41 protein-coding genes, 1 tRNA gene and 1 riboswitch are annotated in these 46,484 nt (G+C 54.7%); of the genes, 19 read left to right on the plus strand and 23 right to left on the minus strand.

The window, feature by feature from the left end; genetic code table 11:
* Window positions 1–2,288: excinuclease ABC subunit UvrA (gene uvrA / locus Q0O33_RS07320; RefSeq protein WP_295497781.1), on the minus strand; the 2,288-nt coding region annotated here is incomplete at its 3' end.
* Window positions 2,289–2,500: 212 nt separating this feature from the next.
* Between uvrA and Q0O33_RS07325 the strand changes: the two genes are divergently transcribed.
* The gene (locus Q0O33_RS07325) at window positions 2,501–3,307 is read left to right on the plus strand and encodes an NUDIX domain-containing protein (RefSeq protein WP_295497783.1); all 807 of its coding nucleotides are present in this window, start codon (window positions 2,501–2,503) and stop codon (window positions 3,305–3,307) included.
* 152 nt (window positions 3,308–3,459) lie between these two features.
* Here the strand turns inward: Q0O33_RS07325 and Q0O33_RS07330 are convergent, their stop codons facing one another.
* A complete protein-coding gene (locus Q0O33_RS07330; protein WP_295497785.1) occupies window positions 3,460–3,777 on the minus strand; it encodes a 2Fe-2S iron-sulfur cluster-binding protein in 318 nt (105 codons plus the stop codon).
* A gap of 161 nt (window positions 3,778–3,938) precedes the next feature.
* Here Q0O33_RS07330 and trxB point away from each other — a divergent pair, with 161 nt between their 5' ends.
* Window positions 3,939–4,892, plus strand: coding sequence for a thioredoxin-disulfide reductase (gene trxB / locus Q0O33_RS07335; RefSeq protein WP_295497787.1), 954 nt, complete (start codon window positions 3,939–3,941; stop codon window positions 4,890–4,892).
* Window positions 4,893–5,001: 109 nt separating this feature from the next.
* Window positions 5,002–6,174, plus strand: a complete 1,173-nt coding sequence (locus Q0O33_RS07340) for a M48 family metallopeptidase (protein WP_295497789.1) — start codon at window positions 5,002–5,004, stop codon at window positions 6,172–6,174.
* Between the two features lie 9 nt (window positions 6,175–6,183).
* On the opposite strand, the gene Q0O33_RS07345 is transcribed toward Q0O33_RS07340, so the two are convergent.
* Window positions 6,184–8,259 carry a malate synthase G gene (locus Q0O33_RS07345; protein ID WP_295497791.1) on the minus strand — a complete coding sequence of 692 codons (2,076 nt, stop codon included), beginning with the start codon at window positions 8,257–8,259 and terminating at the stop codon, window positions 6,184–6,186.
* A 212-nt stretch (window positions 8,260–8,471) separates the two neighbouring features.
* A riboswitch (yybP-ykoY riboswitch) is annotated at window positions 8,472–8,648 on the plus strand.
* Window positions 8,649–8,681: 33 nt separating this feature from the next.
* Between Q0O33_RS07345 and Q0O33_RS07350 the strand changes: the two genes are divergently transcribed.
* From Q0O33_RS07350 to Q0O33_RS07360, 3 genes are all read left to right on the plus strand, one after another.
* Window positions 8,682–9,251: a TMEM165/GDT1 family protein gene (locus Q0O33_RS07350; protein WP_295497793.1), complete on the plus strand. Its 570-nt coding sequence runs from the start codon at window positions 8,682–8,684 to the stop codon at window positions 9,249–9,251.
* Window positions 9,252–9,297: 46 nt separating this feature from the next.
* Window positions 9,298–10,515: an argininosuccinate synthase gene (locus Q0O33_RS07355; protein ID WP_295497795.1), complete on the plus strand. Its 1,218-nt coding sequence runs from the start codon at window positions 9,298–9,300 to the stop codon at window positions 10,513–10,515.
* A 121-nt stretch (window positions 10,516–10,636) separates the two neighbouring features.
* A complete protein-coding gene (locus Q0O33_RS07360; RefSeq protein WP_295497797.1) occupies window positions 10,637–12,379 on the plus strand; it encodes a D-aminoacylase in 1,743 nt (580 codons plus the stop codon).
* A gap of 144 nt (window positions 12,380–12,523) precedes the next feature.
* On the opposite strand, the gene dnaN is transcribed toward Q0O33_RS07360, so the two are convergent.
* Window positions 12,524–13,639 carry a DNA polymerase III subunit beta gene (gene dnaN / locus Q0O33_RS07365; protein WP_295497799.1) on the minus strand — a complete coding sequence of 372 codons (1,116 nt, stop codon included), beginning with the start codon at window positions 13,637–13,639 and terminating at the stop codon, window positions 12,524–12,526.
* 142 nt (window positions 13,640–13,781) lie between these two features.
* Here dnaN and Q0O33_RS07370 point away from each other — a divergent pair, with 142 nt between their 5' ends.
* The 4 genes from Q0O33_RS07370 (at window position 13,782) to Q0O33_RS07385 (ending at window position 17,613) form a co-directional block, all read left to right on the plus strand.
* Complete coding sequence (locus tag Q0O33_RS07370) at window positions 13,782–14,429, plus strand: histidine phosphatase family protein (RefSeq protein ID WP_295497801.1); 648 nt, start codon at window positions 13,782–13,784, stop codon at window positions 14,427–14,429.
* Between the two features lie 282 nt (window positions 14,430–14,711).
* Complete coding sequence (locus Q0O33_RS07375) at window positions 14,712–15,737, plus strand: histidine kinase dimerization/phosphoacceptor domain -containing protein (RefSeq protein WP_295497803.1); 1,026 nt, start codon at window positions 14,712–14,714, stop codon at window positions 15,735–15,737.
* A gap of 49 nt (window positions 15,738–15,786) precedes the next feature.
* On the plus strand, window positions 15,787–17,028 hold the full coding sequence (rlmN, locus tag Q0O33_RS07380) for a 23S rRNA (adenine(2503)-C(2))-methyltransferase RlmN (RefSeq protein WP_295497805.1): 1,242 nt from the start codon (window positions 15,787–15,789) through the stop codon (window positions 17,026–17,028).
* Between the two features lie 3 nt (window positions 17,029–17,031).
* Window positions 17,032–17,613, plus strand: coding sequence for a septation protein IspZ (locus Q0O33_RS07385; RefSeq protein WP_295497807.1), 582 nt, complete (start codon window positions 17,032–17,034; stop codon window positions 17,611–17,613).
* On the opposite strand, the gene Q0O33_RS07390 is transcribed toward Q0O33_RS07385, so the two are convergent.
* Together Q0O33_RS07390 and Q0O33_RS07395 are read right to left on the minus strand one after the other, a co-directional pair.
* Window positions 17,610–18,383 carry a thioesterase family protein gene (locus Q0O33_RS07390; protein WP_295497809.1) on the minus strand — a complete coding sequence of 258 codons (774 nt, stop codon included), beginning with the start codon at window positions 18,381–18,383 and terminating at the stop codon, window positions 17,610–17,612. The genes Q0O33_RS07385 and Q0O33_RS07390 overlap by 4 nt on opposite strands.
* Window positions 18,384–18,526: 143 nt before the next feature.
* Window positions 18,527–18,601, minus strand: a tRNA-Val gene (locus Q0O33_RS07395).
* A 297-nt stretch (window positions 18,602–18,898) separates the two neighbouring features.
* Between Q0O33_RS07395 and Q0O33_RS07400 the strand changes: the two genes are divergently transcribed.
* A complete protein-coding gene (locus tag Q0O33_RS07400; protein WP_295497811.1) occupies window positions 18,899–19,768 on the plus strand; it encodes an N-formylglutamate amidohydrolase in 870 nt (289 codons plus the stop codon).
* A 312-nt stretch (window positions 19,769–20,080) separates the two neighbouring features.
* On the opposite strand, the gene Q0O33_RS07405 is transcribed toward Q0O33_RS07400, so the two are convergent.
* Both Q0O33_RS07405 and Q0O33_RS07410 read right to left on the minus strand, forming a co-directional pair.
* The gene (locus Q0O33_RS07405) at window positions 20,081–20,860 is read right to left on the minus strand and encodes a SapC family protein (protein ID WP_295497813.1); all 780 of its coding nucleotides are present in this window, start codon (window positions 20,858–20,860) and stop codon (window positions 20,081–20,083) included.
* A gap of 66 nt (window positions 20,861–20,926) precedes the next feature.
* Complete coding sequence (locus tag Q0O33_RS07410) at window positions 20,927–22,354, minus strand: FAD-binding oxidoreductase (protein WP_295497815.1); 1,428 nt, start codon at window positions 22,352–22,354, stop codon at window positions 20,927–20,929.
* A gap of 102 nt (window positions 22,355–22,456) precedes the next feature.
* Between Q0O33_RS07410 and Q0O33_RS07415 the strand changes: the two genes are divergently transcribed.
* The gene (locus Q0O33_RS07415) at window positions 22,457–22,960 is read left to right on the plus strand and encodes a hypothetical protein (protein ID WP_295497817.1); all 504 of its coding nucleotides are present in this window, start codon (window positions 22,457–22,459) and stop codon (window positions 22,958–22,960) included.
* Between the two features lie 116 nt (window positions 22,961–23,076).
* Entirely contained in the window at window positions 23,077–24,459 is a 1,383-nt protein-coding gene (locus Q0O33_RS07420) for a DEAD/DEAH box helicase (RefSeq protein WP_295497819.1), read from the plus strand.
* A 215-nt stretch (window positions 24,460–24,674) separates the two neighbouring features.
* Here Q0O33_RS07420 and Q0O33_RS07425 read toward each other — a convergent pair whose 3' ends face one another.
* The 4 genes from Q0O33_RS07425 to Q0O33_RS07440 all read right to left on the minus strand — a co-directional run bounded on the left by Q0O33_RS07425 (window position 24,675) and on the right by Q0O33_RS07440 (window position 31,316).
* Window positions 24,675–27,458, minus strand: a complete 2,784-nt coding sequence (locus tag Q0O33_RS07425) for a TonB-dependent receptor (RefSeq protein ID WP_295497821.1) — start codon at window positions 27,456–27,458, stop codon at window positions 24,675–24,677.
* Between the two features lie 200 nt (window positions 27,459–27,658).
* On the minus strand, window positions 27,659–28,675 hold the full coding sequence (locus Q0O33_RS07430) for an NADP-dependent oxidoreductase (RefSeq protein WP_295497823.1): 1,017 nt from the start codon (window positions 28,673–28,675) through the stop codon (window positions 27,659–27,661).
* Window positions 28,675–30,384 (minus strand): amidohydrolase, encoded by a 1,710-nt coding sequence (locus Q0O33_RS07435; protein WP_295497825.1) that lies wholly within the window; start codon window positions 30,382–30,384, stop codon window positions 28,675–28,677. The genes Q0O33_RS07430 and Q0O33_RS07435 overlap by 1 nt, the downstream gene beginning before the upstream one ends.
* 62 nt (window positions 30,385–30,446) lie before the next feature.
* Entirely contained in the window at window positions 30,447–31,316 is an 870-nt protein-coding gene (locus Q0O33_RS07440; protein WP_295497827.1) for an NAD(P)-dependent oxidoreductase, read from the minus strand.
* Window positions 31,317–31,372: 56 nt separating this feature from the next.
* Here Q0O33_RS07440 and Q0O33_RS07445 point away from each other — a divergent pair, with 56 nt between their 5' ends.
* Together Q0O33_RS07445 and Q0O33_RS07450 are read left to right on the plus strand one after the other, a co-directional pair.
* Window positions 31,373–32,593 carry a threonine ammonia-lyase gene (locus Q0O33_RS07445; protein WP_295497830.1) on the plus strand — a complete coding sequence of 407 codons (1,221 nt, stop codon included), beginning with the start codon at window positions 31,373–31,375 and terminating at the stop codon, window positions 32,591–32,593.
* Between the two features lie 105 nt (window positions 32,594–32,698).
* The gene (locus Q0O33_RS07450) at window positions 32,699–33,448 is read left to right on the plus strand and encodes an arginyltransferase (RefSeq protein ID WP_295497832.1); all 750 of its coding nucleotides are present in this window, start codon (window positions 32,699–32,701) and stop codon (window positions 33,446–33,448) included.
* Between the two features lie 18 nt (window positions 33,449–33,466).
* Here the strand turns inward: Q0O33_RS07450 and Q0O33_RS07455 are convergent, their stop codons facing one another.
* From Q0O33_RS07455 to Q0O33_RS07465, 3 genes are all read right to left on the minus strand, one after another.
* The gene (locus Q0O33_RS07455; RefSeq protein ID WP_295497834.1) at window positions 33,467–33,949 is read right to left on the minus strand and encodes a GAF domain-containing protein; all 483 of its coding nucleotides are present in this window, start codon (window positions 33,947–33,949) and stop codon (window positions 33,467–33,469) included.
* Between the two features lie 12 nt (window positions 33,950–33,961).
* On the minus strand, window positions 33,962–34,363 hold the full coding sequence (gene arfB / locus Q0O33_RS07460) for an alternative ribosome rescue aminoacyl-tRNA hydrolase ArfB (RefSeq protein ID WP_295497860.1): 402 nt from the start codon (window positions 34,361–34,363) through the stop codon (window positions 33,962–33,964).
* A gap of 69 nt (window positions 34,364–34,432) precedes the next feature.
* Entirely contained in the window at window positions 34,433–35,146 is a 714-nt protein-coding gene (locus Q0O33_RS07465; protein WP_295497836.1) for a pirin family protein, read from the minus strand.
* 550 nt (window positions 35,147–35,696) lie between these two features.
* Between Q0O33_RS07465 and ctrA the strand changes: the two genes are divergently transcribed.
* A complete protein-coding gene (ctrA, locus tag Q0O33_RS07470; protein ID WP_295497837.1) occupies window positions 35,697–36,404 on the plus strand; it encodes a response regulator transcription factor CtrA in 708 nt (235 codons plus the stop codon).
* Between the two features lie 25 nt (window positions 36,405–36,429).
* Here the strand turns inward: ctrA and Q0O33_RS07475 are convergent, their stop codons facing one another.
* The 7 genes from Q0O33_RS07475 to Q0O33_RS07505 form a co-directional block, all read right to left on the minus strand.
* A complete protein-coding gene (locus Q0O33_RS07475; RefSeq protein ID WP_295497862.1) occupies window positions 36,430–37,755 on the minus strand; it encodes a M20/M25/M40 family metallo-hydrolase in 1,326 nt (441 codons plus the stop codon).
* Between the two features lie 41 nt (window positions 37,756–37,796).
* The gene (locus Q0O33_RS07480) at window positions 37,797–38,960 is read right to left on the minus strand and encodes a saccharopine dehydrogenase NADP-binding domain-containing protein (protein WP_295497839.1); all 1,164 of its coding nucleotides are present in this window, start codon (window positions 38,958–38,960) and stop codon (window positions 37,797–37,799) included.
* Window positions 38,961–39,055: 95 nt separating this feature from the next.
* Entirely contained in the window at window positions 39,056–39,406 is a 351-nt protein-coding gene (locus Q0O33_RS07485; protein WP_295497841.1) for a hypothetical protein, read from the minus strand.
* Between the two features lie 19 nt (window positions 39,407–39,425).
* On the minus strand, window positions 39,426–39,980 hold the full coding sequence (gene dcd / locus Q0O33_RS07490; RefSeq protein WP_295497843.1) for a dCTP deaminase: 555 nt from the start codon (window positions 39,978–39,980) through the stop codon (window positions 39,426–39,428).
* A 101-nt stretch (window positions 39,981–40,081) separates the two neighbouring features.
* Entirely contained in the window at window positions 40,082–40,513 is a 432-nt protein-coding gene (locus tag Q0O33_RS07495) for a cytidine deaminase (protein WP_295497845.1), read from the minus strand.
* Entirely contained in the window at window positions 40,510–41,151 is a 642-nt protein-coding gene (locus Q0O33_RS07500; protein WP_295497847.1) for a GH25 family lysozyme, read from the minus strand. The genes Q0O33_RS07495 and Q0O33_RS07500 overlap by 4 nt, the downstream gene beginning before the upstream one ends.
* Window positions 41,152–41,280: 129 nt before the next feature.
* On the minus strand, window positions 41,281–41,763 hold the full coding sequence (locus Q0O33_RS07505) for a UPF0262 family protein (RefSeq protein WP_295497849.1): 483 nt from the start codon (window positions 41,761–41,763) through the stop codon (window positions 41,281–41,283).
* 147 nt (window positions 41,764–41,910) lie between these two features.
* Between Q0O33_RS07505 and Q0O33_RS07510 the strand changes: the two genes are divergently transcribed.
* Window positions 41,911–43,398: a replicative DNA helicase gene (locus Q0O33_RS07510; RefSeq protein WP_295497851.1), complete on the plus strand. Its 1,488-nt coding sequence runs from the start codon at window positions 41,911–41,913 to the stop codon at window positions 43,396–43,398.
* A gap of 139 nt (window positions 43,399–43,537) precedes the next feature.
* Here the strand turns inward: Q0O33_RS07510 and ubiG are convergent, their stop codons facing one another.
* The gene (gene ubiG, locus Q0O33_RS07515; protein ID WP_295497853.1) at window positions 43,538–44,275 is read right to left on the minus strand and encodes a bifunctional 2-polyprenyl-6-hydroxyphenol methylase/3-demethylubiquinol 3-O-methyltransferase UbiG; all 738 of its coding nucleotides are present in this window, start codon (window positions 44,273–44,275) and stop codon (window positions 43,538–43,540) included.
* A 54-nt stretch (window positions 44,276–44,329) separates the two neighbouring features.
* Between ubiG and Q0O33_RS07520 the strand changes: the two genes are divergently transcribed.
* Both Q0O33_RS07520 and Q0O33_RS07525 read left to right on the plus strand, forming a co-directional pair.
* Window positions 44,330–45,586, plus strand: coding sequence for an aspartate kinase (locus Q0O33_RS07520; RefSeq protein WP_295497855.1), 1,257 nt, complete (start codon window positions 44,330–44,332; stop codon window positions 45,584–45,586).
* A 44-nt stretch (window positions 45,587–45,630) separates the two neighbouring features.
* A partial coding sequence (locus tag Q0O33_RS07525; RefSeq protein ID WP_295497858.1) for a nitronate monooxygenase occupies window positions 45,631–46,484 on the plus strand: 854 nt, incomplete at its 3' end.

A 46,484-nucleotide genomic window follows, 5' to 3' on the forward strand; every position in this document is an offset into this window, starting at 1 on the left:
GGCAATTGCGCGAACCAGTCGCGGATGTTGGTGAACGCGCCGGTGTAGGTCGCGGGGTTCGAACGCGGGGTGCGGCCAATGGGGGATTGGTCGATGTCGATCACCTTGTCGCAATGTTCCAGACCCGTGACCTTGTCATGCGCGCCCGCGATAACGCGCGCGCCGTTGAGGCTGCGGGCCGCAGAGGCGTAGAGCGTGTCGATGGTGAAGCTGGACTTGCCCGAACCTGATACGCCGGTGATGCAACAGAATGTGCCCAAAGGAATGCTCGCGGTGACATTCTTTAGATTGTTGGCGCGGGCGTTGTGGACGGTCAGCTTCTTCTTATTACCCTTGCGCCGGGTCTTGGGCACCGCAATCTCCCGCGTGCCGTTCAGATAGGCGGCGGTCAGGCTGTCTTTCGATTTCAATATCTGTTTCAACGTGCCTTCGGCCATAACGGTGCCGCCATGGACGCCAGCGCCGGGGCCAAGATCGACAACCCAGTCGGCGGTGCGGATCGCGTCTTCGTCATGTTCGACGACGATGACGGTGTTGCCCAAATCGCGCAGGCGGCGCAGCGTGGCGAGCAGGCGGTCATTGTCTTTCTGGTGCAAGCCGATGCTGGGTTCGTCGAGCACATAGAGCACGCCCGAAAGGCCGCTGCCGATTTGGCTGGCCAAGCGGATGCGTTGGCTCTCCCCGCCGGACAAGGTGCCGCTGGTCCGGTCGAGGTTGAGATAATCCAACCCGACATTGTTGAGGAAGCCAAGACGTTCGTTGATTTCCTTAAGGATTGCCTTGGCAATTTGCTGCTGCTGGTTGGTGAGCGTCTTATCGACGCTGCCGAACCAATCCAGCGCGTCCCCGACGCTCATGCGCGTAGGCGTGGCGATGTCAACGCCAGCGATCTTGACCGAAAGCGCTTCGGGCTTCAACCGCGCGCCGTGGCAGGTTTCGCAGGGCTGCGATGTCTGATATTTGCTCAGCTCTTCACGCATCCACGCGCTATCGGTTTGCAGCAAGCGGCGGTTGAGATTGCCAATGACGCCCTCAAACGCTTTGCGCACGGTATATTCCTTACGCCCGTCCTTAAATGTCAGCTCCACCGCCATGCCGCCCGTGCCGTGCAGAATGATGAGCTTCTGTTCGGGAAGCAAATCCTCCCAATTGGTGTCCAGGTTGAAGCCATAGGCCTTTGCAAGGCTGGACAGCACTTGCATATAGTAAGGGCTGGGCGGGTTCGACTTCGCCCAAGGCACAATCGCGCCTTTCTTAAGGCTTAGATGTTCGTTGGGGACCACCAGTTGCGGGTCAAATTCCTGCCGCTCGCCAAGGCCGTCACAATCCGGACAGGCACCTTGCGGGGCGTTGAAGGAGAAGAGACGTGGCGCGATTTCGGCGATGGTGAAGCCGGAAACCGGGCATGCGAATTTTTCGGAGAAGACGATGCGGTTGGCGGGCAGGCCAGTGCCCTTCATCGCGCCGCCGGTTACGTTTGTTGGCGCAAGCCCAAATGTCGCGCGCGCTTCGCCAAATGCAGTTGGCACGCTATCGGCGTTGCTGGTCTGTAACTCCGCCACGGTGGTATCTGCCAGATCCACAAACGCCAAGCCATCGGCCAGTTTCAACGCCGCCTCAAAACTTTCGGCCAAACGCTGCTGAATGCCATCCTTGACGACGATGCGGTCAACGACAACTTCAATGTCATGCTTGTATTTTTTGTCGAGCGCAGGCGCCTCTTCAATTGCGTAGAGTTCGCCGTCGATGCGTACGCGGGTGTAGCCCGAACGCTGCCATTCGGCGAGTTCCTTGCGATATTCGCCCTTGCGCCCTTGGACGACGGGCGCGAGCAGGAACGCGCGGGTGCCTTCGGGCAAAGCCATCACGCGGTCGACCATCTGACTGACGGTTTGCGCGGTAATCGGCAGGCCCGTTGCGGGCGAATAAGGCACGCCGACGCGCGCCCATAATAGCCGCATATAATCGTAAATCTCGGTCACCGTGGCGACGGTCGAGCGCGGGTTGCGGCTGGTCGTTTTCTGCTCGATGGAGATTGCGGGGGATAGCCCCTCAATATGCTCGACATCGGGCTTTTGCATCATCTCCAGAAACTGACGCGCATAAGCGGAGAGCGATTCGACGTAACGGCGCTGCCCCTCGGCATAAATGGTGTCGAAAGCGAGGCTGGACTTGCCGGAACCGGACAGGCCCGTGATAACGATAAGCTTGTCGCGCGGTAGGTCGATATCGACGCCCTTGAGATTATGCTCGCGCGCACCGCGCACCTTGATGTGGGTGAGTGACATAATTCAGCTTGTTCCAGATTTGTTCTAAAAGCGCAAGTGGGTGCGTTGTTTAGGAGGTGGGCTAAAATTCCTCGCATTTCAAGCTAGGCTTTTACCGTATGTTGCATCCGTACGCATTTGTGGACTTCGGAATAACGCCAGTGGCGGGGCAGGAATGACTGCCGATTGATTTTCCGCTTCTAACGCGTTCGAAAGCATGCTTGAGTAGGTCCATGGAAACTGAACTGCGCAACCACCCGATCAGCGGCGAACCGCTTCCCGTCGCAACGCCTGCGGCGACAATGGTCATTTTTCGGAAGAACCCGGACGGTGGTGCGCCATTATTGCTGATGGTCGAGCGTATCAAAGCGATGGCTTTTGCTGGCGGCGCTGCGGTCTTCCCCGGGGGTAAGGTTGATCCTGCCGATTTCGATTATGCGCAGATGTTGAGTTTGCCTTTGCCGCTGGATGAAGCCGCCGCCCGGCTTGCGGCAATCCGTGAAACAATTGAGGAGGCAGGGCTAGCGCTGGGGCTTTCTGGCGTTTCGGACGCGGCCAATTGCGTTGAGGCGCGTGCGGCGTTGCATGATGGCGAAAGCCTGCAAGCCGTCTGCAACCGCTTTGGTTGGACGCCGGATTTGGAACAGCTTGTTTTATGGTCACGCTGGCGTCCGCCCGCCTTTGAAAATGCCAGCCGCGTTTTTGACACGCGTTTCTATCTCGTGGATGCAGGCGACACCACACCCGATGCAACGGTGGACCAGACCGAGAACCGGATGCTGTTTTGGGCAACGGCGGCTGAGGTTTTGGAAAAAGCAGATCAAGGCCAGGTGAAGATCATCTTCCCCACGCGGCGCAATCTGGAAAGGCTGGCGATGTTCGGTGACTTTGACGCGGCTGCCGCCCATGCGGCGGAGCATCCCGTGTTGACGGTGCTGACCTATATAGACAAACGCGCGGACGGAAGCTGGCTATGCATTCCCGACGGCCATGGTTATCCTGTGCTTGAGGAGTTCCTCGGTACCGCCATGCGGGGGTGAGAGTTGCCCTTCCGCGAACGAGAACACATCTTGGGCAAACATTCTGTGTCACCCTGAACTTGGTTCAGGGTGACAGTTGTTGTTCGATGGTGTGTCGAAGAGGCCCACCCCAACCATTCCCGCTTGTGGAGGGTGTTTACTTCAGCTGGTTATCAATCCTCAGCGGCGATCGTCACGATCAAGCCATCGAGCGCATCGCTTACAGGGATCTGGCAAGACAGGCGTGAGGTTTCATTGCGATGGTCTGTGCTGTCGAGCAAATCGTTTTCGTCCGCGGTCATTTTTGGCAAGCGGTCTGAAAAAGCAGGATCGATATGCACATGGCAGGTCGCGCATGAGCAACATCCGCCGCACAAAGCGAGCAATTCGTCAAAACCATTGTCGCGGATGACCTCCATCAACGACAATCCGTTTTCAGCCTCGATCTCGCGGCCTTCGCCGTTACGTGAAATTACCGTGACCTTCGTCATGAAAAGCTCCTTGAATTCTTGAATCTTGAATATCGTCGAACCGATAGGTTTTACCTGCATAGATGTGAAGCCCTAATTTGATGGGGATAACTTAGGCACGCCCTTGGCCAGCCCCGCGCCAGCGCCTATGGCCGCAGCAAATAGAATCAGAAAGACAATTCATGACCGAAAATCGCCACGCCCCTGTCATCATCATTGGTTCCGGCCCCGCTGGATATACCGCCGCCGTTTACGCTGCGCGCGCGAACCTGACGCCGATGATGATCACAGGCGTTGAAGTTGGCGGGCAATTAATGACAACGACGGAGGTCGATAACTGGCCGGGTGATGATGCAGGCGTGATGGGCCCTGAATTGATGGAACGGATGCGCAAACATGCCGAACGTTTTGGCACACGCATTGAAAATGACTATATCGAGAAGGTCGATTTTTCGAAGCGGCCATTTGTGCTGACCGGTGGGGCAGGCGACTATACCGCGGACTCGGTCATCATCGCGACAGGCGCAAGCGCGCAATATCTTGGGCTGCCAAGCGAAACCGCGTTCATGGGCAAAGGCGTGTCGGCCTGCGCCACCTGTGATGGCTTCTTTTACCGCAATAAGCCAGTTGCCGTGATCGGTGGCGGCAATACGGCGGTGGAAGAGGCATTATACCTCGCCAATATCGCAAGTCATGTGACCTTGGTCCACCGCCGCGATAAGTTAAAGGCGGAAAAAATCCTGCAAGACCGCCTCTTTGCCCGTGAAGCAGAAGGCAAGATTACGATCAAGTGGAACCACAGGCTGGATGAAGTCTTGGGCGACGCGATGGGCGTCACGGGGATGCGTATCGCCGCGACCGATGGCGACGGCACCGAAGATATTGAATTGCACGGCGTATTCATCGCCATCGGGCACAAGCCAAATACCGGCATTTTTGAAGGCCATCTCGATATGGCTGGCGGTTATATCAAAGTGCGCGGCGGGTTCGAAGGACAAGCAACCGAAACCAGCGTCCCCGGCGTCTTTGCCTGCGGTGATGTGATGGACCATATCTACCGTCAGGCCTGCACCAGCGCCGGCACCGGATGTATGGCGGCGCTGGACGCAGAGCGGTTTATCGACGCTGTAGCCTAAGACAGGACGCGCATTCGGCCCTAAATGTTCCCCCGCGATAAACGCTGTTGCATATATTAGCTGTATCAGTTAGGTAATACAGCTAATATAGCGATTTGGAGGGATATTCATGGCATTTGATCCGGCGGTCGAAACCGCGCGTTACATTGATAGTCTGGGGCCGGAGGCGCTGCAAAAGGCAGCGGATTATACGATTGCAACCCATTGGATGTTATTGGGCGGACTCGTTGTTACGGCAATTGTCACATGGATACTCGTGCGCTCTGGGTTGCTGGAGCGGCTATCGACGAAGTTACAAAATCGGGGGTGGGCGCTGCGCACATTTTTGGTCTGTGTGGCTTTTTTCCTGCTCTCCGCATTGATCAGCCTGCCATGGGGTATTTACGAAAAATGGGGTTTCGAAAAATCCTATGGCCGCACGAGCCAGCCTTTGGCCGACTTTATCACGCAAGATTTGATTGGCATTGCGTTGTCGAGCGTGCTTGGCGGACTTTTCTTTTTGGGCGTTTACGCGCTCATCCGTAAAACCGGAAAGAAATGGTGGCTCTGGTCGGGCGGTCTGGCCGCTTTTGCGGCTGCGGCGACGATATTGCTGTCGCCGGTTTTAATCGAGCCGATTTTCAATGACTATAAGCCAGTTCCAGAAGGTCCGGTGCGCACCGCGTTGCTGACAATGGCAGACGAGGCAGGAATTCCACATGATCGCGTGTTGATGTTCGACGGATCACGCCAGTCGAACAACTTCACCGCCAACGTCTCGGGCGTATTTGGTTCGGCGCGGATTGCAATTTCGGATGTCGCGCTGAAACAGGCATCGCTTGATGAGGTGAAGGCGGTCACTGGGCATGAGATTGGGCATTATGTGCTCGGCCATGTCTGGCGGTCGGTTTTCATTATCGTTTTTATCGCGATGCTCGGCTTTTTCTTGGCTGATCGTTTGTTCAACCGTGTGGCGGCTCTGTTTGGCAGCAAGGCAAAGGTGGGAGACCCCGAAGGCCTGCCGGTCTTGATGTTGATTGTCTCCGTGCTCGGCATTTTTGCGCAGCCAGCGCTTAACGGTGTCATCCGCCTAGGTGAAAGCGAGGCGGATGCTTATTCGCTGCGCACCGCCAATTTGCCCGATGCGCTTGCGGGGGCTTTAGTGAAAACCGCTGAATATCGGTATCCACGACCATCCGCGCTGCAAGAGGCGATATTCTATTCGCACCCGTCGGTTGAAAAACGTGTCCGGCGGGCGATGGACTGGAAAGCGGAGCAACTCAAAAAAGCCGGGGCACCTTAGGTCCTTACCCTATGCGCCCCCCGCTTTCTTCTCCTGCCGGAATTTGTGCAGCAGCGGCTCGGTATAGCCATTGGGTTGCATGACGCCTTCGAATATCAGGGCGCGGGCAGCCTTCAACGCAAGGCTCGCTCCATCTAGCTTTTCGTAGAGCGGATCGTCCGCATTTTGGGTGTCAACCTTTGCCGCCATCTTGGTAAGCGCGGCGTTCACCTGCGCCTCGGTAGCTATGCCGTGGAGCAGCCAGTTCGCGATATGCTGCGACGAAATCCGCAGCGTGGCGCGGTCCTCCATCAGACCGATGTCCTGAATGTCGGGCACTTTGGAACAGCCAACGCCTTGGTCAATCCAGCGCACGACATAGCCCAATATACCTTGCGCGTTGTTTTCTAGCTCTTGCGCCACATCTTCGTCTGACCAGTTATGACCAATGGGAGCGACGGGAATGGTCAGCAGCGGGTCAAGGCCGGGCGTTGGTTCCTTGGCCAGTTCCGCCTGACGGGCGAATACGTCGAACTGGTGATAATGCATTGCGTGCAACGTTGCTGCGGTGGGGGAGGGCACCCAAGCGGTGTTTGCACCAGCCTTGGGATGGACAATTTTCTGGGCCATCATATCGGCCATCCTGTCGGGCGCGGCCCACATGCCCTTGCCGATCTGCGCCTTGCCGCTAAGGCCGCAGGCAAGGCCGATTTGTACATTGCGGGCTTCATAAGCTTGGATCCAGGATGATGTTTTCATCTCGGCTTTGCGGATCATCGGGCCAGCGTGCATCGCCGTGTGCATTTCGTCGCCGGTGCGATCCAGAAAGCCAGTGTTGATGAACACAATACGGTCGCGAACGGCGTGAATACATGCGGCAAGATTTGCGCTGGTACGGCGCTCTTCGTCCATCACGCCAACCTTGATCGTGTGGCGTGCAAGGCCAAGCACGTCTTCGACCGCATCGAAGAGGTCATTGGTAAACGCGGCTTCTTCGGGGCCATGCATTTTGGGTTTGACGATGTAGATGCTGCCCGCACGGCTATTGCTATATGTGCCCAGCCCTTGCAGGTCATGCAGCGCGCAAAGTGATGTGAACAAAGCGTCGAGTATGCCCTCGGGCGCTTCACTACCGTCGGCCAACAATACAGCCGGATTGGTCATCAGATGCCCGACATTGCGCACAAACATCAGGCTGCGGCCGGATAGAGTGAGGCCGTCATACACGCGGTCTGCCTCAAGCGCGCGGGTGACGGTCTTGCCGCCCTTGTCAAAGCTTGCAACCAGATCGCCGCGCATAAGACCAAGCCAGTTGGTATAAGCTGCTACCTTATCATCCGCATCAACCGCAGCGACTGAGTCTTCCAAGTCGATAATTGTTGTCAGTGCCGATTCAAGAATGACATCGGCGATGTGCAGTTCGTCGGTGGCGCCTACCGGATGCTGCGGATTGACCACGACTTCGATGTGCAGGCCATGATGCTTGAACACATAACGGGTGGTGTCACCAAATTGGGCCTTTGTGACGAAATAGGGATTGTTGCCGCCCGCTAAAGCCGCCTGCCAACCCGGAATGCTGGCATCAAGAAAATGGCGCGCATATGCAACAACTGCATCGCCGCGGTCGGTGTCATAGCCACCGGGCCGGGCTGCGGGTGCCGACAGAACGTCAGTACCATATAGCGCATCATATAGGCTACCCCAGCGCGCATTTGCGGCGTTGAGGACGAAGCGGTCATTTAGGCTTGGCACCACAAGCTGCGGTCCAGCCATCGTCGCAATTTCCGCATCAACATTTTGCGTACCAATGCTGAATGCCTCAGGCTCGGGAACCAGATAACCGATTTCGCGCAAGAAACCTTGATAGCCTGCCATGTCGGTAATTGGGCCGGGATTGGCGCGATGCCATGCATCCAGCTTGGCTTGCATATCGTCGCGCTTGGCCAGCAGATCCAGGTTACGCGGTACAAAGCGGCCAAGAACATCAGACAGGCCCTGCCAGAGAGTATCTGCAGCGATGCCTGTGCCGACAAGGGCATGGTTTTCGACAAATTCGGCAAGTTGCTCGGCAATCCGAATTCCGCCACGCGTCACATATTTGGTCATTATTTGGCTCCAGTAAATACGGTGCCTGGGGAGATTCTTATCGTTACGCAACCCATTAACGGGTGTCGCGCGTCGACAAAAGGAAAAAACGGGATTTCTGATTAATTCGGCGGCACGCTATGCATTGGGCCGAGGTAAAATATAACTGAGGCCGATCAAGTATAGCCTGACTAGTGTCATGCTTGCATCCTCTGTCTCAGCGGCTTAATTATAGGGCAGTCATCTGGGGAGTAGCCACTCGTTCCACCCGAACGAGACATGCATCAACATATTTGGCCGAGAGGCCATGGTGCATGTGGAGCCACAAGATCGAAAAAGATCAGGCGGTTCAAGGCGAGACCAATGACATCGGTTATCCGTTCCGGTCGGGCGGGGTGGCCGGTGGCATTGCGTCGAAAAACTGCCTGACCCGGGATATGTTTATGGAAATCTTTTTTACGTCGACCTTGCTGGTTGCTGTTGCCGAAATTGGCGACAAGACGATGCTTTTGGCAATATTGCTTGCCACCCGGTTCAAGAAGCCGATCCCGGTGATCGCAGGGATATTCACCGCGACCATCGCCAATCACGCACTCGCCGCATGGGCAGGCAGCGCGCTTGCCTCAATCTTTATGAGCGACACTTTCGGTTATGTTGTGGCGATTGGTTTCATATTGATGGCCGCATGGACGTTGGTTCCAGACAAGGTGGACGATGATATAAAAGTGGTGTCGCAAGGTGGGGCATTTATTGCGACCACAATCGCTTTTTTTGTGGTCGAAATGGGGGATAAGACGCAGGTCGCGACGATAGCGCTGGGTGCGCAATATCATACGGTTTGGGCGGTTGCTGCTGGCACGACCATAGGCATGATGATCGCCAATGTACCGGCGGTCTATTTAGGCGAGAAGCTGGTGGCGAAAATCTCGCTGCGCACGGTGCATATCGTCGCCGCTGTAATGTTCCTGCTTCTCGGGCTTTGGCAGTTGTGGGAGTTGTCGAACTGCGCTTAAGCTGTTAGGCGCGCCGCAGATATTTTAGCTTCGGAACCAAAGTGACATGACAGACAGCATCAAGAAAGTCGTTCTTGCTTATTCGGGTGGCCTCGACACCAGCGTCATCTTGAAATGGCTGCAGGTTGAATATGGCTGCGAAGTCGTGACTTTCACCGCTGACTTGGGTCAAGGCGAAGAGCTTGAACCTGCGCGGGCGAAGGCTGTGCTGATGGGTGTACCTGACCATCATATCTATATTGATGATCTGCGTGAAGAATTCGTTCGTGATTTTGTCTTCCCAATGATGCGCGCTAATGCACGTTATGAAGGCGACTATCTATTGGGCACGTCGATTGCGCGGCCGTTGATTTCGAAACGGTTGATTGAGATTGCGGCAGAAACGGGCGCGGATGCCATTGCGCACGGCGCGACGGGCAAGGGTAATGACCAAGTTCGGTTCGAACTGTCGGCTTATGCGCTCAACCCCGATATCAAGGTTATCGCCCCTTGGCGCGAATGGGACCTGACCAGCCGTACGCGGCTGATTGAATGGGCCGAACAACATCAGATCCCTGTGCCAAAAGACAAACGCGGCGAAAGCCCGTTTTCAACCGATGCGAACCTACTGCACACCTCGTCCGAGGGTAAAGTGCTGGAGGACCCGTGGGATGAAACGCCGGATTATGTCTATTCGCGGACAGTTAACCCCGAAGACGCGCCAGACACGCCCGAATATATCACCATCGATTTTGAAAAGGGCGACGGCGTTGCGCTCAATGGTGAAGCCATGTCGCCTGCGACCTTGTTGGCAGCGTTGAATGAACTTGGCCGCAAGCATGGTATTGGGCGCCTAGATCTTGTGGAGAACCGTTTCGTCGGCATGAAATCGCGCGGCATGTATGAAACGCCTGGTGGCGAAATTTATGCGCGTGCCCATCGCGGCATCGAAAGCATCACCTTGGACCGCGGCGCGGCGCATCTAAAAGATGAACTGATGCCCAAATATGCCGAATTGATTTACAATGGCTTTTGGTTCTCGCCAGAGCGTGAGATGTTGCAGGCCGCGATAGACCATAGCCAAGTACATGTGTCCGGCACCGTTCGGTTGAAGCTGTACAAGGGCCTTGCAAGCGTGGTTGGTCGCAAATCGCCCAACAGCCTGTACAGCGAGAAGGTTGTGACGTTCGAAGACGACGCGGGCGCCTATGACCAGAAGGACGCGGCGGGCTTTATCAAGCTCAATGCGCTGCGTTTGCGTTTGCTGGCAGGACGCAAAGCTTAAATCTGCGAATAAGGCACAGAGGACGCAGTTGGCAAAATAGAAGAAAGTTCTTTGGACACGCGAAGGTTTAATTGCCTAATTAAAGCTGATACGCTCCTTGCTGGAAATGAGGAGAGTCGACATGCATGATCTGGTTATTCGGAGCGGAACCATCGTTGATGGCACGGGTGCAGCGCGCTTTGTGGCCGATGTAGCGATCGATGGCGGCGTAATTACTGCCGTAGGCCAAATCAGTGCATCGGGCCGCGAAGAAATCGATGCGACTGGTAAGGTCGTCGCGCCCGGATTTGTTGACATTCACACCCATTATGATGGCCAAGCTACGTGGGACAGTGAAATGGCGCCATCCAGCTGGCATGGTGTCACCACGGTCGTCATGGGCAATTGCGGCGTTGGCTTTGCGCCGGCGCGCAAGGAGAAGCATGAATGGCTGATCGGCCTGATGGAGGGTGTTGAGGACATTCCTGGTACGGCTCTGGCCGAAGGTATGAAGTGGGATTGGGAGAGCTTTCCTGATTATTTGGACGCGCTGGAACGCTTGCCGCGCACAGTCGATATCGGCACGCATGTTCCGCATGGCGCGTTGCGCGCGTATGTGATGGGTGAGCGCGGCGCCGATAATGAAGAGCCAACAGCCGCTGACATTGCCGAAATGGGGCGGTTGGTTGAAGAAGGCGTGCGCGCAGGGGCGCTTGGCATTTCCACGTCGCGGACCGTTTTGCACAAGTCAATCGATGGTGAACTTGTGCCCGGCACGACAGCAACCGAACCGGAGCTGCTGGCGCTTGGCCGGGCGATGGCACGTGCCGGACATGGTGTGTTTGAATTGACGTCGGATCTATTGCCCGAATGGGATGAATTCGGCTGGATGCAGCGGCTTTCGGCGGAAACGGGCCAACCGATTGTTTTTACCATGCTGCAATCACCTATTAAACAGATGCACTGGGCGGACCAAATGTCGGCGATGCGGTCGGCAAATGATAATGGCGCAAATATTGTCGCAGCGATTGGGTTGCGGGGCATCGGTGTGATCATGAACTGGCGCGGCACAGTGCATCCATTCATGCGCAAACCAAGCTGGCAGGCGATTAAAGACCTTGGCTGGGATGCGCAAAAAGCGAAGTTGGCTGACCCTGCGTTCAAGGCGCAGTTGCTGGCAGAGGAAAATCTGCCACCACCGTCGCCCGATATGGCACCATTTTTCATGCTTGTGACTGCAGCATGGGCTATGCAATTCCCGTTGACGGACGATTTCAGCTATGAGCCGACACGGGAAGAAAGTGTGTTCGGTTTTGCAAGTGCTGCGGCCAAAGATTCCGCTGAATTTGCCTATGACCAACTAATGTCGGATGACGGCAATGGCATGATATATTTGCCGATCCTCAATTACATGGATGGCAATCTGGAGTTTACTAAGGGACTGCTGGAGGCGGAGGATACGTTAGCGTCGCTGTCGGACGGTGGGGCACATTGTGGCACTATTTGTGACGCAGCCGCGCCGACATTCTTGCTCAGCTATTGGGCGCGCGACCGCAAAGCTGGAACGATACCGCTTGAATTGGCAGTGAAGCGGCAATGCCATGACACGGCGGCGCTATATGGGCTGAATGACCGTGGCCTGCTGAAGCCCGGCTATCTTGCGGATATCAACGTGATCGATTTTGACGCGCTGAAACTGCAAAAGCCTTGGTTAGCTTTTGACTTGCCCGCTGGCGGCAAGCGTTTGCTGCAAAAGGCGACAGGCTATGTCGCGACGATCAAGTCCGGTGTGGTTACGTTTCGCGACGGACAGATGACCGGTGTACTACCCGGCACTGTGATACGCGGTCCGCAAAGCGTGATGATGGCTGAGGCTGCGGAGTGAAGCGAGCTTGAAATGAAAACCCTGAGGCAAGTGGTACTTTACACGCCTTCGGCTCAGGGGTGACGCGCAGGGTTTTGTGGTACGCGACCCGGAAGTGATGCTTAAATTGTCTCAGTATTTGCGATTTCGAAAGTTACTCCAAAATCAAACCCGCATGGGCATCAAGACATACAGCGCAGCTGACTTATCATTCTCACGGATCAAGGTCGGTGCGCTGGCGTCGGCTAAGTGGAGTTCAACCACGTCGCCTTCGATTTCGCCCAAAATGTCCATCAAATAACGCGCGTTGAAGCCGATTTCGAAGCCGTCGCTGCTATATTGGCCGGAGACTTCTTCCGCCGCCGTGCCGTTTTCGGGGCTCGTGACGGATAAGGTGATCTTGTCCTGATCTAGCGCCATTTTGACCGCGCGGGTTTTTTCGGTGGCGATGGTCGCGACGCGGTCGACGCCTTGTGAAAATGCCTTAGGGTCAATGCGCAGCAATTTGTCATTGGCGGTTGGAATGACACGGCTATAATCGGGAAAAGTGCCGTCGATAAGTTTTGACGTCAGGATGACGCTGTCAAAGGTGAAGCGGATTTTGCTCGCCGACAGATCGATTTGGATGACATTGTCACCGCTTTCGTCGAGCAGTTTGCGAATTTCGGCAACGCATTTGCGCGGCACGATGATATCGGGCATATTTTCGGCGCCAGCGGGGCGTGGCAAGGTCACGCGCGCCAAGCGATGGCCATCGGTGGCTGCTGCCTTTAAAACCGGCTCAGCATCGTCGGTGACGTGCAGGAAAATGCCGTTGAGATAGTAACGTGTTTCTTCGGTCGAAATCGCAAAGCGCGTTTTATCGATGATCTGGATCAACGAACTTGCAGGGATTTCAAACGATGTAGGCAGGTCACCTTCGGCAATTGTCGGGAAATCTTCACGTGGGAGTGTCGCGAGCGAGAAACGCGCGCGGCCAGCATTGACGGCCATGCGACCATCGGCGGCGTGCAGTTGCACTTGCGAACCCTCGGGCAGCTTCCGGGCGATTTCGAACAATGTATGCGCAGAAACCGTGGTTGCACCAGGTGTTTCGACATCGGCAGCAAAAGTTTCAACGACCTGCAAGTCAAGGTCTGTCGCGGTCAGCTTGATCTTACCACCCTCGCTGGCTTCGATCAGCACGTTGGACAAGATCGGAATGGTGTTGCGCCGTTCCACCACGGACTGGACGTGGCTCAGGCTTTTCAGCAGCGTCGCGCGTTCGATCGTGGCTCTCATTCAAATTCCCCTTGCCGGGCCGGGTGGTCCGCAAACCAGCCAAAAAACCCTATTACTATGCCGAATCTTCCATAACCGCTTTGACCGTTAGGGCAAGCCGATAGCTTTTGCCTCCAACAATATCCTGTGGAATAAGGGCAATATGGGCATTTCAACAAATAATCGACGGCTTTTCATCGCACGGCATGGGGAGACAGTGTTTAACAAAGTGGCACGGATGCAAGGGCAGGCAGAATTGCATACACCGCTGACTTGGGACGGCTGCATCCAGGCGCGCGATATGGGCCGTGCGTTAGCGGAATATCTCGGGGCGGACGTAAGGCCGCAACTTTGGTCATCCACCGCAGGCCGCGCGCTGCAGACGCTTGCCTTAATTGCGGAAGAAATTGATGCGGATTGGCACGAGACCAACCGCGACGACCGTTTGCTGGAAATCGACGTCGGACGTTGGTCCAGCCGAACCTATGCCGACATATCTGCCGAAATCGGTTCAATCGTAGATACCGAACATAAATTGTTTTCGGTTCGGCCCGACGGCGGTGAATATTATGAAGACGTCGCGCAGCGGTTGTCGCATTGGTTGAGCGAATTGCCCTTTGATCAGGATATGCTCATCATCTGTCATGGGATGACCGCGCGGGTGCTGCGCGGGTTGTTGCTCGGCGTCGAGCCGATGGCGCAGTTCGGTGCGCCTATCGCGCCGAGTCTGACACAAGGTAGCATGGTGATGATCCGCGACGGCGTTGAAGCGCTAGTTATCGATGGCAGTGGGCAGGGAGAGCGGGCGTGAAAGCGGCCGCGTTGCTGGTATGTGTGCGGCGATGTCGTTAAGCATTGAAACGGTTGCAAGAGACGGAGGTCAATTGTCCATATCTATCTCTGCACGGTGCGCCAGTGCCATCGATGCTGCTGCCTGGACCTGACTTAATATAAAAATGTAAGTTAATACCGAATTGATTCACTGTAATGCTTTGGGCCTGTTACAATAATTCACAATTCGTGCCTTAACTACGAAATGTGTCTGGGTATAGCTCTCGTCCCGCGAGCCTCCAGTTTATATCGGCTATTTGCCATGGAAAAACCGCTGACCCGTCTGCCTGAACATGCCGACAATATGTCGGTCGCCTTGATTTCTTCATCATTTTCGCCGTTGTTGTTGCTGCGTGAAGATCTGACGATTATCGCGGCTAGCAAATCCTTTTGCGCTGCTTTTGATGTCGATTGCGCGGGCGTTACGGGCAAAAAGCTCGCTGACTTGGGTGGGGGTGAGTGGAACGTGCGGCAGTTAAACGAGCTGTTGCAAGCCACGGTCTCGGGCAAAGCCGCAATTGATGTTTATGAAATGGATTTGGTTCGCCCTGAAAAAGACACGCTGCGGCTTTTGATAAATGCCCATACGCTCGATTATTTTGAAGCTGAAAGCATTCGAGTCGTGCTCGCGATCACCGATGTCACATCGCAGCGCTTGGCCGATAAAGTGCGTGACGATCTTGTCCGCGAAAAACAGTTGTTGCTGAACGAAATACAGCACCGTGTCGCGAATAGCCTTCAAATTATCGCGAGCGTCCTGCTGCAAAGTGCGCGCAAGGTGCAGTCTAGCGAAACGCGGGAGCATTTGCGTGATGCACATAACCGTGTGATGTCGATCGCAATGCTGCAAAAACATCTATCGTCGACAGCTGTCGATAATGTCGGCCTCAAAAATTATTTCGCGGATTTGTGCAATAGCATAGGCGCATCGATGATCGGTGACCCCGGGCGAATAAAGCTCACAACGCAATGTGATGACAGCGCCGTTGACCCGGATACATCGGTTAGCCTTGGCTTGATTGTCACCGAATTGGTCATCAATTCGTTAAAGCATGCCTTTCCGGGCCGGAACCAGCACGGGTCGATCGAAGTAGGCTTCACAACAGATGGCAAGGCATGGACGCTCGTTGTCGCAGATGATGGTATCGGGATGCCCAAGGATGAAGAAGACCGTAAACCCGGGCTAGGCACCGGCATTGTCGAGGCATTGGCAAGCCAATTGGGTGCAGTTGTCATAATTTCGGATGAGGCACCGGGGACACAGGTCTCGGTGGTCCGTACCGCGTAAGCCGGAACACTGGCTTTTCACAGACAACATAATTATAGGCGCGGCTATCATGCAGATTCCTGGCCTTATTGACCCCGTAGTCACCCCGCGTGCCATTACGCCGCGCAGCGATGGACGTATTGACCTCATGGGGTTGAGCCATTTGCAAATCCGGCAACTGTTCGAAGAATCGCAATTGGACCAAAAAGCGGCGAAGCTGCGTTCCAAGCAGGTTTTCCATTGGATTTATCACCGCGGCGTCACCGATTTTGAGGCGATGACGGACATTGCCAAAACCATGCGACCTTGGCTTGCTGATCGCTTTGTCATTGGCCGGCCTGAAGTGGTCGAGGCGCAAGTATCATCCGACGGCACGCGCAAATGGCTTTTGCGCACTGACGATGCGCAGGATTATGAAATGGTGTTCATCCCCGATGCGGATCGCGGGACTTTGTGCATTTCAAGCCAAGTCGGTTGCACGCTTAACTGCCGTTTCTGCCACACCGGCACGATGCGGCTGGTACGTAACTTGACGCCTGGTGAAATCGTCGGCCAGGTTATGCTGGCACGCGATGCGTTGGGCGAATGGCCAAAGGGCAATATGGCCTTTGCATCGGCAGATGAAGATGACGACGACGATGTTGGGCATTACACTGCCGATGGCCGAATGCTGACCAACATTGTCCTCATGGGCATGGGTGAACCGCTCTATAATTTTGACAATGTCCGCGACGCGATGAAGATTGTCATGCATGGCGATGGCCTTGGCCTGTCGCGCCGCCGTATCACGCTTTCGACGTCGGGTGTCGTGCCCATGATGGCGCGTGCAGGCGAGGAGATTAACGTCAATCTCGCGGTATCGCTACATGCGGTGGTTAAAGAGGTGCGTGACGAACTGGTGCCCTTGAACCGCAAATATGGCATTGATGAACTGCTCCGCGCTTGCGCAGACTATCCCGGTATCAGCAACGCGCGGCGGATTACGTTCGAATATGTGATGTTGAAGGACAAGAATGACAGCGATGAGGATGCGCGCGAGCTAGTCAGCCTCATTCGTCAGTATAAGCTTCCGGCCAAGGTCAACCTGATCCCCTTCAATCCATGGCCCGGCGCAGACTATGCATGTTCTGAACCCGAACGGATTAAGCGTTTTTCTAGTATCATCTTTGAAGCCGGCATCAGCGCGCCTATCCGCACGCCCCGTGGCCGCGATATCATGGCGGCATGCGGGCAGTTGAAATCCTCTAGCGAGAAGAAAAGCCGCGCTGAGCTTGATCGCCTTGCCGAAGAGAAACAGGCGGCGTTAGGTTAAGGCATGGTCGCGCAAGGCACAGAAGTGAACAGCGGTGTTTTTGCACGCCACAACCGCCTGCCATTTGCCATCGACGTCGCCACGGGTTTGTTATTCTACGTCATAGCCAAAATGTCTGATTTACAGACTGCCGCCTTGGTTGGCGTTGTCGTCGGATTTGGCCTTGTCACGTTCCAACGCATCACAAAAATCGATGTTACGGGCGGCCTCGCGTTGTTTGGCATCCTGATGCTCTGCATTTCTGCGGGCCTTGCAGTCTGGTTAAATGATGATGAATGGATTAAGCAACGCGGGACGATTACGGGCCTGATTGCTGCCAGCTTCTTTATCATTGATGGCGTGCGTGGTGGGCCATATATCGGCAAAGGTTTGGCGCGCTATATGCCATATTCGGATATCCATGCGGGCCGCTTTGCTATCGTCATGGGCATCATAGGTCTGATCATGGCGGCATTAAATTATGGCGCTGCAAAGTTGCTGACCACTGACAATTGGCTGTTTTACAAAACTTTTATTGATCAATTCATCGTTATGGCTCTTGTAGTATTGGCCATGCGCTATGTTCGGGCAAAGCCAACTGTTTAAGCGAAGATTGCGACCGATTGCATACCCGTAAGCACCGCTTCACCCCGGCTATTCCAGACTGTCATATACTGGCTGCTTGCGCCGTTGGCGGCGTGGTGCGTTTCACTGCATAGATACCACCAGCCATTTTCGGTGGTTGGCGCATCGGTCAACATATTGATCTGCCAATTCATGGAGCTCACCATGCCCTTTTCGGTCATGAGCCCCATCGCCGACGGCGGCAGGGCATCACCGATGCAGATAAGTTCTGCAATTGGGTCCAGCCCTTGATGCTCGGTCAGCCGATGCCAGCTTGCGAGCCGATTGGTCGCCATCCCAAGCTCCAGCCGTTTGTCTGGGTATTGCATATGACCCGTGAAAAACTCCGGTGGGCCACTGCGCACGTTGTCCAGTTCAGGAATTGGCGGGAAATCTCGAGCCGGGATATTCTTATAATCCAAATGGCTTTGCCTGCGGTTCATGAAAATGAAATTGCATGTTAGGCCTACGCCGTCTGCGCCGGATATTTCCGCCTGAATGAAGGCGGTGTTCTTGCCGCGCCGCAGGATATGTGCACTGACCTCTATTTCGCCCGCCAAAGGCCCAACAAACGCGATCTGGACGGATTGCAGAGGGGGAAGGTCATCAGCTGTGAACTTAGCTGCCTGATAGGCCAGCACGGAACTCAGACCGCCATAGGATGTGCGCCCTTGATGCCATGTCGGCGGAATGGAGATTTTGTGGGTCGTGGCGCCAAGCGTAAACTGGGCAAGAAGCGATGCGAGGTTCATTTTGATGACTTAGCGAGGGAAAATAAAAGCCGCAACCCGCGCAAGAAAACTGGATCGGTAAGGGGGTATCCACTGCTAAGCTGGAGCTAATGAGGTGCTGAAGCTTCGAAAAATCATCAAAGAAGACATCGCAAAGGAAAAAATGGTGGGCGTAGCAAGGATTGAACTTGCGACCCCTGCGATGTCAACACAGTGCTCTACCACTGAGCTATACGCCCACGCTGCGGCAGCCTCTAGCTGGGCTTGCCTTATCATTCAAGCCTATTTCAGTTCACCGAAACTTTCCTTTGCAAGCAAGCGTTCGACGTCGAGAACAAGACCCTTGAGATAGAGAGGGTTTGGGCAGGACTTTGACGCACGGCCTGTGGAACTCAGCAAAAAGTTCGGATCTTGGCTGGTTCTAACACCCCCAAAACAAGGCAATCGCTACGTTCCAACGTCTGCATAATCGCAGAGTTTATTCCCCATTTTGCTGAGAATTTGCCAATTATGCACATCAGAAGTTAAAGGGACACATGGCACCAACGGACATAGATGGATTCGCAAGATGGGGCACGGATACACCATCCGTGCCTGTCCTGCTGTCCGTGCCGCATGCCGGGCGTGACTATCCATCGGAGCTGTTGGATGCATTAAGGCTGCCGCCAGCGGTCCTACTGCGTCTTGAGGACAGATATGCTGACATGTTGACGCGGCGCTGTGTCCAGTTGGGATATCCTGTGATCATGGCGCACCGGGCGCGGGCGTGGATTGATTTGAACCGCGACGAGCAGGACATTGACACAGAAATGGTGCAAGGGGCGCTGCGAAGCGATTATCCCGCACCAGGGATCAAACAACGCGGCGGTCTTGGCCTGATTCCCCGAAGATTGTTAGGCGAGGGGGAATTGTGGAAACGGCAATTTACCTTGGGTGAGGTGGAGCATCGCATATTGTCATTCCACCGACCCTATCATGAAGCAGTTGCAGATGTGCTTGAACAGATGCGACGGCAGTTTGGCGTTGCTATATTGCTTGACCTGCACAGCATGCCGCCAATCCGTGGCGGAACGTCTTTACCAGCGCCGCAATTTGTCATTGGTGACCGTTTTGGCAAAAGTGCAGCGTCGCGATATGCCGAGTTGTTAATGGCGCGGTTGCGCGCCCAAGGGTTTAACGCTGCGTTGAACCATCCTTATGCTGGCGCCTATATACTCCGCCGCCATGCACGGCCTGGGTCGAACATCCACGCCATTCAGTTGGAAGTCGACCGGTCACTGTATCTCGATTCCGATTTGCGCTATCCTGGCGTTGGTTTTGACCGCATAAACGCCTTGATTTCTAATCTAGTTTCGGCGCTTGTCGACGAAGCTTTGGGTTCCGCTACCTTGATTGCCGCGGAATGATCATAAAAAAACCACCCCGGAGGGTTCCGGGGTGGCCTAGGTTCAGGGAGTTGATGCCCTCACAGGCATCGGTGGACGGAAACGGGAGGGGTTGATTCCATCCATGCCTAAGGATGGGGTTATGGCATTACGGTTTCAAGACTCTCGTCGAAAACAAGTGCAGTTTGCCGACCAGCCGCCCGATGGTTGCGAGGAATGGTGGATCACCCGCTAGGGTATGACTATCATCAGACTTTAGACGCATAGGGCAGCTAGCCCATGCCGTCATTTCCCCCAAATAGGTGGCGTGACGGCATGAAGCATTCGTTTGACTTAATTAGAAGGCAGTTCCGTCACTTGCGGCACCTTACCTTGTGCGACCTGAACTGCAAAGATTTCGCGCATTAATTGCAAAGAGAATAAATGTGCATGGATCAGCGCAAGAATACCGTTTTGGTTCAACTTGCGCACGGTATCACCGCGAAGCTCGCGCAATTTATTTTCATCGACCATCTTAAAGCCACGATAGATGAAGGGCTGCTCCTGACCTTCTTGCTGAATAGACACTTCGCCATCCATGAGGAGGTCGAGCTTCTGGATTTCCTCAACAAAGGCGTGCGTTTGCGCGCCAGCATTTTCAAAGTCTTCGCAGAACTTCAAAATCGCCTTAGTGTTCTCGCTTGGTTGGCCGTCTTCAAACAAAGGCTGGCCTTCTTCAAATTCACCAACCGCACCGGAAGTTGGATCAAAGCACAACGACAGTTCGTCGGTGTCCGGACGCAGTTTTGCAAGTAGGAAGGGATAGCGGCGGACATATGCAGGGATGTAAACGGGGCGTTCAAAATGCCCTTCGTCATTCATGAAAGTGTTCACGCCTTCATTCATGCCCATCAAAACGAGTGGCACTGGGTTTTCCGATGCGGAGAAGATGATTGGATAGGTACGCGACGCTGGCACAAATTCTTCAATCGTCAACGGAATGGCATGTTGGCCCTCAAGAAATTTAGCGTTTTCGAGCATGCGTGACTTCCACGTAACATGATCGTTGCTGTTCAACGGCACGAGGTCGTTGTACAATAGCGGGAGGTTGGCGGCTTGGGGCGCGGTGGCCATATGTAACTCCATCGTTGAATTATATTAAAAAATTTTTGAACGCGCCGTTTAAGCGGATGCCCGCGTTTACGCAAGCGGAACAAGCTTGCCGGGGTTCATTATCCCTAGCGGATCGAAAGCATTTTTGATGGCCCGCAATGCGGCAAGCCGCGCTGGGTCTGCTAGGCGTTCGAACTCCGCGATTTTAGCCTGTCCAATACCATGTTCGGCAGAAAGCGACCCACCATAAGCGCGCACGCGGTCGTAAACATGCGACGTAATCGCTTTGCCGTCGCCCGCATACCAAGAGGCCACGTCAACGCCATCCGGGGCCTTGACATGAAAATGGATGTTCCCGTCGCCCAAATGCCCAAAGGCAAGCGTTTTGGTACCTGGATAGGTGCTTTCGATCACAGGCGATTCATCCTCAATGAAACGGGCCATCGCCGACACGGGGACGCTGATATCATGTTGCAATGCAGGCCCGGCCGCGCGCTCGGCCTCGGCAATGGAATCGCGGATTTTCCAGAATGCTTCGGCTTGCACTTCGTTACGCGCAATGGTTGCGTTGCCGAGCAGATTTTCATGCATGGCCTTTTCCAACAAATGTGTCGCCAGTTCGCCGGGGTACAACTGCCCTGGATCATCCTGCACAAATTCCATCAGCACGTGCCAGCGATGCTCAGTATCCAGCGGCCGCCGCGTTCCGGCGATATGGGTTGTCACCGCATTTAGGGCGCGCTGCGGCAGAATTTCAAACCCTTCCAAGCGTTCCCGGCCGTGCCGTTGCATGAACAACAGCAAGTCATATGCTTGGGCAGGGCTGTCAATACCGGCCCACGCGACGCAGCGATCTATCAGGGCCGGGACCGTGTGTAAGACGGCCTTGGTGACGATACCAATCGTTCCCTCTGCGCCAATCAGCAGTTGTTTTAGATCATAGCCGCGATTGTCTTTTTTCAACGGTGCCATCGCGTCATAGATGGATCCATCGGGTAAGACTGCCTCAAGGCCGGCGACGAGCATCCGCATCGTGCCGTGGCGGAGCACTTGCGTTCCGCCAGCGTTGGTCGAAATCAAACCACCAACGGTGGCAGAACCTTTTCCGCCCAGGGTAAGCGGAAAGCGTCTTCCAACCGCTGCTGCGGCTTCGTGTAGATTCTGCAAAATGACCCCCGCATCACAGCATATCAGCCCAGCATTAGCGTCAATCACGCTGATATTGTTCATCCGCCGCAGTGACAAGATTACCTGCTGACCGCTCTTATCGGGCGTTGCGCCAGCGACCATCCCGCTATTACCGCCTTGTGGAACCAGAGAAATCCGGTGCTTGGCCGCCAGTTTCACCACGGCGGCAACTTCGTCCGTGTTAGCTGGTGAAAGCAGGGCGGGCGCGGCTCCTGTAAATCGACCGCGCCAATCGGTCAGCCAAGGTGCAATCACGTCGGTTTCGTCCGAATAGCCCTTCGGTCCCAATATGGCACGAAATTCCGATAAAATCTTTACATCTGGCACAGTGTTTTCCATTGTCCTCAACGGTCCTGGCTTGCAATTCATGATATGTTCAACCTTATCGGGTAAAGCGATCCGAACTTCAACTTCATACCGGAATGTTTCTTGCGCGCACTATTGGTAATCATCCTTTTTGCGGTTGTATGGACTAATTTGTCGCCTGCGGCATCGGCGCATTTTAAGGGCGCTGCGATTGATCGTTCGTTCACGCCATTGCTGGGGTTACAGACCGACTTTCGTCAGGTACGTTTCGACCAACGTGTCATTGTTAGATTTCCTGCCCCGGGTTCAATTCCAGCAACTATGGGTACGCAGCGTCAGTCCGTTGGTAATATCAGGTATAAGGAAAAAAAGATCGGCAAATGCTTGTTAGTCAACAGGCTCGGTGGTTCGCGCCCCGGCCCTGACCGCAGTCTGGATTTGGTGACGCGGGACGGCATTCTCATTCGCGCGTATCTGGGGGACGGCTGCCTCGCACGCGAATTCTACGCGGGGGCCTATATGGAGCGGTCGTATGACGGCAAGTTATGCGTCAATCGCGATCTTTTGCATGCACGCACTGGTGCCAAATGTGATATCGACAAATTCAGGTTGCTGATCCCGCGCTAGCACCAGCGCCATCGGGCATGTATCTTGACATTTCGTGCGGCAGCGACCAATGCCCACGCTCGTCTCCATGAACTTGTCTTTGGTGGCGCTGTGCCATCTTTTTTCCGGAACACCATATGCGTTTTGCCGATATCGGCCTGTCTGACGAGTTGTTAAGAGCCTTGAGCGAGGCTGGCTATGATGCGCCGACACCAATTCAGGCGGCAGCTATTCCGCAAGTCCAGATGATGCGCGACATTATCGCCATCGCCCAAACAGGTACAGGCAAGACAGCAAGCTTCGTTCTTCCAATGATTGACGTGCTCGCGAATGGCCGCGCGCGCGCGCGGATGCCGCGTAGCCTCATATTGGAACCAACACGCGAACTGGCCGCGCAAGTAGCAGAGAATTTTGAAAAATACGGCAAATATCATAAGCTGTCCATGGCGCTTCTGATTGGCGGCGTGCAAATGGGGGATCAGGTCAAGGCGCTTGAAAAGGGCGTTGACGTGCTGATCGCTACCCCCGGCCGGTTGATGGACTTGTTTGAGCGCGGCAAGATTTTGCTGACTGGCTGTGAAATGCTCGTCATCGATGAGGCGGACCGTATGCTCGACATGGGCTTCATTCCCGACATTGAACATATCTGCACAAAATTGCCAACAACGCGCCAGACATTGTTGTTTTCGGCAACGATGCCGCCACCTATTAAAAAGCTGGCGGACAAGTTTTTGTCTAATCCTAAATATATTGAAGTTGCCCGTCCCGCGACCGCCAACGTCAACATCGAACAGTTTTTGGTTAACGTAACCCAGATGAAAAAGCGCGACGTGTTGCGCGACCTTCTGCGCACCGAAACAGTGTCGAACGCGATCATCTTCTGCAACCGCAAGACAACGGTGCGCGAATTGAACACCAGCCTTCAACGTCATGGCTTTCGTTCCGGCGAAATTCACGGCGACATCGACCAAGCGTCGCGCCAAAAGCAACTGGAAGCGTTTAAGAATGGTGACATTGACCTGCTGGTGGCATCCGATGTCGCTGCACGCGGGCTTGATGTAAAGGGCGTTAGCCATGTGTTCAACTTCGATGCGCCATGGCATCCAGATGACTATGTCCACCGCATTGGCCGCACAGGACGCGCCGGTGCCAAGGGTAAAGCGTTCACTTTTGTCACGAAGGCCGACCAAGAAGCTATTGAAAGCATCGAGAAGCTGATCGGTAATAAGATCGAGCGGCTTGGTAAGATTGAAGCGCCAGTGGTAGACGAAGAGCGTGCGCCTGCAAAGCGGGGAAGCCGAACATCTTCGGCTAAGGCCAAGGAAGCGCAGTCTGACACGCCTAAGGCAGCGGCCGAAGCGCCAGAGCCAGTGCGTGAGAAAGCTGTGGCCAAACCAGCACGTGAAAAGCAAGCGTCTAAAGCTGAAACGGTTAAGCCAGATCAGTCGAACGGGGCAGCAGGTGATGATGGCTGGAATGGGCCGAGGCCGGGTTTCTTGAGCGTGGGTTTTGGCAGTTAAGCTGCCCTGCATACGGCGGGATTAGGCGCAATTTTTCAATATGATATTTCTATCGTCATCCTGAACTTGTTTCAGGATAAAGCATCAACCTAGCCTGTTATCCTGAAACAAGTTCAGGATGACGATAAATTCCAAGAACAGTTACTTTGTCTTCAATCCATAAAGAAAGGGCTCGCATCGCTGCGAGCCCTTTTTCATTTAAGTTAGCGAAGTTCCTAGAACTTACCGCGCACTGTGATGCCATAAGTCCGGGGTTCTGCAAGGAATTGGGACATCAGCTGGCGGCCACCTGGATATTGTGGATCTACAAATGGTGCTGAAGTTGCACCCGCCTGGAATGGCGAGTTGAAGGCAACCTGGGCATAATCCTGATTGAAGATGTTCTGGCCCCAAAGCTCAATGCCCCAGGATTCATCAGGACCGCGCAGACCAATACGTGCGTTGAATACGGCGAAACCGTCTTGCTCCTTCTGCGGGAACAGGTCGGAACCGGTGTTGTAATCGCTGGTCATACGACCGTCGATGTACACCAGACCGCTCATGCCGTTGCTGCCAATGTCCGGCGTCCATGTGACACTTGAGGTGGCAACGAATTCAGGTGCGTTCGACAAATTGTCACCTGGCAACTTACGCAGCGCGGGGTCAAGAGGTGCACCGGTTTTGCTGCCGACCAGATTGTCACGGTAGCTCGTTTTTGCATATGTCAGACCTGCAGCCATGCGGAAGTTACGTGCGGGCACCAAGGATGCTTCAAGCTCGACGCCTTGTGCGCGAACACCGTAGCCGACATCGCTTGCCGCACAGGCACCCGTTGTTGCCGCTGCTGCATTGAAGTTGGTTCCGGCTGCGGACAAGTTTTGGTCACGGTCGGCACCACCCAAATCCGTGCCGCAACCGTTGATCGATTGAACAAGGAACACGGTGCCGTTGAATGTATTCAGCTGGAAATTGCTGAAGTCCGAACGGAAGGCAGAAACACTCAGGCCAAATGGACCGTTGGAGAATTTCGCACCTAGTTCATAGCTGTCCACCAGTTCGGGGTCGAATTGGAGCCTGCCCGTCAACGCCTGCGCGCCACCGGATGCTGCAAATGTGCCAATTGGTGACTTAAGCGCAGAACGGTCGAGGTTGAAACCACCAGCCTTATAGCCACGTGCAAAACTGCCGTAGACCAGCAGATCGTCAGTTGCTTTCCAGGAGAGGATTGCGGTGCCGGTGAATTCATCTTCGCTGCGCTTGTCGCTAATCGAGACGCCGTTCAGTTCCGCTGTCGAGTTGCCTTGGCAAGCCAGACCAATCAATGAGCCCGCAAGCGCACGTGCCGTTGCGGTTGTGAGCGGGTTGCCCAAATCGTCGGTCACAAGGCCTTGGACTGCTGTACACGCTGTGTTGTCATTGCCGAAGGTCGCGTTGAACTTTTTCTTGTCGCTGGTGTAGCGAAGGCCAAGTGTCAGATCGAGCGCATCGGTAATGTGCAGGATGCTGTGCGTGAATGCCGCGAAGTTCGTGCCGTTCTGGAAATAACGGTCGTTGGTGGTGCCCAGATTGTTGAGGTTATCAAGCCGCGTAAACGCCGCCAATATATCCGGAGCGGATATACCCGATGCACCACCGATAGTTGCGGTACCGACGCCAGGGATCACACATGATGGGCTGGTAGGCGAATAAAGCCCAGCCAAACCGCCACCCGAAATGATGCGGCATGTTGCAAAGCGACCATATTGGTTACCGAAGCGGAGATTGTCGCGCACAGTCAGTTTTTCGTTGGCGAAGAACCCGCCGACCAACCAGTCAAGCTTGCCGTCAAATGCCTCACCCTGCAGACGTAGTTCCTGCGTAAAAGTGTGGAACTGACGATAGGCGTCGTCACCTGGCGCACGGTACAGAATGTCGACTTCACCATAATCGGTGTCGGACGCCTGACCGGAACGATACTGGCGGTAAGCCGTAATCGATGTCAAAGTTGCACCGCCAAAGTCATAATCGACTTGGCCGGAGAAACCATAATCTTTGGTTTCACCGGAGAAGACGCGGTTCGGGCTAACCGACACATTACGGCCGAAGCCTTGGTTGAACGCGGCCAATGGCTGACCCAAGTCGCGCAATACATTGATGATGTTGTTGGATGTTGCTGTTGAAGCTACGCCTGTCGTGCTTGGATTGTTCAGGTCGCCAATAAATTGATTAACGGTCCGGTCGACATAGGTTGCCGCGCAACATTCTTCTGTGCGGAAGGTGTAGTCACCAATCAAACGAACAGACAACGCGTCTGTTGGTTCGAACAGCAACTGGCCACGCAGAAAATAACGGTCACGATTGTTGATGTCGTGGCCATTTTGGTCATCACGGTAGAAACCGTCACGCTTGACGTATACGCCGTCAATACGGAACGCCAATTGCTCCGAAATCGGGCCAGTAAAGCTTGTCGCGGCGCGCATGAAGTCATAATTGCCGTACGTCAGCTCGCCGCTGCCACCAAAGGTGAAGCTTGGCTTTTTCGAATAAATGCTGATCAGACCAGCCGACGAGTTACGTCCACCCAGCGTGCCCTGGGGACCACGCTGCACTTCGACGCGGTCGATCTCGCCAAGCTCGTTCAGGCCAATGCCCGAACGTGAACGGTAAACGCCGTCGATGAATACCGGAACCGAGCTTTCAAGACCGGGGTTATCGCCTACGGTGCCAATGCCGCGAATACGGGCCGAGCCATTGGCTTCTGATCCGGTTGAGGACACGAGCAAAGATGGCGCAACTTGGTTCAGCTGACGAATGTCGTTGGCGCCACTGTTTTGCAGCGTTTCCGCGTTAACAGCAGAAATTGCGACAGGGACGTCGGAGAGCACTTGGCTACGGCCTTGCGCCGTAACAACGATTTCAGCGTCGGATGTGTCTTCGGCTTGAGACGCTTCTTGCGCGAATGCCAGACTGGGCATGACAAGTGCGAGGCAGGCGGCCGACAAGTTCAAGGCAAGGTTAAAAGGATTGTCACGTCGTAACATCTGTTCTCTCCTAATGGACACATTGTTTAACAAAGTAGCGAAAGGGCATTTGAATGTCATTGCTCTAAACCACTATGCGCTTTGAAAATTTGCCGGTGCGTCAATATTGCAACAATATCAGCATTGATGCCTCGAGCCGCGACATTTCACCGTGAAAATCATTCACGATTTCACGTCATGATGCTGCGCAGCATTTTGCGTTAGAGCTTAACTAACATTTTGCCAGTGTTTTCGCCGCTGAACAGTCCGATGAAAGCTTCAGGTGTTTTTTCCAGCCCATTCTTCACGGTTTCGCGGCCCTTGACCGCCCCAGATTGAATGAGGGCAGCCATGTCGGCGTTGAACTCTGGCACCTGCGCGTAAAAATCAGGGTACAGAAAGCCTTTGATCATGACCCTTTTGCCAATGATCATTGGCAGATACTGCATCGGTTGCGCCTTAAAGTCATTATAGACGTCAATCATGCCGCAGATGGCAAAGCGCGCCCATTCGCTGGACGTCGCAAGTGCGGCGTCAAAATGTTCACCGCCGACATTGTCAAAATACACATCAATACCAGCTTCGCCGATATCCTTCAGTGCGGCCATCAATTGCGGCAGCACCTTGCCGGATTTATAATCAATCACAGCATCGGCACCGAGCTCCTTCACCCAAGCGCATTTGTCAGCGCCGCCAGCCGAGCCTATCACTTTCATGCCCTTGGCCTTAGCGATTTGCGTGACGGTAGAGCCCACCGCGCCCGCCGCAGCCGACACGAAGATCACTTCACCCGCCTTAGCCTCGGCAACCTTTAACAAGCCGAACCATGCGGTGCCGCCGGGCATTCCGATGATGCTGAGCCAATGCTGGTCGGGTACGCCAAGGTCAGGCAGTTTCGCCGGCGGCATTCCTGCAGGAGGCGTTTTGCCGCCGCCAAAGACGACAGAGTCCCGCCAGCCGGCCATGTGCAGCACCCTCGCCCCAACGGGGAACTCTGCATTATTGCTTTCAGTGACGGTGCCAACTGCGCCGCCAGTCATGGGTTCGCCCAACATGAACGGATCTGCATAGCTTTTTGCATCATTCATGCGTCCGCGCATATAGGGATCGACCGAAAGCCATCCATTGGTCACGCGAAACTCGTCCGCGCCAAGGGGGGCGTCTGGATGTTCAACAATGGCAAAATTGCTGCTGTTCGGAAGCCCAACCGGGCGGCTAGCCAATGTCCATGCGCGCATTATCGTGTCTCTCCATTTGGTTTTTCGTTTGCAGCATTTGCTGCAGCATTTTTGTAAACGGGCCGTCCCGCGACCCATGTTTCTTGAACAACTGCATTACGCAATTCACGAGGGCTTGCAAGCAAAGGGTCGATATCAATCAAGATGAAGTCGGCATAATGCCCAGGCGTCAGTGAACCAAACTTACCTTCTGCAAAAGCAGCATATGCCGCGCCTGTCGTAAAACCGGCAAGCGCCTGTTCGCGCGTAACGCGTTCTTCGGGGCGCCAGCCGCCAAAGGGTTGGCCTTCGGCATCTTCGCGCGTCATCGCGGCGGCAAGGCCAGCAAAGGGATCAGCCGATTCCACCGGCACGTCGGAACCAAAGGCGAGTGTACCCCCGGCGCGTGCAATTGACTGCCATGCATAGGCACCGTTCAGCCGTTCTGGCCCAAGCCGTGCCTGAGCCATCAAACGATCTGATGTCTGGTGTACGGGCTGCATTGAAGAAATAATTCCTTGCTTGCCAAGCTTTTGGAGATCCGCTGGATCAACAATCTGGACATGCTCAATCCGCCAGCGTTGATCTCCCTTATAGGTTTCGGATAATTCTTCGATGGCACTGATGACTTCCGCATTGGCGGCGTCGCCGATGGCGTGAACGGCCGTTTGGAAGCCGTCCATAGATGCGCGCACCAGAAGGTTTCGGATTTCCGCGCTCGCCAAAAATTGAAGACCCGTTTGCCCAGCGGCATCGGCATAAGGTTTTTTCAACCAAGCCCCGCGGCTGCCTAACGCTCCATCGAGATAGAGCTTTACCCCACCAAGCCGGAGCTTGTCATTATACAACCAAGGGGTTGGCCGCGGACCCGCAATTGCTATCATGTTATCAATACCGCCCGCATAAGCGAAAATCCGTAATGTTAACCAGCCAGCATCCCCCGCTCGGCGATAGCTTTGCCAGTCCTCCATAGATGTGCCCATGTCGGCAATGGCGGTGATACCTAAGCTGTGCAGCTTTTTCTGCGCCTCACCCAAGGCAATATCGCGCTCCAGCGGCTTGGGTATTGGCACAAATTTGCCAACCAACTCCGCCGCGGCGTCAACAAATATGCCGCTTGGTTTTCCGCTGATAAGCTCAATACGTCCGCCTGGTGGTGATTTTGACGCGACATTTACGCCAGCGATTTCCATCGCGCGGCTGTTAGCCCAACCGGCATGGCCATCGACGCGCTCGAGCCAAACCGGACGGTCGCTGACAGCCGCGTTAAGGTCTTGTGCCGTCGGAAAGCGGCCAAGGCCCCATTTTTCTTGGTTCCAGCCACGCCCGATAATCCAGCGCCGTTCAGGATATTTCGAAGCATAAGCCTTTATCGCGGCCTGCGCTTCGGCAAGGCTATTCGTGGCCGAAAGGTCAAGCGTTAGTAATTGGAAACCAAGGCCCATGACATGACCATGCGCGTCAATTAGGCCCGGTAACAATGTCGCACCGCGTCCGTCCAAACGGAAATCGAGCTGCTTGGGCAGCTTATCTTTTTTGGTGAGGAGCTCCGTTACCTTACCATCTCTGCCCACTAGCATGGCGTTAAACCGGATGACCTTGCCATCATTGTCGAGCGTAATGCCGTTGACATTTTCCACAAGCCCGTCGGCGAAAGCTGGCGAAGCAGCAGAACTCGCGAACAGGGCGATCGCGCATAACTTCAAGAATAGCCATTTCTTGTCTGACAAGAACGGGGCCTTGAACGAGGACGGGACTTGTAGACAGAACGCCAGTGATAATGGGGCTTTTTTCATCCTTTAGGCAATCTTTTCACAATCGCACTGGTATCCAGACGGCCGCCGCCCATATGCTGCACATCGGCGTAAAACTGGTCGATGATCGCGGTGATGGGCAGAGTTGCACCAACCGCGCGCGCTTCTTCGAATGCTAATCCAAGGTCTTTACGCATCCAATCGACGGCAAAGCCAAAATCGAACTTATCCTCCGCCATACTGGCCCAGCGATTATCCATTTGCCAACTTTGCGCCGCGCCGCCGGAAATGGCTTCATATACCTTTGCAACGTCGAGTTCAGCGGACTGCGCAAACCGCAAAGCCTCTGATAAAGACTGGATGATACCAGCAAAGGCGATTTGATTGCACATCTTGGTGATCTGCCCCGTACCGGGACCGCCGACATGTACAATACGTTTGGAATAAGCCGTAATAATGGGAGAGGCTGCCGCGACAGAGGCTTCTGTCCCGCCGCACATGATGGACAAGGTTCCGTTCTCGGCACCCGCCTGCCCACCGGTCACAGGCGCATCAACGATCAATAAACCCCGCGATTTCGCCTCGACACCGAGCTGTCGCGCAATGCGCGCGGAGACCGTTGTGTGATCGATGTACAGGCTGCCCTTAGTCATCGCCGAGAACGCTCCGTCGCGGCCAACCGTAACACCGGACAAGTCATCATCTGTGCCGACGCAGCTAATCACGACCTCCGCATCTTTAGCCGCATCTGCTGGCGAGGTGGCAAGCGTACCACCATAAGCTTCGATCCATTTTTCGGCCTTAGCGCGCGAACGATTATACACGGTCAATTCATGCCCGGCCTGTTTGAGATGCCGTGCCATCGGGCTGCCCATGACGCCCAATCCGATAAAAGCTATTTTGGTCATCCTTTGGTCTTAATGGCTGTTTTCAGTTAACGCCAGATGCGTTAGGGCCATTTTATATGTCTGACCTATTGACCCTGGACCATGTCCGCGCCGCCCACGACCGTATTCGCGATTCCATCGTGGCTACGCCGACCCTGCACAGCCAGACTTTGTCGAAGTTGACCGGCGCAAATATTTACCTAAAATTTGAAAATTTGCAGTTTACCGCAGCCTATAAGGAACGCGGTGCTCTAAACGCGATCCTGCTTCTTTCCGAGGAGCAGCGCAGCAAGGGCGTGATCGCGGCGTCCGCCGGCAACCATGCGCAGGGGCTGAGCTATCATGGTACGCGCCTTGGTATTCCGGTGACCATCGTAATGCCCGTGCCAACGCCAACGGTTAAGGTCATGCAGACCGAAAGCGTTGGCGGCAAAGTTGTGCTGTTTGGCGAAACTTTTGATGATGCCTACAAACATGCACGGCAACTGGAAGCTGAGCAAGGTTTGACCTTTGTGCACCCATTCGATGACCCGATTGTCGCCGCAGGGCAGGGTACTGTCGCGCTTGAAATGCTTGAGAGCATCCCGTCCCTTGATATGCTTGTTGTGCCTATTGGCGGCGGCGGCTTGCTATCTGGTATGGGGACGGCGGCGCGCGCGTTGAAGCCCGATATTGGGCTCATTGGGGTTCAAGCGGAGCTTTACCCATCAATGTATGCTTTGCTGAACAATCTGCAAATGCCTTGCGAAGGGGACACTTTGGCGGAGGGCATCGCGGTCAAAATACCGGGCACATTCACCAGCGAAGTTATCCGCAAGCTTGTGGACGAAATTGTCTTGGTGAATGAGGCGGAATTGGAAACCGCGGTCAGCCTGCTGCTACAGATTGAAAAGACAGTTGTTGAAGGTGCAGGTGCGGCGGGTCTTGCTGCGGTGATGGCCCATCCGGAGAAATTTGCAGGCAAGAATGTTGGCGTCGTCCTGTGCGGCGGCAATATCGATACACGGTTGCTGGCGAACGTCCTTTTGCGAGACCTTGCGCGGTCGGGTCGCTTGGCGCGCTTGCGTTTAACTCTTCAGGACCGTCCCGGCGCGCTTTACAAGGTGATGCGCTTGTTCAACGAACATAATGTCAACATCATCGAAATTTACCATCAACGGATTTTTACGACCTTGCCAGCTAAGGGATTGATCACCGATATTGAATGCGAAGCGCGGGATGCCAATCAATTACAAGGACTAGTTGATGGTTTGAATGTTGCTGGCTACAAAGTCGAACGGGTAGAGCTTAACAAGTAAAAAGGTATGCCAAGCCAGACGGCAAATGCGCCTTTCAGCATAGGTTGAGCTGTGCATAAAAGGCAGGTAATGTGTTAAAGACCATCGCGACCCAGCGGAGAGAATATGAGTGCACCAGTCCGTTTCCCGCGATTTTTTGTGACTAGCCCTGGCCCTTGTCCTTATTTACCGGGCAAAACCGAGCGGAAAGTTTTTACAGAGCTCAACGGTAGCCATGCCGATGCATTGAACGAAGCGCTTGGTCGCATTGGTTTTCGTCGCAGTCAGAATGTCGCATACCGGCCAAGTTGCCTGGACTGTAAGGCATGTGTATCGGTGCGCGTGCGAACGGACGAGTTCCGGCCGAATGCCACACAGCGCCGGATTTTGCGGCGCAACGCCGATTTGGTTGTGAGCGCCTGCCGCCCTTGGTCAACGACCGAGCAATATGATCTTTTGAGCCGCTACCTTTCCTCACGCCATCCCGACGGCGGCATGGCGAATATGGATGATATGGATTATGCGGATATGGTCGAACAATCGCCCGTGCGCAGCCAAGTGATTGAATATCGAGCCCCGCCGCGTTTCGGCCGGATTGGTGAATTGGTCGGCGCGTGCCTGACTGATCAGCAAAGCGACGGCATGTCGATGATCTATAGCTTTTACGATACCAAGATTGCAGGCCGATCCGGTCTCGGCAACTTTATCATCATGGACCACATCATGCGCGCAAAGGCCGCAGGGCTTCCTTACGTCTATTTGGGCTATTGGGTGAATGGTGCGGCACGGATGCATTATAAGACTCGCTACAAACCGCTGGAGCGCCTTGGGCCTGACGGGTGGGAATGTTTCGATCCCGATGCTGAGGCGGTTTAGAATTACTCCTTAGGCCATTCAAATTCTGTCAGCGATAATCTCGGCGAGAATCTCAACGCCCTTTGCGTCTTCCGCATCAAAGCGGTTGAGTGTTGGGCTATCAAGGTCAATCACCGCGATAACCTTGCCATTGCGCTGCACAGGCACAACCAGTTCGGATGCGCTAATGGCATCGCAGGCAATATGGCCGGGGAAAGCGTGTACATCTGCCACCAATTGCGTCTCGCCGGATTGCGCCGCGGTGCCACAAACACCTGTGCCAAGGGGGATCCGAATGCACGCTACCTTCCCCTGAAAGGGGCCCAAGACAAGTTCACCATCGACCACGCGGTAGAAGCCCGTCCAGTTCACATCCGGCAGATATTCCCAAAGCAAGGCCGCGATGTTCGCCATATTAGCGACAGCATCGGGCTCATCGCCGGTCAGAGCATCGGCAGCGCGCACCAGTTCGGCATATAGTTCGGCTTTGGGTGCTGAGGCATTAATTTCAAATGTGTACATCGTCTTGCCTTATCAATCGAAACTGACCTTGCCACGGTTTTTCTTGATCGTGGAACGACCCTTTTTGGTATCAACTCGCCGCGCCTTGGCCGCCTTGCTTGGCTTGGTGGCGACGCGGCGGGGTTGGCGGACATGTGCGCGGTCGATGAGTTCGATGACCCGCGCGCGCGCATCCTGCCGATTGGCTTCGCGCGTGCGGTGGCTACGCGCGGTGACGATCAGTTCACCCGAAATCGTCATCTTGCTCCCCGCCAGAATCTTCAACTGGCGAAAGGCATAAGGCTGCAGACCTAATGCATAAACATCGACACGCAATTGGCAGGCGGTCGCAACCTTATTGACATTCTGCCCACCCGGCCCGGTTGAAGCCAAGAAGGTTTCTTCGAGATATTCTTCGGGAAGGTCAAAGGCCATAATGACGGTTGTAACAGCCAACTCCACATTTTGCCAATGTCACAACCGCTCGGCTAACGCTGAGGTGGATTACCGCGAGTCCACCAGAACGATTTCGGCGTCCTCAATTGCGGTTATGGTTATGGTGCCTTCGCCGATGGCCACACCGTCGCGGGCATGTGCATGCTGTCCGTCAATTTCAACCGCGCCGCTTGCTGGCACCATATAGGCATGCCGATTGGCGCCAACGGCATATTTCAGACTGTCACCGGCTTTGATCGTGGCCCCAAGCACGCGGGCGTCCGTGCGGATGGGTAAGGCATCATTATCTTCATCAAAGCCGCTGGCAAGGATTTTCCATGTGCCCGAACGGTCATTTTTGGGGAATGGCTTTGCACCCCAACTTGGTTCGCCGCCGGTACGATTTGGCATGATCCAGATTTGGAACAAGGTGGTGGTTTCATTTTCCAGATTGTATTCCGCATGGCGAATGCCACTGCCTGCGCTCATAACTTGAACATCGCCTGCCGCGGTGCGGCCTTCATTACCAAGACTGTCCTTGTGCGTGATGGCGCCCGTGCGGACATAAGTAATAATTTCCATGTTGGCATGTGGATGAGGTGGAAAGCCAGACTGCGGCGCGATCATGTCATCATTCCAGACGCGGATCGCACCCCAGCTCATCCGCGCTGCGTCGTGATAGTTGCCGAATGAAAAATGGTGATGTGCGTCAAGCCAGCCATGGTTCGCCGCGCCCAGCGTTTCAAAAGGACGAATTTCAAATTTGGTTTTTGCGTCGGTCATGTCACGCACTCCATCGGCAGGGTGTTTTCCATGTGCCCAAGATAGTGCAGGATATTGGTATTTAAATGGAAACATTAGAAACATATTGTTTCCAAAATCAATCTGCCTGATTTTGGGGCTTTGGGCATTCTTGCTTATGTGGTGGAGCACAAAAGCTTTACCAATGTAGTTTGTGGCGTTGCATCTGGTTATAGCTCTTCCGGCACCATTCGGCTTCATAGGGGAACTGCGCTTATAGAATATATGGTCGCGCAACTCGGACGCTGAGGTTGTTTACATCCATAAGTTTCCGCCTTTGCAAATCTGTGCTTTCGATTCCGAAGGCAATTCCCACAAATGTTACACAGCAAATAATAAAATTTACATTTTTCTAGAAGCTGTAGCTTCGGAAAAATAGTTATTTTCTGTGAACAAAAATATCACAATCCTTAAAAATCATAATATTAACGTCAAATTCATCTTTCAGATTGGTTCCTGTTATGGTTAATGAGGTTCGAAGCACGGCTGGATGAATTCGCGCGGATCCGAGGGTTTGAACAGGGGGTTCCCTATGCGTGTTCTTTTGATTGAAGATGAACCTACCACGGCGAAGGCCATTGAACTCATGCTCGCCGCGGAAGGGTTCACTGTCTACAAGACTGCCTCTGGGGAGGAGGGTGTCGATCTCGGCATGCTCTATGATTATGACGTCATATTACTCGATTTGAACTTACCCGACCTGCACGGTTATGATGTTTTGAAACAACTGCGCGTAGGCAAAGTGCAAACGCCTGTGCTTGTTCTGTCAGGCATTAGTGAGATGGAAACTAAGGTTCGCTCCTTTGGTTTTGGGGCCGATGATTATGTCACTAAGCCATTTGACCGCGCTGAACTGATTGCGCGCATCCATGCGGTTGTGCGCCGATCAAAAGGTCATTCGCAGTCGGTCATCCGCACTGGTAAATTGTCAGTGAACCTCGACAGCAAAACTGTTGAAGTCGATGGCAGCCGCGTGCACCTTACGGGCAAGGAATATGCGATGCTTGAGCTTTTGAGCCTGCGTAAAGGCACTACGCTGACTAAGGAAATGTTCTTGAACCATCTCTATGGCGGCAGGGACGAGCCCGAATGGAAAATTATCGACGTCTTCATCTGTAAACTTCGCAAGAAATTGGCTCTGGCCAGTGGAGGCGAAAATTATATCGAAACGGTGTGGGGCCGTGGCTATGTGCTCCGCGATTCCGGCGAGGTAGAGCACTCGTCGCCGAAAGCGGCTTGATCTAGACTTCTTGGCTATGTGTGGCTTAACGCCGTGGCGGCAGACCTGCGAAAGTGATCATGCTTTCCGCGCCTTTCGCACTTAATGCACTGACGCCCACAAAATGATCATCAACGATTAAGCTCTCCAGCACTGTTTCGGTGCCCTGCAGTTCGCGGACAAAGCTCCAATCCTGTGCATCGGCGCGGCGTTGATATACGCGATAGGCTTGCGCGCCCGGGCTTGCGTCCCATTTGACAGTGGTGTTGGAGGTAACTGCGCCGCCCAATATCGCCGATGCAGGCGCTGGCGGCGCATCGGCCAAGGCCGTTGCCGTCAGGACATTCAACATGGTCACCTTGGTCAAATAATCGAAGTCCATCTTGTCGACGGTGTCGCCATATTCAATGCCATTTTCGGTGCGCACATCCTGATGCTGGTGATGGTAATTTTCGACGCCCACGGTGTAACGGATGGCCGGAAAACCAAGCTCTAGCGCTGGCAAATGGTCCCCGCCGCGTGCAAAGCGATCAGGACGGCGAACGCCAAAGACATCCAGTGCCACGTCCGGATAGGCTTTGGCGGCAAGCGTATCGGCATAACGCATGAGCGAACGGCTTGGGCCGTCATCTTCGCCGCCGCTGTTGCGGCGCGCCATTTGCCCCGCCAGATCTTCTGATGCGCGAATGCCTTCGCTGAAGACCCGTACGACATTATCAACCTTGCGCCCGTCCGTGCCAAGCGTGCCGCCGACAATATCATTGTTCAACATGGCGCTGACTTTCCAGCCACGTTCCTTAGCGGTTTCGGCGAGCAGCCGTCCACCCATCAGGCCCTGTTCTTCGCCTGATAGCAAAGCAAAGACAATCGTCGCCTCATTCTGTGGCTGCTGAGACATGATACGCGCAGCCTCAATCACCAATGCGCTGCCCGAACCATCGTCGTTTGCGCCGGGTGCATCTTGGGTAAAGTCCATCACATCGGAAACGCGGCTATCGATATGGCCGGCGATAATGATGACATGGTCCCAGCCCATTTTGCCGGGTTTGATTGCGAGCACGTTGACAATATTTACGCCATTTGGAATGCGCGGGCCCGACATGTTGCGTTCAAGATATTCGGTCTGCAGGCAGCCATTGCACGCCTTGGCGATTTTCGCGAATTCACTGTGCGCCCATTTGCGGGCCGCGCCGATGCCGCGTTTCGGATCCGTTGCCGATGACAATGTATGGCGCGTGCCAAAGCTGACGAGTTTTTCAACGTCAGCCTTCAGTCGTTCTGGCTTCGCCTCTTTTGGGGGGCTGGCATATGCGGCCATGGGGGACGCGAAGCCGATAGCGATAAAGCCTGCCAATGCGCATAGTTTTTTCATCATCGTTCCTGTCCTATCCCGTCCGGCGCAAGAGGGCGTTTTCAGCCTTCAACAGCGAAAATCAATCCGGCATTTTTCTGCAACCTGTCGACGAGATGTTCGCCTAAGGCAGCACCCGGCGTGGTGACGCCGCCCGGACCATCCTGTTCGCACAACGCAATTGCGGTTTCGCTGATCATCTTGCTGGTCGAACCATAGCCGGGGTCGCGGTCGCCCTTGACGCTGAAACGCGCTGTGCGGCCATCGGGATATTCTGCAACGAACAGCACGTCATAAAAGCCGGTTTCGCGTTCTTCTTTGGTAGGGCCTTCGCCGGGCTTGGGGTCATCCGCGCCGCCCATCATGGGGGTGGAGGCAACATGCTTGGCAATGGCTTCGCCTTGTTCCCCGGGGCCCGTCAGCATCATTTCGTCATAAACAAAATCGGCACCATAAGCCTGCCCGAGCAAATGGTTGGTGCGGTGGACATTCTTGGTATTGATCGGGGCCATGACGAAATTGGTCGCCCAGCTGCCGAGGCTTTCGTCATATTCGGGCTTATTCCCCGCAGGCTGCGGCGGGCCAGCAAAATCGGCGGACAGGCTGAATGGATTGGTCAAATAGCCGATGACCGCAGGGTCCTTGCCTGCGGCGGCCATGGTCGCTTTTAAGCTGGCTGCGGTACCGCCGGAAAAAGTGCCTTTCATTGCGCGCACGCGGCCCTTCACCCGCGGCGCAGGCGCGCCAAATGTCGCCATGCAATGCTTTTGCAGCATCATTACGCCAAGGTCGAAGGGGATGGAGTCAAAGCCAGCGGAAAACACGATCCGCGCGCCGGACGCCTTGGCGGCCGCGTCATGCTGGTCGATTTTCTGGCGCATCCATGCCGGCTCGCCGCATAAATCGGTGTAATCGGTTCCATTGGCAACGCAGGCGGTGACAAGTTCATTGCCATAAAGCTGATAGGGACCAACGGTTGTCAAAACGACCTTCGTGCGCTTGACCATCGCATCAAGCGTAGCCGGCTCAGACGCATCGGCAACAATCAATGGCGTGTCTGCGGCGGCACCAATAAGATCTCGCACTTCTTCCAACTTGGCGATCGAACGCCCCGCCATCGCCCATTTTAGGCCTGTTTTGTCCTTGAGATATTCGGCAACCAAACGACCAGTATAGCCCGTCGCGCCATAGACAATGATATCGAATTCGCGTGGGGTGCTTGGCATGAAGTTTCCTCTCTTTGGGGTGACGGCATATTAGGGACAGGATTCTGCCCCTTTAGTTTACAAACATATATGCATGCGCCGCCTTTTTTGTAAACTTAGGAAGCGCGCGGGTGTGCTTTGGTATCGCGGCGCGGTGGTGGGACGCGCATCACTTTCATCAAATGCTTAACATCGGGGTCAGTTTGAAATTCAAACGCGCCGCCCAAATGCATCTTAATCGTGGTGACACCGTAAATGGCGCGTTCCAGGGCATAGTCAAACATCATGTCCCGCCCGAACCTCAACGCCCGGTCCCATTCATCGGCAAAGCTTTCCGCGCCCACACGTTTTTTGAGGTTATAGGCCGAAATCCGTGACATCCCCACCGCCTGCGCCGCAGAATCAACCGTGCCCAGCGCCGCCAGCGCAACCAAAAAACCGCCGCTGCCGCTCCGGCGTCTAAGCATCCAAGTCTTCAAACCCCAATCACAATTTCGGCAAAGTCACTCCACGCTGGCCCATATATTTGCCTGCACGGTCGGCGTAGCTGGTTTCGCAGGGCTGCTCGCCTTTTAGGAATAGGAACTGGCATGCGCCTTCATTGGCGTAGATTTTGGCTGGCAGAGGCGTGGTGTTGCTGAACTCGAGCGTCACATGGCCTTCCCAGCCGGGTTCCAGTGGCGTGACATTCACGATGATGCCGCAGCGGGCATAAGTGCTTTTGCCAAGGCAGATGACAAGCACATCGCGCGGCACGCGGAAATATTCGACGGTGCGGGCCAAGGCAAAGCTGTTGGGCGGAATGATGCAGACATCGGTCTTGCGATCCACGAAGCTTTTCGGGTCAAATTCCTTGGGGTCGACGATGGAGCTATCAACATTGGTGAAAATCTTGAACTCGTCGGCCACGCGCGCGTCATAGCCATAAGAAGAGAGGCCATAGCTGATGCAGCCGTCACGGCGCTGCGCCTCGACAAAGGGTTCAATCATGCCCGTCGCTTGCGCTTTTTCGCGGATCCAGATGTCAGACAATATGGACATAATCACTCCCTGTTAACCGTTCCGCTTTTGCCATACTGCGAGGCGCGTGCAAGTGTTCGGCACGAAAAAATTGTGCGTATCTTGGCGGCGCGATGGCAGACCTATTTTAAGTTGGCTGGACCAAAGCCGTGCGGCAGTAATTCGGACAAACGAAATGTCGCATAGCCCGTCGCATGGGCGCAATGCACCGGAATGTCGGTGTCGGTGAGGTCTGCCACTTCCTTTATAATCTGACGGCAACGACCGCAGGGCGTAATGGGGTCAGCGCCAGCGCCAACATGTCCGGCCAAGCCGCCAGCGACCGCAATTTCGCGGATCGCGTGCAATTGGCCGTCACTATTGGCTTTAGAAATGGCCACGGTTTCGGCGCATAATGTCATGCCATAGCTGGCATTTTCAAAGTTGCTGCCGGTCACAATCTCATTATTGTCGAGCAACAACGCCGCGCCGACATGAAAGTTGGAATAGGGCGCATAAGCGGTCTTGGCCGCGTCGATTGCGGCTTGGACCAGACGCGTGGTGGCCGGGCTCATTTGCGTACCACGACCCAGCGTACCGCGCCGTCGATGCCGCTCACGCGGCGTTGGCTATTTGCGGTCCACATCACCCAAGGGCGCGCCGAATAATCGGGGGAAATACCGTTGCCCTCAAGCCAGATGTTGCGGTCAATCGACTTGCTCACTTGATATTCCTCTTCAAAGTCCGGCGTTAGTAACAGGATTGCGGGGCTCCCGCTATGCGCCTCAATCTGATTGAGGAAAGTTGCCAATTCCGCCAAAATCAAGGCCCGGTTCGGGCGGCTTTTGCAGCCTTCGGTAAAATCCATTTGCACCGCCGGTGGCAGCGCGCGGTCGTTGCGGGGCACGCTGGTGATGAACATCGTCGCCTGCTCGGACGCCGAACGGCACAAGTCATAATGATGCAGCGCGCCAAAGCGAATGCCCGCCTCCTGCACCGCCGCCAGATTGGCCTGAAACTGGGGATCGCGGCCGCGCGCACCTTCGACGGCGGTAATATAAGCGAAATCGACGCCCGTTGCGGCCAATTCGGACCATCTGGGTTGACCGTTGCTTTCGTTCGCGACGATGCCCTGTACGGGATAGCTATCGCGCGATGGGGCCCATCCGGTGGCATAGTTCCACCCTGCATAGCCCAAAAGAGCTAAACCCAATAGGATCACGCCCCAGCGGATCAATTTGCGCTTTCTCCTTAGCATGCAACCCCATTTAAACTCTTTGATTCGAAACCATTATTAGGCGCTTCGGCCTTGCGAAGTCGAGAGGCTATGGTGCGCCGGGGGCTATACCTTGATGTGTAACACGCAGATTAGCGTAAATAGTCGGCGGGCGGTAGCAAAATCCACTTCCACTTTACCGTCAAGCCGCTCCATCAACAACTCCGCCGCCTCATTATGTACCCCGCGCCGTGCCATATCGATGGTCTCAATTTCGGCAGCGCTGGCCTTGCGAATGGCTTGGTAATAGCTGTCGCAAATGGCGAAATAATCCTTGACCGTGCGCCGAAACCGTCCAAGCCCCAGCACCAAAATTTCATGCGGCGTCCCATCTTCACGGCGGATATCGAGAATGAGGCGGCCCTCTGCGACGCTGATGCTCAAATGATATGGCCCCGCATAGCCGTCGCCCATGTCGCGCAGCGGTTTGAAGAAATTATCCTCAATCAGATCGAAAATGGCGACGCGGCGTTCTTGTTCGATATCGGCATTGCGCCGCAAGATCGTTGCTTCGTCTAATTCAACTTTGATGATGCGCGGGTCCGCCATGACGCTGTGTTAGCTTCAGATATTTTTGGAGCAAGGGGTTAACGAGATACAGGCAAATAGGTTATGCAAATTATTGTCCACAGCCATATCCCCGCACTTCTTTTTTGGGCCTCTTGCGCAGTGGGACATGGTAAAGGATAGGGAGCCATGGCCGAATTGATCAGACTTGCCGCAGCACATGAAGCGGAACCGCAACGCTTACCGCGCAATATTGAGGCGGAGGCCGCATTTTTGGGCGCTATCCTTATCGATAACCGTGTGATCGAAGACATATTGATCAATTTGCAGCCCGATCATTTTTTTGAACCGCTGCATGGACGGATTTTTGAACACATCCAGCGACTTATGGAAAAAAACATGCTGGTCACGCCAGTCACGCTGAAGCCGTTTTTCGAAGCGGATGAGGCGATGCGTGAACTGGGCGGGCCGGGCTATTTGATCAAACTTACCGCGGACGGCGCCGGTTTGATTGGCGCGCGCGATTTTGCCCAACAAATATACGATTTGGCTCTGCTACGTGAGCTTGTGACGGTGGGCCGGACCTTGGTCGATAATGCCCTAGACACCAGTGAAAGCGTGGATCCAAAGGGGCAGATTGAAGCGGCGGAAAGCGCATTATACAAAGTCGCAGAAGGTGAAGGCGAAACCGGCTCCATGAAGAGCTTTCTCGCCGCATCGACTGAGGCCATCAAAAATGTCGAAAAGGCGCTACAATCTGGCGGCCATTTGTCGGGTGTCACCACCGGACTTGATAGCATAAACGCCAAATGCGGCGGCTTACACAATTCCGACCTTGTGATTTTGGCCGGACGTCCAGGCATGGGTAAGACATCGCTGGCCACCAATATCGCATTTAACGCAGCACGGCGCTGGATTCGCGAACGTGAAGACGGGATAGAAGAATCCAAGGGCGCTGGCGCAAAGGTTGCCTTTTTCAGCCTCGAAATGTCTGCCGACCAGTTGGCGACACGCATATTGGCGGAACAATCAGGGATCAGTTCCGAACTGCTGCGTATGGGTAAAATTTCGCGTGAGGATTTCCGCGAACTGTCGCGCGCGAGCCGTGAGTTACAGGAATTACCCTTATATATCGACGATACACCTGCGCTCACCATTGCGGCACTGCGCACGCGTGCGCGGCGGTTGCAGCGGCGGCACGGGATTGGCTTGATCGTCGTTGACTATTTGCAGCTCTTGCAAGGCTCAAGCCGCGCCAGCGATAACCGCGTCAACGAAATTTCGGAGATCAGCCGGGGCCTGAAAACGCTGGCGAAAGAATTGAGCATTCCTGTTGTAGCGCTGTCGCAACTTAGCCGTGCGGTTGAGCAACGCGAAGATAAGCGGCCGCAATTATCTGACTTACGTGAATCTGGCTCGATTGAGCAGGACGCGGATATGGTCTGGTTCGTGTATCGTGAGGATTATTACGAAGCAGCGAAACAGCCTGACCCCGCAAACGAAGCCGCGCATGACGCGTGGAAAGAAAAAATGGAGCGGATATTCGGGGTTGCGGAATTGATCGTCGCCAAGCAACGTCATGGTTCAACCGGACGCGTGCGGATGAAATTCGAAGCGAAAATTACGCGCTTTAGCGATTTGGCCGAGGATCAATATGCCGATGCCGGATATGATTGAGGCTGGCTTAGAACGACGGTTCATTTGAAAAAAACCGCGTCACCCTGAACTTGTTAAAGTGTCCATCGTGCCAAACTACCGGCGGTTGCAGATGATGAATAGACCTTGAAACAAGTTCAGGGTGACGAAGTGGGGTTATCTAATCCCGCAACTGCGCGCTCAGGATGTAATTCAGCGCCATATTGTCGCTTAAATGCAGGCCCGACATCGGTGAAAAGGCGATGCCTTGCATGTCCATCACCGCCAGCCCAGCATCCGCAAGCAAGGCGGTCAATTCTTCCGGCGTTAGGAACTTGTCCCAATCATGCGTGCCGCGGGGGACTTGGCCCAGCCGTTCGGCTGCCTCCACCAGAAACAAACGCGACGCTGCTGTGCGGTTGGGCGTCGAAAGCAGCAACAGCCCGTCGGGCCTTAGGTGACGGACTAATTCGGCAATAAAGGCCGCTGGTTCCATAACATGTTCAATGACCTCCATGCAGGTCACGACATCGCATTGACCAAGGCCCTGTGCACCGATTTCGCCTGCGCGATAGTCAATGGTAAGTCCAGACACCGCCGCATGCGTCTTTGCCGCCGCGATATTTTCAGGTGCAGCATCAACGCCGGTAACGTCCGCGCCAAGCCGCGCGAGCGGTTCGCACAGCAAACCCGCACCGCACCCGACATCCAGCGCGGTTTTGCCCGCCAACGGATAGCGCGATTTGGCGTCGCTACCAAAATGGGTATCAATTGCAGACCGGATGAAGCGCAATCGCACAGGGTTCAGTCTATGCAGCATCGCAGAGCTACCCTTTGGGTCCCACCATTCGGCGGCGAGAGCGCCAAAATGTGCCGCTTCCGCAGCGTTAATTGTCTTAGGCAAGCTTGCGTTTGTCATATCCTGTCCCTATCAGGACCCGCGATTGTAATATAGCAATTATTAAAGGTTTTCATGGCGCGCATAGTAATGAAATTTGGCGGCACGTCGATGGCCGGCACCGAACGCATCCGCCGCGTTGCCCAATTGGTCAAACGTCAGGCCGAACGTGGTGACGAAGTGGCCGTGGTCGTTTCCGCAATGGCGGGCGACACGGACCGCCTTGTTAATTTCTGTCGCGAAGCCAATGCGCTTTATGATCCAGCCGAATATGATGTGGTTGTGGCCGCGGGGGAGCAGATTACCGCTGGCTTGCTGGCTATCACGCTGCAAGCACTAGGTTGCGAAGCACGCAGTTGGTTGGGATGGCAAATGCCGATCCATACGGATGATGCACATGCCAAGGCGCGGATCGGGTCTATTGATACCGACGATTTGCTGGCGTCGATGAAGGCGGGCAATATCGCCGTCATTCCGGGGTTTCAGGGACTGACCGATGACAACCGCATCACCACTTTGGGCCGTGGTGGGTCAGATACATCGGCGGTTGCCGTCGCTGCGGCGGTAAAAGCCGACCGCTGTGATATCTACACCGACGTCGATGGCGTCTACACGACCGACCCGCGTATCGTAGCCCGCGCGCGCAAGCTAAAGGCCGTCACTTACGAAGAAATGCTCGAGCTGGCCTCCGTTGGCTCAAAAGTATTGCAAACCCGCTCGGTCGGCCTTGCGATGAAGGAAGGCGTGCGGGTTCAAGTGCTGTCCTCTTTCGTTGACGACAGTGCCCCTGACGCCGACAGCATCCCCGGCACGATGATCGTGACCGACGCAGAATTGGAGAATAGCCAAGTGGAACGCCAACTGATCACCGGCATCGCGCATGACAAGAATGAAGCGAAAATAACGCTCACCCGCGTTCCCGACCGTCCGGGCGCTGTGGCCAATATTTTCACGCCCTTGGCCGATGCCAACATCAACGTCGATATGATCATTCAGAATGTGGGCCGCGATAAGGGCGAGACCGACGTAACCTTCACCTGCCCGCAAGCTGACCTTGCGCGCTGCACCGACATATTGGAAAACCGCCGCGATGCCATTGGCTATAACCGCCTGATCCCGGACACTAAGGTCGCGAAAATTTCGGTGGTCGGCGTCGGTATGAAAAGCCATGCCGGCGTTGCCTCGACGATGTTCAGCAGCCTTGCGGACCGAAAAATCAACATTCAGGCGATTTCAACATCCGAAATCAAAGTCAGCGTGTTGATTGACGAGGATGAAACCGAACTGGCTGTGCGGGTGTTGCATACGGCTTATGGGTTGGATGCGGAGTGAGGAACTTTTTCCGCCTTTGCGTGAACAAAAAATGGTTCTAACCTATGACTAAACTCCAACATCTCATGCAACGCGGCACGGACTTTTTGGGCTGCAACGTCGCGATTATGTGCGGGGCTATGTCTTGGGTGTCGGAACGCAATCTTGTGTCGGCAATTTCCAATGCGGGTGGCTTTGGCGTCATTGCCTGTGGTGCGATGACACCTGCGTTGTTGGACGCAGAAATTGCGGCGACGAAAGCGCTGACATCTAAGCCCTTTGGTGTGAACCTGATCACCATGCATCCTCAGATCATGGAACTGATTGCGATATGTGCGCGCCATCAGGTCAGCCATGTCGTGCTGGCAGGCGGACTGCCGCCCAAGGGCAGTATCGAGGCGATCAAGGAATTTGGCGCGAAGGTGGTTTGCTTTGCCCCTGCGCTCACGCTTGCAAAAAAATTCGCGCGTTCCGGCGTTGATGCGCTGGTCATTGAGGGCAGCGAGGCAGGCGGCCATATTGGGCCTGTGGCGACGTCTGTGTTGGCGCAGGAAATCTTGCCAGAACTTGGCGACCAATTACCGATTTTCGTCGCGGGCTGCATTGCCCGTGGCGGCGCAGTGGCAAGCTATCTGGAAATGGGCGCTGCAGGGGTTCAATTGGGCACGCGCTTTGTTTGCGCACATGAAAGCATCGCACACCCCAATTTCAAGGCCGCGTTCCTGCGCGCGAATGCGCGCGATGCGGTCGCCAGTGTGCAAATTGACCCCCGCTTGCCCGTCATTCCCGTTCGGGCGTTGAAGAATAAGGGTACCGAAGAGTTTACCAAGAAACAGGTCGAAATTGCGGCGATGCTTGATCGCGGCGAAATTGATATGGAAACGGCGCAGCTTGAGATCGAAAAATATTGGGCAGGGGC

Origin of the sequence: Sphingorhabdus sp. EL138 (genome assembly GCF_945862485.1) — a bacterium.
GTDB lineage: Bacteria > Pseudomonadota > Alphaproteobacteria > Sphingomonadales > Sphingomonadaceae > Sphingorhabdus_B.

Bases quoted from the DNA above. Each gene is read 5' to 3' on its own strand.
- Q0O33_RS07325 (WP_295497783.1), top strand. From the start codon at position 2,501: ATGGAAACTGAACTGCGCAACCACCCGATCAGCGGCGAACCGCTTCCC.
- Q0O33_RS07330 (WP_295497785.1), bottom strand. From the start codon at position 3,777: ATGACGAAGGTCACGGTAATTTCACGTAACGGCGAAGGCCGCGAGATC.
- trxB (WP_295497787.1), top strand. From the start codon at position 3,939: ATGACCGAAAATCGCCACGCCCCTGTCATCATCATTGGTTCCGGCCCC.
- Q0O33_RS07340 (WP_295497789.1), top strand. From the start codon at position 5,002: ATGGCATTTGATCCGGCGGTCGAAACCGCGCGTTACATTGATAGTCTG.
- Q0O33_RS07345 (WP_295497791.1), bottom strand. From the start codon at position 8,259: ATGACCAAATATGTGACGCGTGGCGGAATTCGGATTGCCGAGCAACTT.
- Q0O33_RS07350 (WP_295497793.1), top strand. From the start codon at position 8,682: ATGGAAATCTTTTTTACGTCGACCTTGCTGGTTGCTGTTGCCGAAATT.
- Q0O33_RS07355 (WP_295497795.1), top strand. From the start codon at position 9,298: ATGACAGACAGCATCAAGAAAGTCGTTCTTGCTTATTCGGGTGGCCTC.
- Q0O33_RS07360 (WP_295497797.1), top strand. From the start codon at position 10,637: ATGCATGATCTGGTTATTCGGAGCGGAACCATCGTTGATGGCACGGGT.
- dnaN (WP_295497799.1), bottom strand. From the start codon at position 13,639: ATGAGAGCCACGATCGAACGCGCGACGCTGCTGAAAAGCCTGAGCCAC.
- Q0O33_RS07370 (WP_295497801.1), top strand. From the start codon at position 13,782: ATGGGCATTTCAACAAATAATCGACGGCTTTTCATCGCACGGCATGGG.
- Q0O33_RS07375 (WP_295497803.1), top strand. From the start codon at position 14,712: ATGGAAAAACCGCTGACCCGTCTGCCTGAACATGCCGACAATATGTCG.
- rlmN (WP_295497805.1), top strand. From the start codon at position 15,787: ATGCAGATTCCTGGCCTTATTGACCCCGTAGTCACCCCGCGTGCCATT.
- Q0O33_RS07385 (WP_295497807.1), top strand. From the start codon at position 17,032: ATGGTCGCGCAAGGCACAGAAGTGAACAGCGGTGTTTTTGCACGCCAC.
- Q0O33_RS07390 (WP_295497809.1), bottom strand. From the start codon at position 18,383: ATGAACCTCGCATCGCTTCTTGCCCAGTTTACGCTTGGCGCCACGACC.
- Q0O33_RS07400 (WP_295497811.1), top strand. From the start codon at position 18,899: ATGGCACCAACGGACATAGATGGATTCGCAAGATGGGGCACGGATACA.
- Q0O33_RS07405 (WP_295497813.1), bottom strand. From the start codon at position 20,860: ATGGCCACCGCGCCCCAAGCCGCCAACCTCCCGCTATTGTACAACGAC.
- Q0O33_RS07420 (WP_295497819.1), top strand. From the start codon at position 23,077: ATGCGTTTTGCCGATATCGGCCTGTCTGACGAGTTGTTAAGAGCCTTG.
- Q0O33_RS07425 (WP_295497821.1), bottom strand. From the start codon at position 27,458: ATGTTACGACGTGACAATCCTTTTAACCTTGCCTTGAACTTGTCGGCC.
- Q0O33_RS07430 (WP_295497823.1), bottom strand. From the start codon at position 28,675: ATGCGCGCATGGACATTGGCTAGCCGCCCGGTTGGGCTTCCGAACAGC.
- Q0O33_RS07440 (WP_295497827.1), bottom strand. From the start codon at position 31,316: ATGACCAAAATAGCTTTTATCGGATTGGGCGTCATGGGCAGCCCGATG.
- Q0O33_RS07445 (WP_295497830.1), top strand. From the start codon at position 31,373: ATGTCTGACCTATTGACCCTGGACCATGTCCGCGCCGCCCACGACCGT.
- Q0O33_RS07450 (WP_295497832.1), top strand. From the start codon at position 32,699: ATGAGTGCACCAGTCCGTTTCCCGCGATTTTTTGTGACTAGCCCTGGC.
- Q0O33_RS07455 (WP_295497834.1), bottom strand. From the start codon at position 33,949: ATGTACACATTTGAAATTAATGCCTCAGCACCCAAAGCCGAACTATAT.
- arfB (WP_295497860.1), bottom strand. From the start codon at position 34,363: ATGGCCTTTGACCTTCCCGAAGAATATCTCGAAGAAACCTTCTTGGCT.
- Q0O33_RS07465 (WP_295497836.1), bottom strand. From the start codon at position 35,146: ATGACCGACGCAAAAACCAAATTTGAAATTCGTCCTTTTGAAACGCTG.
- ctrA (WP_295497837.1), top strand. From the start codon at position 35,697: ATGCGTGTTCTTTTGATTGAAGATGAACCTACCACGGCGAAGGCCATT.
- Q0O33_RS07475 (WP_295497862.1), bottom strand. From the start codon at position 37,755: ATGAAAAAACTATGCGCATTGGCAGGCTTTATCGCTATCGGCTTCGCG.
- Q0O33_RS07480 (WP_295497839.1), bottom strand. From the start codon at position 38,960: ATGCCAAGCACCCCACGCGAATTCGATATCATTGTCTATGGCGCGACG.
- Q0O33_RS07485 (WP_295497841.1), bottom strand. From the start codon at position 39,406: ATGCTTAGACGCCGGAGCGGCAGCGGCGGTTTTTTGGTTGCGCTGGCG.
- dcd (WP_295497843.1), bottom strand. From the start codon at position 39,980: ATGTCCATATTGTCTGACATCTGGATCCGCGAAAAAGCGCAAGCGACG.
- Q0O33_RS07495 (WP_295497845.1), bottom strand. From the start codon at position 40,513: ATGAGCCCGGCCACCACGCGTCTGGTCCAAGCCGCAATCGACGCGGCC.
- Q0O33_RS07505 (WP_295497849.1), bottom strand. From the start codon at position 41,763: ATGGCGGACCCGCGCATCATCAAAGTTGAATTAGACGAAGCAACGATC.
- Q0O33_RS07510 (WP_295497851.1), top strand. From the start codon at position 41,911: ATGGCCGAATTGATCAGACTTGCCGCAGCACATGAAGCGGAACCGCAA.
- ubiG (WP_295497853.1), bottom strand. From the start codon at position 44,275: ATGACAAACGCAAGCTTGCCTAAGACAATTAACGCTGCGGAAGCGGCA.
- Q0O33_RS07520 (WP_295497855.1), top strand. From the start codon at position 44,330: ATGGCGCGCATAGTAATGAAATTTGGCGGCACGTCGATGGCCGGCACC.